Source organism: Pseudomonas glycinis (assembly GCF_054871425.1).
This window is the reverse complement of sequence record NZ_JBTYHF010000015.1, coordinates 1-57,671: the sequence shown is the minus strand read 5'-3', so window position 1 is coordinate 57,671 and position 57,671 is coordinate 1. Positions and strand designations below refer to the sequence as shown.

Here is a 57,671-nt window from a genome sequence, read left to right as displayed (position 1 = left end):
TCGTTCTTGCGTCGTCGAACGTTCTGGCCGGCGGTTTCGCGCTCAATGAGCAAAGCGTCAGCGGCATGGGATCGGGTTTTGCCGGTCGCTCTTCCTCGGCGGAAGACGCCAGTACCGTTTTCGGCAACCCGGCGGGCATGGCGCGGCTCAAGCGCGAGCAGGCCAGCGTCGGGCAGGCGACGCTGTTTGCGAAGTCCGATATCAGCCAGACCCGCAGCACGTTCGGCGGTAAGGAAGACGGCGACATGGTGCCGACCACCACGGTACCGATGGGCTATTACGTCAAGCCGATCGACGAGCATTGGGCGTTCGGCGTCGGGTTCTACGTGCCGTTTGGCCTGATCACCGACTACGGCAGCGGTTTCGCCGGCCGCTATTACGCCAACAAAAGCGAAGTCACCACGCTGACGTTCCAGCCGACCATCAGCTATGCCTTCAACGACAAGGTGTCGATCGGCTTCGGCCCGACCATCAACCGCATCAGCGGCGAGCTGTCGGGGATGGTCGCCAATCCGCTGAGCCCCGGGCGCAACGACGGCAAAGTCAAAAGCACCGGCGACGACACCGCGCTGGGCTTTAACGCCGGTGTCATGGTCCAGGCCACCGAGCAGACCCGCCTGGGCCTGACCTATCACTCAAAAGTCAGTTACCACCTCGACGCGAAAAGCAAACTCAGCGATGGCATCTTCAACGTGCTTGGGGTCAGCGGTCGCAGCTATGACGCCTCGCTGGACGTCGACACCCCGGAGTCGGTGGACTTCTCGGTCACCCATCAACTGAACAACGACTGGACGCTGTATGCCGGCAGCACCTGGACGCGCTGGAGTCGCTTCAAAGAGCTGACCATCGAAAACAGTGGATTGCCGCCATTGCTCGCCGGCCAGTTGGGGACGATCAGCGAGGAGCAGAACTGGCACGACACCTGGGCTCACGCCATCGGCGCGGCGTACCGGTTGAACAACCAATGGGTGCTGCGTACCGGGTTCTCGGTTGATCAATCTCCGGCGAACAACAGCAATCGCGGACCGCGTATTCCCACAGGCGATCGCAAGGTGTTCAGCCTCGGCGCCGGTTGGACTCCAGCGGAGAATGTCACCATCGACGTCGCCTATTCGTATCTCTGGGAAGAGAGCGTCGAGATCAACGACACCTCGGCGGCCAAGGGTTCGTACAGCGCGAAATACAAGAACAGCGCCAGCGGGCTCGGTACTTCTGTCAGCTATCGGTTCTGATTCAGCGCTGAACATCGGGCCGGTGACTCCGTGACTGTTGACGATATTGGTCACAAGACTGAGAATATGATGATCATCCTATTTTGAGTGAAGGAATTCCATGCGCCGGCTCCGACCTTTCCCCCTCGCGGTATGTTTGTTGCCCTTGGCCCTGACGGCGTGCGGGGATTCCTCCAGCTCAAAAGATCCACGTACCTTGGCGCCGATTGTCAGATCGGCGGCGGTGCAACCGGCAGAAAATGGGTCTCGATCATTCACCGGCGTCGTCGCTGCGCGCACCCAGGGCGATCTGGGCTTTCGCGTTTCGGGCAAGGTGCTCGAGCGTCTGGTTGATACCGGTCAGACGGTCAAGCGCGGCCAGCCACTGATGCGCCTCGACCCGATCGACCTCGGCCTGCAGGCGCGAGCCCAGCAAGAAGCGGTGAGCGCCGCTCGCGCCCGAGCCATACAGACTGCCGGTGATGAAGCGCGCAATCGCAAACTCGTCGCCGCCGGCGCTATTTCGGCATCGGCCTACGATCAGTTCAAAGCCGCCGCTGACACCGCCAGGGCGCAACTCAATGCCGCTGTGGCGCAAGCGGACGTAGCGCGCAACGCCTCGGGTTACGCGGTTTTGCTGGCGGACGCTGATGGCGTGGTGGTGGAAACCCTCGCCGAACCCGGGCAAGTCGTCAGCCCGGGACAACCGGTGGTGCGGCTGGCGCGGGCCGGTCAGCGGGAGGCCATCGTCCATCTGCCCGAGACCTTGCGCCCCGCGCCGGGCTCAACCGCTCAGGCAAAACTGTATGGCGATACGTCGGCTGCCGTCAGCGCAAAACTGCGTCTGCTTTCCGATTCGGCCGACAGCACAACTCGTACTTTCGAGGCGCGCTATGTGCTCGAAGGCAGTTTGGCCAATGCGCCAATCGGCTCGACGGTCACCGTCGAAATTGCCCAGGGTTCTCCGCCAGATCAGGCGCTGAAGGTGCCCGCCGCCGCGATCTACGACCCGGGCAAAGGCCCCGGCGTGTGGGTCATCGCCGGCACACCGGCGACAGTGAGCTGGCGGCCGGTCGAGGTGCTGGGCTTGAGCGATGACTCGGCCCGTGTCGCTGGCCAGCTCAACGTCGGTGAACCGATTGTCGCGCTGGGCGCGCATCTGCTGCGCGATGGCGAAGAAGTGCGCTTGCTTGCCCGCGACGATGGCCAGATTGCCGGGAGTCGTCCATGAGCGAGGGCCGGTTCAACCTTTCTGCTATCGCCGTGCGCCAACGTGCGATCACGGTGTTTCTGATTTTTCTGATCGCCGTGGCCGGCGTCCTGTCGTTCTTCAAATTGGGCCGGGCGGAAGATCCGCCGTTCACGGTCAAGCAGCTGACCGTCATCACCGCGTGGCCGGGAGCGACCGCGCAAGAGATGCAGGATCAGGTCGCCGAACCCCTCGAAAAACGCTTGCAGGAACTGAAGTGGTACGACCGCTCGGAAACCTACACGCGTCCGGGACTGGCATTCACCATGGTTTCGTTGCTCGACAGCACACCGCCATCGCAGGTGCAGGAAGAGTTTTATCAGGCACGGAAAAAGCTCGACGACGAAGCAATCAAGCTGCCGGCGGGTGTCGTCGGGCCGATGGTCAACGACGAGTTCTCCGACGTGACCTTCGCGCTGTTCGCCTTGAAAGCCAAGGGCGAGCCGCAGCGCTTGCTGGTGCGCGACGCGGAGACGTTGCGCCAGCGCCTGTTGCACGTGCCGGGGGTGAAAAAGGTCAACATCATCGGCGAGCAGGCCGAGCGGATATTCGTTTCGTTTTCCCATGATCGGCTGGCGACGCTGGGCTTGTCGCCGCAGGACATCTTCGCCGCGCTGAACAATCAAAACGTGCTGACCCCCGCCGGATCGGTCGAAACTAAAGGGCCAGAGGTGTTTTTGCGCGTCGATGGCGCGTTCGATACGTTGCAGAAAATCCGTGACACGCCTGTTGTCGCTCAGGGCCGAACACTCAAGCTGTCTGACGTGGCCACGGTCGAGCGCGGCTACGAAGACCCGGCAACCTTCCTGGTGCGCAACAACGGCGAAGAAGCGTTATTGCTCGGCGTGATCATGCGCGAGGGCTGGAACGGTCTCGATCTGGGCAAGGCGCTGGATGCCGAGACAGTCAGGATCAACGGGGAAATGCCGTTGGGCATGACGCTGTCGAAAGTCACCGATCAGGCGGTGAATATCGACTCGGCGGTCGGCGAGTTCATGGTCAAGTTCTTTGTCGCGCTGCTGGTGGTCATGCTCGTGTGCTTTCTCAGCATGGGCTGGCGCGTCGGCGTGGTCGTCGCAGCGGCGGTGCCGTTGACCCTGGCGATCGTGTTTGTGGTGATGGCGGCGACCGGCAAGAACTTTGACCGGATCACCCTCGGCTCGCTGATTCTGGCGCTCGGGCTGCTGGTCGATGACGCGATCATCGCCATTGAAATGATGGTGGTGAAGATGGAGGAGGGCTACGACCGCATCAAGGCCTCCGCTTATGCCTGGAGTCACACGGCAGCGCCAATGCTGGCCGGTACGCTGGTGACGGCGATTGGCTTTCTGCCCAACGGATTCGCGCAATCAACGGCGGGCGAATACACCAGCAACATGTTCTGGATTGTCGGCATCGCGCTCATTGCGTCGTGGGTCGTCGCCGTGGCTTTCACGCCGTACCTGGGCGTGAAGCTGTTGCCGGACATCAAGAAAGTCGAAGGCGGGCACGCGGCAATCTACGACACGCCGCGCTATAACCGTTTCCGGCGCGTTCTGGCGTGGGTGATCACGCGCAAATGGCTGGTGGCCGGTACGGTGGTCGCGCTGTTTGCCGTTGCGATTCCGGGCATGGGGCTGGTGAAGAAGCAGTTCTTTCCGACCTCTGACCGCCCCGAAGTGATGATTGAAGTGCAGATGCCCTACGGCACGTCCATCGAGCAGACCAGCGCTGCGGCGGCCAAAGTCGAAGCCTGGCTGCACAAGCAGGAAGAGGCCAAAATCGTCACCGCCTATATCGGTCAGGGTGCACCACGGTTTTTCCTGGCAATGGCGCCGGAATTGCCGGACCCATCGTTCGCCAAAATCGTCGTGCTGACCGACAACCAGGACGCTCGCGAAACCCTCAAGTTGCGTTTGCGCGAAGCGGTCGCCGAAGGGCTTGCTCCAGAGGCGCGGGTTCGGGCGACGCAGATCGTATTCGGCCCGTATTCGCCATTTCCGGTGGCCTACCGGGTGATGGGGCCTGATCCGGCGAAATTGCGCGACATCGCCGAGCAGGTCAGGGCAGTGATGCAGGACAGCCCGATGATGAGAACCGTCAACACTGACTGGGGGCCGCTGACGCCGACCTTGCATTTCAACCTGGATCAGGACCGCTTGCAGGCGGTGGGGCTAACGTCCAGCGCAGTCGCCCAGCAGTTGCAGTTTCTGCTCAGCGGGGTGCCGATCACGGCGGTGCGCGAGGACATCCGTTCCGTGCAGGTCGTTGGCCGTGCGGCGGGCAATATCCGCCTGGACCCGGCACAGATCGAAGGCTTCACCCTGGTCGGTGCGGCGGGGCAGCGCATCCCGCTGTCGCAGATCGGCCAGGTCGAAGTGCGCATGGAAGACCCGATCCTGCGCCGCCGCGATCGCACGCCGACCATCACCGTCCGTGGCGACATCGCCGAAGGTTTACAGCCACCGGACGTTTCCGGCGCAATCATCCAGCAGTTGCAGCCGATCATCGAAAACCTGCCTTCCGGCTACCGGATTGAACAGGCGGGCGCCATTGAAGAATCCGGCAAGGCCGGCAAAGCGATTCTGCCGTTGCTGCCGATCATGATCGCCATGACGCTGCTGATCATCATCGTCCAGGTACGCTCGATCTCAGCGATGATCATGGTATTCCTCACCTCGCCGTTAGGCTTGATCGGTGTGGTGCCGACGCTGCTGATCTTCAACCAGCCATTCGGCATCAATGCGCTGGTCGGGCTGATTGCGCTGTCCGGGATTCTAATGCGCAACACGCTGATTCTGATCGGGCAGATCCATCACAACGAGCAGGAAGGGCTGGCGCCGTTCCATGCCGTGGTTGAAGCGACAGTGCAACGGGCGCGGCCAGTGTTGTTGACCGCGCTGGCGGCGATTCTCGCGTTCATTCCGCTGACCCACTCGGTGTTCTGGGGCACGCTCGCGTACACGCTGATCGGCGGCACGTTTGTTGGCACCATCATCACGCTGGTGTTTCTGCCGGCGATGTATGCGATCTGGTTCAGGATTCGGCCTGAGCGCTGACATCGAGCACGATTTTTCCCCGGGTGTGTCCGGCCCAGCTTTGTTTAACCGCGTCGACAACTCCTGTCAGCGGTACCACTTGAGCCTCAAGGCTGAGCTTGCCGGATGTGAACAGCGCGGCAATCTCGGCCAATTGGCTGCCATCGGAGCGGGTGGCGAAATTTTTGCCACTCACACCGTGCTCGCTTGCCTTCTGTGCAGAGGGTGCGCTTACGGGGGAAACCAGAACGCCCCCGCGCTTGATCACACTCCATGAGCGGTTCTGAGTTTCGCCGCCGACCAGATCAATGACCGCATCGAGGTCAGCAACGCTGTCTTCGAATTTAGCCGTGGTGTAGTCAATCACCTCATCGGCGCCAAGTGAACGCAGATAGTCGTGGTTCTTCGCAGAGCTGGTCGCGATCACATATGCACCGGCAAGGCGGGCGAGCTGGATTGCGAAGCTGCCCACGCCACCTGAGCCGCCGTGAATGAGGACTTTTTGACCTGCCTGAATCCCGGCGTGTTCATGCAAGGCTTGCCAAGCAGTCAGCGCTGCCGCCGGCACGCCGCCGGCTTCTTGCAACGATAGTGTTGTCGGCGTGTGGGCCAGACGATCTGGCGTTGAGAGGGCCTGGGTCGCATATCCGCCGGTAATCCCGATAAACCCGAACACCTTGTCGCCAACGACAAAGTCTCTGACATCCCTGCCCACCGCGGCGACTGTGCCTGAGACTTCCACGCCAGGCGTGTAGGGCAGTGGCAGAGGAATGAATTGCTGCATGGCACCGGAGAGGATTTTCCAATCGATTGGATTGATCCCACTACCGGCAACATTGATTAACACCTGATCGTCATTGGGTTTCAGATCCGCAAGTTCTTTGAGCTCCAGCGCTTCTGCCTGGCCGTACTGCGCGACTTGGATCGCTTTCATGATTCTCTCCGTTGTGATGGTCAAGGCTCGTCGGAAGAAATGGACGCGCCGGCGATTCGATTAGTGGCGACGTGCGTCGAGGCTGAAACGCCCTGCGCCGAAAGAAACGATCTGCAAGAGCCCACCGGCCATGGCGATATTCTTGAAGAAGTGAATGAACTGATTCTGGTCCGCCAGGGCGTTATGGAAAATCAGTGCGGTCAGTACGCTGAAAATCGCCAACAGCGCTGCGGTGGTACGTGTGCGATAACCGGCGATCAACGCTACGCCGCCGAGAACCTCGACAGCAATCGCCACGCCCAACGCCAGTGCGGGAAAAGGCAACCCGACAGAGCCGAAAGCCAATCATCATGGCCGGTGCCGCGATTTTCGACAGGCCCGAAAGAATGAAGATCGCGCTCAGAAGAATCCGCCCGATCAAGGAAACGCTGCTGTTGAGGTTGGAAGACGTTGAGGCAGTGACGCTGGAAATTGTGGCTGCGTGGGACATGACGTGGATTCCGCTGATTTCAGCGCCTCACCATGAAGCGCCGTTGTGGAGCAGATGATGTCACCGCGCGGCTTTGCGCAATAGCCGACAAGTTTCGATGATCAGGTTCGAAAAAATAGAAATGCAGCAGAAATCGAAGTGGACCTTCCACTGTGGTCAGCGACGTGTGTTGGTGAGCAGGATCAGGCAAATGTCGCGGACTAATCGGATAACAGCGGCGGGGCGGATTCGGTACGTTGGTCTCGAACGCGGTTCAGCCGAATCCTGAACCGCCGCTATCAAGAGGAGTACTGCAATGAACGAGACTAAGGTTTGGTTGGTTACAGGCTGTTCCACCGGGTTCGGTCGCCACATCGCCACGGCGCTGCTGAATGAGGGGGAGCGTGTGGTGGTCACGGCGCGCAACACACAGCAGATCGAGGATCTGGCCGCCCTCGGCGACGCTTTGATTCTGCCTCTGGACGTGACCGATCCGGCGCAGGCGATGCAGGTCGTACAGGCGGCCGAGCATCGCTTCGGGCGCGTGGACGTGCTGATCAATAACGCCGGCGTTGGCTATTTCTCATCGGTAGAAGACAGCGACGATGAAGCTGTTCGGGGGATGTTCGAGGTCAACTACTTCGGCACGGCCAATATGATTCGCGCGGTACTGCCAGGCATGCGCAAGCGGCGCACCGGCATGATCGTCAACCTCACATCGGTAGGCGGTCTGGTCGGGTTCGAAGCGGTCGGCCACTACTGCGCGACGAAGTTCGCCGTTGAGGGCCTGTCGGAAAGTCTGCGCGCCGAAGTTGCGCCACTGGGTATCGGCGTGATGACCGTTCAGCCCAGCGCCTTCAGAACCCAATGGGCGGGGTCTTCGGGCGCTGCGCAAACGGTGGCCGAGGATTATCAGGCAACCGCCGGCGCTGCGATGCGCGCGTACCAGCAATCTGTTGGCAATCAAGCTGGCGACCCAGACAGGGCGGCAGCGGCGATCTACGCCGCGGTTACCTGCGCAGCGCCGCCGGCGCGCCTGCTGTTGGGCAATGAAGCCTATGAGGCAGCGCAGGCGAAGCTTGCCGCCATGGGCCGCGAGTTCAGCGCATGGGAGTCTACCGCCCGTGGCGCGGACTTCCCGACGGCCTGACAGGCGAAGCCCGCACTGATGGCATGGACGCTACAGAATCAGGCAAACACCTGAGAGGAGTGAGTTAACGGGGACGACGCGGTGCGGGAAAAACTGGGCGAGTGAGTTGACTCGCCCAATTTTGAACGGCATTTACCGAGGAGTATTTGTATGAATTCGTCGTCCCCGTCCCGACCTTTCATGTGGCTTTGCGCATTCGCAGCGGGGTCCATGATCGCTAATCTCTATTATCTGCAGCCGATCCTGTCGTTGGTAACGGGGACATTTGATATTCCGCTCGCCACGTCCGGCCTGCTGGTGAGTTGCGCTCAACTTGGCTACACGCTGGGCATTGTGCTGGTCGTCCCGCTCGGTGACGTCCTCGAAAGAAGAGCGCTTCTGAGCCGGATGTTTACCATCAACGCACTAGCGCTGTTTGTGGCTGCGGCCAGCCCGAATTTCTTGTTGTTCTGCGCCGCAGTGTTGATCAGTGGAGTCACGGCATCCGCTGCCATGTTGATTGTGCCGTACGTAGCGTCCATCGCAGCTGAGCATCGGCGCGGTCAAGTGATCGGCGTGGTGATGACCGGGGCCTTGCTCGCGATACCGCTGTCGTGGCTGGTCTCCGGCGGTATCGGCAACGCGGCAGGGTGGCGCTTGGTGTACGCCAGCGCCGGGTGCGCGGCGCTGATCCTGCTCATGCTGCTCAGAATCACCTTGCCAACCGAGCCCGAGCGCCGAGGCCAGCCCGTGCGTTATGAGCAGTTGATGCGCTCGTTGTGGCAACTCATCCTCGAGTATCCAGCGCTTGCTCGCCGGGCGCTTTACGGTGCGCTGGGAATGGCCAGCTTCAGCATGTTGTGGACTGGATTACCAATACTGTTGTCGCAACCGCCGTTCGATTTTTCGACTTCGAGCATCGGACTGATCGGGCTCACGGGAGTGACTGGCGCGTTGATTCCCGGTGTGGTTGGCCGGCTCTGTGATCATGGCTACCGGCACGCGCTGGCATTCGGGTTGGCCTCGTTGATGATACTGGCCTGGGCAGTGCTGAGCTTTGCGGCGACAGGGCTCTGGATAATTATCGCTGCCGCAATGGCCTTGAACGTTGGCGTAATGGGCTTGCAGATCACCCATCAATCGGTCATCTACAAACTGGCCCCCGCAGCCAATTCACGGATTACCGCGGTGTTTATCAGTATCAACTTTGTTGGCGGCGCTATTGGCTCCGCAGTTGCAAGTTTCGGTATTCGGTATGTCGGCTGGGAAGGGCTGTGCCTACTGGGCGCTGCTTTGCCCGCGGCTCTTGTGCTGGCCTATGCATTGAAGGAACGGCCCTTTGCCCGCGTTGCGGTTCAATGAACATGCAAATGGGCGGCGAGGAAATCCATCAGGGCTCTTACGCGTGCGGGCAGATGTCCGCCTTGGCCGACGTAAATCGCATGAATCTCCGTGACGCTTGCAGGCACGAATGGTTGCAGGACGCAAACCAACCTTCCGGCAGCCAGGTCATCTGCAACCTGGCAGAACCCCAGCTTGGCTAGCCCTGCGCCCAGCACCGTCAACTCACGCAAGGCGTCGCCATCGCTGACGCGCAGATTGCCTTTTACCGGGTACATACGTTGCTCGCCGCTCTCGTCGAGCAAGGCCCACTCCATGGCGGGAGGCGAAAAGGTGAAACCCAGACAGTTGTGATCGGCAAGGTCTTGAGGCACCAGCGGAGTGCCCTTGGCCGCCAGGTAGTCAGGAGATCCTACGATCAGCCCTCTGGATTGCCCGAGTCGTTTCGCCACAAGGTTGGAGTTCTTGAGCGCTCCGGTGCGTATGGCGATATCCGCACGTGCTTCGATGAGATCGACCACCTCATCGGTGAGGAAAAGTTCGACGCTGACCCCAGGATGTTGATTCATGAACAAGTTGATGATGGGAAGAAAAAGCTGGCGGCCGATACCCACATTACAGCTGATTCTGACCACGCCCTGCGGTGCAGAACTGGCAGATGCTTCGCGTTCCGCTTCGTCAAGATCGGCCAGTATGGCAACGCTGCGTTCGTAAAAAGCCATTCCTTCTGGCGTCAGCAGTTGCTTGCGCGTGGACCTGTTCAGCAAACGTGCGCCAAGACGGCTTTCCAGGCGCGTCATGAGCTTGCTCACGGCAGAGGGGGTTATCGCGCAAGCTCTTGCGGCCGCTGAATAACCTCCGCGTTCCACCACTTTAACGAACACGCTCATCTCGGCGAAGCAATTGATATCCAGTCGTCGCATGTGAACTCACGTCATAAATCGTGTGCCTGGGCACGGGCTGTTTATCTACCATTTCGCGCGCCTAATATTTTGCCAACGCGATATGGAACGGTTGCCGACTTTGCAAGCAAAGAAGTGGCCACTTCCAACCATCGCGCTCTTGCTGTCACGTTGTTTTCTCTAACCGTAGAACATTGCCATGTTGATAGCTGCTCGGAGGCTGAAATGACTCACACACTGCAATTAGTACTGATCCATAACAGCAACCAGTCCAACGGCGTAGACACGGCGTTGGTGCAATGGATTACCGCCGTGGTGCAAGACCGCAGCGAATTTGCGTTGAGCGTGGTAGAGCCGTTTGACCTGAGATTTATAGACGATTTTTCGGAACAACCCGGTCGTCGAGTGTGCTTGAGAGCGCTAGCGGCAGCAGATGCCTATATCGTCTTGGTGCCCGCACGTCACCTTGGTTACCAGCATGGATTGAAAGTCTTGATGGCGCGCTGGCCTGAACACCTCCAGGGACGACCTTGTTCATTTGTTGGTTATGGCACCACGACCGGCGGGGAGGATGAGGTCGACGAGCTTGGATGCGAGTTGTTGAAGCTGCAGGCCATGCCTGTTGGTGGTTATGTGAAGTTCGCTGAGATTGCCGAGCGTCTCGAACAAGGCTTCGGACTGGAGCACTTTGCGCAAGCACGGGTTTCGATGGCGCAGTTGTTGATCCAGCTGGCCTGGTGGGCACGGGCACTGAAAGATGCGCGGGCCTTCTCTCCTTTGCAGAAGTTCGCGTAGTCCTTCGCTTAGCCGTTTCTGCGAGCGCCTGGAGCATTGGGCAAAACCTGCGCAGGAATTGCATACCGGCACCGCGCCGCGACTTTTTACTCTTGCTTCAAGTCCTGCTGAACGGCAGGAAACTCTGATCTGAAAACAGGAGTTCTAAAATGTCCGATGTCGAAATTCGCGTAACCCCTGATGCGCAAGAAAACGCCACGGCAAATCCAGCCGGCGATCAGGTCAAGTACGTTGGCATGTGGGTGACAGCCGACGGTCATATTCGCCATGAGTTGCTGCCAGGAGGGCGATATGACGAGGCTCGCGGTCGGCAAAAAAGCGCTTATCAAGGGCGCTACTGGCTGGAAGGCGACCACATCGAGTATGTGGACGATACTGGCTTTACCGCAGACGGAGAGTTTCGAGATGACGTGCTGTACCACGCGGGCATGGTGTTATATCCCGAGCGCTGACGCATAAGCCGGAATGAACATTCCGGCTTTTTTATTGGTGTCGTATTACAGATTCTGTGGGCGGAATTGATCGCGCAAATCCAGGGTTTCGCCCGCCACCATAAATCTCCCCTGCCCGCGGTAATGCAGGGTTTTGGGGTTTTTCACCGACGTAGCCACATGCGCCTTGACCACTTCCCACACGAACAGACCGTACTCGCCGATAAGATTCGAGTCGAACAGCTTGCACTCGAAATTGGCGTAGCACTCTTTGATCAACGGGGCCTTTACCCGTTCTGCGGGGGCGGCTGTGAGGTCAAATTGGGCAAACTTGTCGATGGCGCCACCGCTGCTGTTGCCGACGGCAACAACCTGGTCCACCAATTCGACGGTGGGCACGTTGATGACGCACTGCTGGCTGTTGTGGATCAGCTCGTAGCTGTGGTTTGCACTCCAGATGTAGCAGCCAAACAGGGCGGGGGAGAACTGCATCATCATGTGCCAACCCATGGTCATTATGTTGGTTTCACCTTGCCAGGCGGAGGTCACCAGGACGATGGGGCCGGTTTCCAGATGCTGGCGAACCTCGCTCAAAGGGAAGTCGGATTTTCGAAATGCGGTCATGGCGCCTCCGGGGATCAAAAGAGGATAAACAGTTGTTGTCAGTCGCTTTCGACAATTCAACTTTCCTGCTTTTTGACATGCACCTCTCCGGCAGCCTTGCTCAGGCTGTCGGATTTTTGCTCTTTTTCCTGGATTGATTACGTCGGCAAAAGCTGTTCGCCGAACCGCTTGATCAGCCATTGCCCAGCCGGACCGGGCGGCGAGTCGGTTCGATAAATCGCATCGAAGGCGTAGGTGCCGCCTTTACAGTCGGGCATATCCAGTTCGACCAGGCGTCCTTCGTCCAGGTCAGACTGAACCATGGGCACCGGCATATTCCCCCATCCGATGCCCTCTTTGAGAAGCATGTGTTTGGCGCCCAGATCCGCCAGTCGCCAAGTGCGAGTGCTCACAACGGCAAAGTCCTTGTCACCCGTAAGCGTTGAACGATCCGATAGCACCAATTGAACAAACTCTCTGGCAGCGCCAGGGGATTTGGAACACTCGGTTGCAAGCGGGTGTGCAGGCGCGGCGACCGGTATCAATTGAACACTGCCCACGCCGATGCGCTCGATGCCGTCCAGGCCAATGTCCAGCGGACCGCTGATGCCGACTCCAGCTTTCTTCTCCATCACCAGTTGGGTCACTGCCCCCAAGGCTTCCATGTGCAAGTGCAGAGTGACTGTGGGAAATTCTTCCCTGAAGGTCCTCAACGCATCGACTACTCGCTCGGCAGGGAGCATTACATCGAGCGCGAGGTGAACTTCTGCTTCAAGCCCATGCAGCAAACCGGAGACTTTTGCGCGCAGCCCATTTACGCCGTTGGTAATAGTGCGTGCTTCAGCCAGGACGGTTCGACCTGCCTCCGTCAGTTGCGGTTTGCGCGTGGTTTTGCGGTCAAACAGTGAAACCCCGAGCTGCATCTCCAGATTGGAAATGGAGTAACTCACCACCGATGTCGCGCGATGCAGTTTTCTGGCCGCAGCGGCAAAACTGCCCACTTCTACAACCGTCAGAAATACTTTCAGTTGATCAAGCGTTGGTGTTCCTGGATCGGAGATCATTTCTACTGTCTCGAACGTTTGGGGAGTACTTGTCCTGATTTTGCAGACAGCAGCATATACGCAAGATTGAGCACTTGATCGGCTCTAACAATCAATTGACCGGTTTGTTTCTTCGGCAAGCCATTCGCTGCGCGTGATCTCCCACACCTCCACAGGCATCGGCCCCGCCACAAACTGGCCGTCCCGTGTTTCAACCATCCGCATGCCTTCATCTTCGGAAATCTTGCGCGAGGCGTGGTTGGCGGCGGCCTTGGGCACCTGCATCAATGGGCGCATCAAGGTGTCGAACCAGAAGGCATTGATCACCTTGCAGGCCTCGCGCATGTAGCCGTTGCCCTGAAACTGAGGGGCGAGCCAGAAGCCTCGATGGTTACCCGGTTGATCAAACAGGCTGATACTGCCGATGCAGCTCTCGGGCTGAACGCGGGTGCGGATCATCCAGTGCCATTCCTTTGCGGCAGCCATCGCGGGCAGCGCGACATCGCGGACGTAAACAAGCGCGCCGTCGTCCGGATACGGCCACGGAACGCGGCTGTCGAGATAGCGCACGACCTCCCATTGCGGAAACAATTGTTGCACCGCCGCTGCATCACTCAGTTGCAGCGGGGTGAGGATCAGGCGGTGGGTGTAAAGCGTGGGGATGCGATCCATGGCAATCAATCCTTGCGAGCAGTGGCGGGCAGGACCGGTACTCTCTCAAACGAGCAGTTCAAGTGTCGAGCGACCTGTGCGCGGTCTCACTCAAGTAGTTCGATCAACTCCCCACCGTCCTCTCTCAACCGCTGCAAAAACACCTGCGCCTCCAGCAACTGATAGGGAAAATACAGACCCGGCTTCACGGATGGCTGCCCATCCAGCCCAACCAGTCGCTCCAGCAGCATGGCCACACTGAGCCCGGTCAACGCTGCTGCGCCTGATTGGTGAACCACGGCGTGGCGTGTACGCAATGGCTGGCCATCGTGATCCGTGCCTTCAAGTTCAATGAGTATTTCCGTCGACATCGGCAGACCCTGACGCCGGGTCGAGCTGATGCCGCTGGCGAGGTTGAACTCGACGTTCGGGGCGTCGGTGGCGGCGGCCAGGCCGGTGACGTCGATGGAGGAAAAACCGGCGCCCTGCATGATTGTGCCGTCGACGGCGCGGAAGCTGACCTTGGCGCCGTCGCCTTCGCGCCAGATGAATTTGCCGTCGCGGCGGGTCAGCGCGGCGGGCAGCATTTTGTTCAGGTGTTCGAAATCGACGGCGACGGTCGGGCCGCCGCCGTCCTGTTCGTCGACCAGTGCATGAATGCGGATGTCATCTACGCGGGCGAACGCCTTGGTGAGGTGCAGCGTTGCCACGGTCGTGGCACCGACCATCCATTCATAGCCGAGGACAATGGGCGACGCGTCGGGCGAGTGGATGAAACTGGCGATCTGCGGGGCGATTTCGAACACGCCGGAAGAGATGCTCAGGTGCGGCACCTTGCGCTTTTGCGCAAAGCGTAGCCCGGCGAGGGCATGGTCCATGTAGAACAAGGCGATGGCGCTGACCGGGCGATCACCCAGCCCCAGATCATCTGCGCGAGCATCGATGACCACACCCTGGGCATTGCCGATTTGCTCGGCGGTTTGCTGAGCCTTGGCGAGGTCGCGTCCGCCGATCAGCAAGGGGACGTCGGGATGCGCTGCGCGCAATGCGCGAGCCGTCTGGTGGCCGATGGCGCCGGAGCCGCCCATGAACAGAATGGGATGAAGTGGCATGAATCCTCCTCATTTTTCCTGGATTGAAACGTGCTTGGGCTACACACCCTAGCACGCACTTTCCAGTTCGCCGGTGCGCTTGGCCTGCGCACCGACGAACGACCACTTGAGGAATCAGCCCAGATGATGCCGCTGTGCAAGGCGATAGACATCGGTGTCGAGGCCTTCGAAACGGGCCTTCAACTGCAACGCCAGATACAGCGAATAGTGCCGTGACTGATGCAGGTTGCCGCCGTGGAACCAGAGGTTCTGCTGCTGGGTCGGCTTCCACATGTTGCGCAGTTCACCTTCATACGGGCCGGGGTCGTTGGTGGTGCCGGAACCCAGGCCCCAGCAGCGCCCGACCTTGTCGGCGACTTGCTGAGAAATCAGCTTCGCGGCCCAGCCGTTCATCGAGCCATAACCCGTCGCATAAACGATGAGATCGGCCGGCAAGCGGCTGCCATCGGTGAGCACCACCGCATCCGCTTCGATGCGTTCGACACCGAGGCCCGGCGCGCTCTTGAGCTTGATCGTGCCGTTGGCGATCAGTTCCGAGGCGCCGACGTCGATGTAGTAACCCGAGCCACGGCGTACGTATTTCATGAACAAACCCGATTCGTCATCGCCGAAATCGAGCATGAAACCCGCCCGGTTCAGGCGTTCATAGAAGTCCTTGTCGCGCTCCTTGATCGCGTCGAAGATCGGCCGATGAAACTGTGGCATGACCTTGTACGGAATCGAGGCGAACAGCAGGTCGGCCTTGTCCGTGGTCAGCCCCGACTCGAGCGCCTCTTCGGAATAAAGCCCGCCGAAAACCAGTTCCATCAGGCTGTCTGAACGCACGATGTGCGTGCTCGAACGTTGCACCATGGTCACCTCGGCGCCGTTTTCCACCAGATCGGCGCAGATGTCGTGGGCTGAATTGTTCGCGCCGATGACCACTGCGCGCTTGCCTTTCCACGCATCGCCGCCGGGGTGACGGCTGGAGTGATGTTGCTGGCCCTGAAAGTTTTCGGCGCCTGGATACACCGGCACATTCGGTACGCCAGACATGCCGGTGGCGAGGATCAGTTGCGTCGGTTGCAGGGTGACGGGCTCGCCGTTGCGCAGGACCTCCACGGTCCAGCGGCCAGTCTCTTCGTCAAACGTAGCGCCGAGGCATTCAGTGCGCGGCCAGTAGTTGAGTTCCATGACCTTGGTGTACATCTCCAGCCAGTCGCCGATCTGGTCTTTTGGGGTGAACACCGGCCAGTGGTCGGGGAAGGGCAGGTAGGGCATGTGGTCGTACCAGACCGGGTCGTGCAGGCACAGTGACTTGTAGCGGCCGCGCCATTGATCGCCGGGGCGTTCGGCTTTGTCGATGATCAGCGTCGGTACGCCCATGCGTTTGAGCCTTGCGCCGAGGCCGAGCCCGCCCTGACCGCCGCCGACGATCAGGCAGTACGGTTGCGTGGTAATGCCCAGCGCCGCTTCTTCATCGCGGCGGCGCTCCAGCCAGTTGCGCTTGTCAGCGTGGGCATGGCCGTGGCTCGCGCCCATCGGCCGGCGGCGGCCGCTGGGTTCTTCGAAACCCTTGAGCTCGCGCATGGTGGTCAACAAAGTCCAGCACAGACCGTCCTTCAGGCGCACGTAGCCTTTGCCACGTGCGGTGTCGGTTTCCAGGCTCATCCAGCCTTCAAGCACGCCATCGGTGAGCGTGGCTTCACCTTCGAGTTGCCAGCGTTCGGGCCGGGTCTGCTCAAGGCGTGTTTCGAGCATGTCGCGAATCGCCGGTTTGCCTTCCAGGGTGACGAGGTTCCAGCTGAACAGCAGCAAGTCACGCCAGTGGCATTCTTCGGCAAACAACTCCAGCGTGCCGTCCACATCTCGTTGCGCCAGACGTTCGCCGAGGCGTTCGACCCAGGCCGCAAGTTGCGCTGTTGGCGATTGCAAAGGGGTTTCAATAGCGATGTTCATGGGGCCACTCCCGATCTTGTTGTTTTGGTAAGCCATGGCATCAGAGCAAGGCTTGGGCCATCTCATTGAAAGGCGCGGGCCAGAGCGTTTGATGCAAAGGCCGACAAGGCTTGGCGCAGGCGAAATGTCACAAATTCGAGAATCGCGGATGACACTGTGTCACTCGGCGCGAAATTCCCCCGCAACGAGCTTTTCATCTAAGCTGCGGACACACCCGTGTCTTCACCGAAGCGGAGAACAACAACAATGAAACCGGCCTCGATCAACGCCCACGCGCGCCAGGTACTGCAAGCCGTGCAGGGCTCTGTTGCCAGCCACAGCGCGGCGGCAGACCTGGCGATCACCCGTTCGTGGCGGCGCTGCCTGGATCAATACCAGCTCGATCCGGCCAGCCGCCGCGCGCCGGATGTGCTTGAACAGGCACGTTTGCGCGAACACCGTGCGCCGTTGGAACACATCATCTCCGTTGCGCATTGGCAGATGAACAGCCTGCATCGGCAACTGGGACGTGACGGCCATGTCGTGCTGCTCACCGATGCGCGCGGCGTGGCGATCGACAGCGTGTTCAACGAAGCCGAACGCGGCGAGTTCCAGCGCTCCGGGCTGTGGCTCGGCTCGGTCTGGAGCGAGGAGCATGAGGGGACCAACGGTGTCGGCACCTGCCTGGTCGAGCGCCAGCACGTGACCATTCGCCGCGACGAGCATTTCCGTGGCCAGCACGTCGGCCTGACCTGTTCGGCCAGCCCGATATTCGACGCCAGCGGTGGGTTGCTCGCGGTGCTCAACCTTTCCTCCGTGCGCGAGGAAAGCAGCCTTGAGCAACGCTTCAAGGCCATGGCCCTGACCAATCTGTCGGCCAGGTTGATCGAGAGCTGTTTTTTCCTTGGCCACGATCCGCAGCGCTATTTGCTGCGGTTTCATCCCGACGCCGGGTTTGTCGGGCTGCTGGGTGAAGGCCTGCTCAGCTTCGACGAGAGTGCGCGGATCTGTTCGGTGAATGCGGCGGCGCTGGATCTGTTGGGCCTGAGCCGCGAGCAAATGGTCGGGCAGTCGTTGACCATGTTGCTGGAAACGCCGATGGAGCAGTTGCTCGATCAGGCCAGTGCTCAGGCGCACGTCTGCTGGCCGATGCGCTTGGCCGACGGGCGCTTGTTCTACGGCCAGTTGCGCGAACCGATCCGCTCCGCGCCGTTGACCCTTGCGCCTGTCCCGCCAATCAAGGATGAGCGCGTGTGCCTGGAAGACCCGCGCCTGCAACGCGGATTCGCTCGCGCGTTGCGTGTACTGGAGCGTGACGTGCCGGTGTTTCTGCAAGGTGAAACCGGCACCGGCAAGGAGGCCTTTGCGGCAGCGCTGCATCGCGCCAGTTCCCGCGCCGGCCAGCCGTTTGTCGCGATCAACTGCGCGGCGATCCCCGAGACGCTGATTGAAAGCGAGCTGTTCGGCTATCGCGGCGGCAGCTTCACCGGCGCGCGCAAGGACGGCATGGTCGGCAAGCTTGAGCAGGCCCATGGCGGCATTCTGTTTCTCGACGAAATCGGCGACATGCCCCTCGCGCTACAGACCCGTCTGCTGCGCGTACTCGAAGAGCGCCAGGTCGTGCCGCTGGGCAGCGCAACGCCGCGACCGCTTGATGTACGCCTGATCAGCGCCAGTCACCAGAATCTGCCAGCCTGCGTGGCCGACGGACGCCTGCGCGAGGACCTGTTCTATCGCATTGGCGGTTTCGCCGTGGAACTGCCGCCGCTGCGCGAGCGTTCCGACAAGGGCCGTCTGCTCGACCTGCTGCTGCGCGAAGAAGCGGCGGGCGCCACTGTGCGGCTGCAAGCGGGAGTTCGAGAGCGCTTGCTGGCGCAGCCCTGGCCGGGCAATGTCCGGCAACTGCGCACCTGTTTGCGGACGTTGGTGGCGTTGGCAGTGGAAGGCCGGGTCACGCTGGAGGACGTGCACGAGTTACTGCCCGCAAGTGACGACCAACCTGTTGACGATCCATTGGGCGTATCCGAACGGCAAACTCTGCTCAGCATGATCGAAGCTGAACACTGGCATGTCGCGCGAGTTGCCCGTCGTCTGGGGATTAGCCGCAATACCCTGTACCGCAAGCTTCGTCAGCATGGGATCACTCGACCTGGTTGAAGACAATCGCGATCATTTGCGTTCATTCGCTGTTGATTGCGCGTATTGCCGGGAAATTGCTTGGATCCAATCATTAACTCACTATATCGCATGCCGACAAGCGGTAGGCTCACGCTATTGTTAGAAGTGATGGCGCAATGACATATTGCAGCCACCTTTCCTCACTTCAAGATGTACCGAAAATGCGCCCCCTCAAGTCACTTGTTGCAGCGTCGTTGCTGCTCAGCGGGTGCAATGGAATGCCAGTCGCTTTTGTTCAGGATCCTGTTTTAGACCAAGCCTTTGTCGTCCACTCCGGCGCGCCTTTGCCTTACGTGCTGATGGGTTCGGCTGTGCAATGGAATGAAGACTTCGCCGTGACGGTGAAGCACATTCCTTACTTGTCGGGCACGGTTTTCCAGGGGCAGGCAGACGTGCAGTTCTTCCGCCACAAGGCCAATAGCGTGCCGGCGTGGCGCGGCTACAAGCCGGGCGAGGAGCTGACTTCGGTGGGGTTCAATTCGCTGTACATGTCGGTCAAGGGCACCGGCCAGGCGTTGCCGGCCATGGTTCGCCTCGACGTCAAAGAGGGCAATGTGCTTTACGGCACCCATAATGGCGCGCTGGCCAAAGGCATGTCCGGAGGGCCGGTGTTTTCCGCCGATGGCAAAGTGGTTGGCATCAACGTGGCGTTCCTCACCCGTGACGACGTCAGCCGCCTCAAGCGCAAGGACCTGCTCGATCAACCGCGCGTGAGCATTTTCCTGCCGTACGCGGAGATCAATCGCGAGTGGTCGCGCTATCAGGCCAGCATCACTCCAACGACGCCACCAGCGACCAAACTGGCCAGCCGCTGATCAGCGTTCGCGCAACGCTTCGCGGGCGCGGTTGAGTGGTTTGATGAGGTAGTCGAGCACGGTTTTTTCGCCGGTACGGATGTCCACCGTGGCGATCATCCCGGGCACGATGGCGAAGCGTTTGCCGGCCTTGTTGCGCAGTTCATCCGAAGCGGTACGGATGAACACGCGGTAGTAGAAGATTTCCGGCTTGGCTTCGTCCTGGATGGTGTCCGGCGAGATCGTCACCACCTCGCCGTCGAGGCTGCCGTAGATCGAATAGTCATAGGCGGTAATTTTCACTTTCGCCGCCTGGCCCGGGTGAATGAAGGCGATGTCGCGCGGCGAGATGCGCGTCTCGATCAGCAGTTGTTCATCGAGCGGCACGATCTGCATGACCTGGCCGTTGGGCGCAATGACGCCGCCAATCGTGCTGACCTCGATGTCCTTGACGATGCCGCGCACCGGCGAGCGCAGGGTCAGGCGCGACAGTGAATCGGTGCGCCCACGGATCACCGCTTCGAGCATCTGCGCTTCAGCGTTGGCCTTGGCCAGGTCTTCGCGGGCGCGGACCATGTAATCGGAGCGGGCTTCGGTGGCCTTCAATTCCAGCTCCGAGCGTTGACGGGTCAGTCGCAGCACTTCAACCCGACTCGAGGCGCCGATCTTCGCCAGGTTTTCAGTGATCGCCAGTTCGCTGCGCACCAGTTTCAGCGAGCTCTGAATACCGTCGAGGGTTTCCGCCAGACCTTTGCGCCGGGTCTGATAGAGCTCGGTTTCGGCGCGGATCAGATCGGGAAATTCCTGCAGCGATGCATCGAAGGTCAGCGGCTTTTCGCTGACTTCGGCCTGCAAGCGGTTGACGCTGGCCAGCGCCGCGCGGTACTTGGCCGCGCTTTCGCCGACGTTGGACTGGTTCTTCACCGGGTCCAGTTGCGCGAGGATCTGGCCGCGCTCGACCAAAGCACCTTCGCTGACATTGAGCTGCTCAAGAATGCCGCCCTCCATCGACTGAATCACCTGCTCGCGCGAGCTCGGCACCACTTTGCCGGTGCCGGTCGAGACCTCGACGATCTCGAACCACGCGGCCCAGGCAATGAAGCAGGCGAGCATCAGCGCGCAACCCCAGATCACCTTTGCGCCACCGGCAAGTGCGCGCTCATCACGGCCGTCGAGGTAGGACATCGGGTCAGGCACATCGGTCATCATCGGCTTCATACCGCCACTCCTTTGCCCGGTGCGCGCAGCCGCGCCAATGCCGCGTCGCGGTGGTCGTCAATGACGATACGCCCGTTGTCGAGGACGATGATCCGCTCGACCAGTTGCAACACGCTGACCCGATGCGTGGCGACCACCAGCGTTCGGCCCTGGGTCCAGGTCGCGAGTTTTTCCAGCAGCAGACGCTCGGTGACGTCATCGAGCGCGGCCGTCGGTTCGTCGAGCAACAGCACTTGTGGCTGACGGATCAACAAGCGTGAAAGCAACAGGCTTTGACGCTGACCTCCGGACAAACCCAGGCCGCCCTCAAGCACCAGGTGATCCATGCCTTTGGGCAGCTGCCGAACAAAGTCCAGCGCACCGGTAACGGTCAGCGCGGCGATGATTTCCTGATCGCTGGCCTGACCGGCGCCGAGGGTGATGTTGTCGCGCAAGGTGCCATGAAACAGTCGCGCCTGTTGCGACAGCAGGCCGACGTCGCGGCGCAGGTCGGCCGGATCCAGATGTGCCAGGGCGATGCCGTCCAGGGTGGTTTCACCGCTGCTCAGATCCATCGCGCCGCCCAGCGCTTGCAACAACGTCGACTTGCCGGCGCCGTTGCGGCCGAGCAGGGCGATGCGCTCGCCGGGGCGAATGCTCAGGTCGATGTTGTTGAGCGCCGGGGTCGATTCCTCGCTGTAGCGAAAACTGGCCTGACGCAGGCGGTAGTCGCCGCGAATCGCCGGCAGGTGCACGCGCTGACTGCCTTCGGGATGATCCACCGGCATCTGCATGATCCGGTTCAAGCCTTCGAGCGCGACCTTGGCCTGCTGCCATCGCGTTAATACGTGAGTCAGTTGCGCCATCGGCCCCATCATCCGCGACGACAGAATCGACGCCGCGACCAGACTGCCGGTGGTCAGGTCGCCGGCAATCACCATTGGCGCGCCGAACACAATGACCACCGCGAACACTCCGCCTTGCACATTCTGCGTCCACGCCACCAGGCTGTTGGTCAAGGTGCGCAGGCGCAGGCTGCTGTCCGCCGAGGCGGCGTTGTACTGATTCCACTGTTGCTGGAAACGCTGCTCGGCCTGCAATGCCTTGATGTCGTCGAGGCCCTGAATACTTTCCACCAGCATGGCGTTGCGCAGCGCCGCTTCACGCATCGAGGCATTGGCCAGTCGCGCCAGACGCGGTTGCGCGATGATCCCGGGCAGCAACATGAACACCAGCGCTACTAACGGGATCAGCACCAGTGGCCCGCCGATCAAATAGAACACCAGCAGAAACAGCAGAAAAAACGGCATGTCCGCCAGTGCCGTGGCGGTGCTGGAGGTGATCAGGTCGCGGATCTGCTCCAGCTCGCGCAACTGCGAAATGAACGAACCGGTGGATTTCGGCCGTGCGGAATTGCGCAGACGCAAGGCGTGGCCAAAGACCAGATCGGAGACGCGCAAGTCGGCGCGTTTGCCCAGCACATCGGTGATGCGCAGACGCAGAATGCGCATGACGAAATCGAACAGCAGCGCCAGCATCACCCCGCCGAACAACACGTACAGGGTCGGCAGCGACTCGGCCGGAATCACCCGGTCGTACACCTGCATGGAAAACAGTACCCCGGCCATGCCCAGCAGGTTGGCCACCAGCGAGGCGATCATCACTTGGCTGTAAGGCCGCAGATCGGTGAGGACGATGCGGCGGAACCAGTGCTCGTCGTAGGGCTTGATGTAATCGTTGGTGCGCACGTCGGCCACCGGTTGCGTCGGACGCAGAATCACCGTGCGCAATGCCTGCTCGGCGAGCGCGCCAGCCTCCATGCGACTCTGCAAACCTTGATCGCCACTGAAGCAGATGCCCAGCTCGCCGGTTTCGCCGATGCTTTCGAGCACGCCGACCTGACCGTCGCGCAGTTGCACCACCAGCGGCGTGCGCCAGCGGCTCAGGCTCTTGTTGTCGAATACCGCGAATTTCACGCTCAAACCGGCCTGACGCGCCATGTGCCGAACCACTTCTTCGACGCGGCCTTCGCGGTGCACGGAGGCCAGGCGCACGCTTTCCGGCGAGACGTCGAGTCGGTAGTGGCGGGCGACCTTCAACACCGCTTCCAGCCATGGCGAATAATCTTCGCGAGTTTCGGCAGCAGCGGGTTCGGGAACAGTGATGCTGGCATCGGTCATGGCAGGATCTCGACATTCTGGATGGCGCTGTGGTCGATGCCGAAGACCCGGCGAATCGCACCGCTGTTGTAGAAGCAGTCGATCTGCAGGCGTTGCAGATCAGCCTGGGTGTTGACCAGATCGAAGCGCGACTGATGGATTTCCTGCTCGGCGTTAAGCAGGTCGAGCAGCGGTCGCGTGCCCAGTTCCAGGTACTGGCGGCCATACAACATGCGCGCCTCGGTGATGCTGGTCTGGCGAAATTCCAGCGAGCGCAGCCGCCGGTTCAGACCCGAGGTTTGCGCCTGGGCTTCGGCCAGACCCTGGCGCGCTTGCAGACGGGCGAAGTCTTCGGCCGAATCCGCTGCGGTCAGCGCATGCCCGGCGGCGCGGCTGCGCGCACTGATCGCGCCGCCCTGATAGATCGGCACTTCGAGGTTGAGAAAGATCCCCGCCTGGGTGCGATCAGCGCGCGAGTTCTGATCGTCGTAGTGGTCGTCCAGGTATTGGTTGACCGACGGTTGCAGCGACAGGGTCGGGTAGGCCTCGGCTTTGGCCTGGGCCAGCTCGGCCTGGGCCTGGGTGCGTTGCGCGGCGGCTTGGAGAACGGCGGGCAGGGTGTCGGAAATCTTCGACGCGTCACAGGCCTGAGTCAGTGTCGGCGCGGCGGCGGCGCTGACCGCCGGCGGCGTGCGCCGTCCGAGCAGACTGGTCAGGGTCGCTTGCCAGCGTGCGTATTGCGCCTTGAATTCCTGCAACGTCGCCGTCGCGCCTTCGGCCCGGGACTGCGCCTGAACCATATCGGAGCGGGTGCTGGCGCCCATGTCGCTGCGTTGCTTGGCCAGGTCGACGATGCCACCGATGCCCTGAATCTGCTCGCGGGCAACCTCGAGCAGACGCTGATAACGCTGCACCTCGATGTAGGCCCTGGCGGTGTCGCGGGCGATGTCGTCAATCGCCAGCAGAATCCCCGCCTGACTGCGCGCCACCCGGGCGCGGGCGGCGTCGACCGAGCTGGAAACCTTGCCGAAGTCATACAGCATCTGCTTGAGGGAAATGTTCACCGATTGGCTGCCGGCATCGCTGCCGTAACCGCTGGTGTAGCCACCCTTGATGCCGCCGGTGACCTGCGGGTAATAGCCGGATTCGGCGACGTTGACCCCTTCGCCTTGCTGGAACAGGGTGCCGATGGCTTCGCCGATGCGTGGGTGCCAGTCCACGGCCAGCCTGACCGCTTGTTCTAGCCCCAACGCGTCCGCATCGGCGGACGCTTTCAGAGCAGGGGCAGGGCGCTGACGGCTTTCATTGCCTGCCGGTTGTTGCAGTTGCGACGGGCTGATGCTGCGCAAGCTGCTGTCAAGGTTGTCGTCGGCGCGAATGCCGACGGTGAAAGCGGGGTAGAGGCCGATGGTCAACAGGACCACCGGCCATTTCTGGCGAAAAACTGACTCCACAGACTTCCCTTACTGTTGAGAGACCAACGTTCGATGTCTTGTTTCAAACCACTTGAATGCCGTTCTGTACCCACAAGTGGTGGCTCGGATCCTCCTGTGCCGTGTATTGAACATAGTCGATGCCGTCGGCCTGTTGCGTGCCATCGGCGACCCAGCCATCGGTCATGTGCACGCTGTCCCTGTCGTCACCCTTGATCAGCAGGGTGTTGTTGTCCGAAGAGGTAATCGCCAGCAGATCGCTGAGATTCAGTGTCAGCGCAACCGCACTCGAGTGATTGAGGTCAAGGATTTCGACGTTGTGGATCTTGCTCTGCAGATCGCCGAGGTTGATCGACACATCACCACCGGCCCAGAGCAGGGTGTCGGTGCCGCTGCCGCCGTCCACCGAGGTGAATTGCTGATCGGCGATGATCAGCGTGTCGTCGCCACCGCCACCTTGCAGGGTCACGGCGCCACCGTGCGAGCCGTCGAGGGTGTCGTTGCCCTCGGTGCCCTGGATCAGGTCACTGCCAGTGGCATGGGCGAGACCGAGGTCATCGCTGGCCAGTGCCGAGAACGCGGTGCTGGCGAATGCGCCGGCATTGTTCAGGTCGATGGTCAGCGTCGCAGTATCCACGGTGCCGTTGGGGTGGGTGAGTTGGTAAGTGAAGGTGTCTTCCTGGCCGATCACCGCATCGGTCAGGCCGGCCTTGAGCGTGTAGGTGTAGTTGCCGTTGGCCTGGACCACCAGGGTGCCGTAGTTACCGACCAGCGAGACGCCGTTGTAACCCGGCGCAACGTAACTGCCGGCGACCAGCACGCTGAGCAAGGTGTAGACCGAGCCCAACACATCGGCGCCGCCGCCAGCGGTGTCGGTGAGCAGATTGCCCGATACCGGCGTGTAGCTGCCGACCACGAACTGATTGTTGTAGGTCGCGACGTTGATCAGGCTGGTGTTGACGCTGGTCAGCAGTCCGAGGCCGCCCACTGCCACCCGCACCTGATAACTGCCGGCGGTCTGGTCGTCGAACTTGATCCCGTAGTTGCCGCCGCCGAGATTGACCAAGACGTTGCCGCCGTAACTCTTGACCAGCACGTACTGGTTGGTCGCCGTGTTGAGCTTGTACAGGCCCACCGTCATCGAACCGAGCAGCGCCAACAGGTTGCTCGAATTGACCACCACGGTCAGGTCACTGACGGTATCGGCCGCGACCACCGTGTTGTAGTTACCGCTGCCGCCGCCCAGCAGCACATTGAACGTGCCGAGGGCTGAGTTGGTGGTGACTTCGCGGTTGATCAAGGTGACGTCAGTCGAGGCGATGTCCGCTGTGGCATCAACCACCAGTGCCGGGCTGCCGAGGTTGGCGTCATTCCACACTTCGCTGGCTTGCGGGCTGTCGATGCGCACGTACAGATTGGCGGTGTCACTCAAGCCGTTCGGGTGCACCAGTTGGTAGTTGAACACGTCGACTTTGCCGACGCTGCCGACACTGCCGTTCGGTTTGTAGCTGTAGTTGCCGTTGGCGTCGATGGTCAGCGTGCCGTACAACCCTTGCACCGTGGTGCCGGCACCGGCGCTGACCCAGGCGCCATTCTTGAATATCTGCAACTGCGCGCCGTTGTCCGGGCCGGTCTGATCGGCCGTGCCATCGACGCCGACGTTGGTGATGACGTTGCCAGTCACCGCTGGCCCGGCAATGCCGTTGAACTGGGTCAGGCTGCTGACATCCAGTTGCAGCTGGGTATTGACCGTGGTCAGCACGCCTATACCGGTGCTCGAAACCGTCAGTCGATAATCGCCCGACAGCAGGTTACCGATGTCGACCCGCACGCCTTGGCCGGCGAGCGCGATCAGGTCGAGCAGGCCGCCGCTGCCGTTGACATCCAGAGTGACCCAGTTGCCGCTGGCATCCTTCACTTGCAGGGTGTAGACCACGCCATCGATCAGCGAAATCAGGCTGCTGGTGGTCAGCGTCAGGGTCGGATCAAGACGCGTGCCGCCAGCGACGGTGAAAGTGAAGGTTTTCGAGAATCCGGCCAGCAGCGTGGTGAACGAGTCGTTGAAGGTCTGCGAGGCGGTGACCGGGGCCAGCGTGACGGTGCCGACGGCGAGGTTATCGCTGGCGATCACTGGCGCGTTGACGTCGACGTCCGGCGCAATGACGTTGGCGGCCACCGAAACGTTGCCGCGTGCGTCGCTGAGGTTGACGGTGAGGTTTTCACCGTTGATCTGCGCACTGCTCAGGGTGACGGTAAACACGCCGAGGTTGTTAACCGTAGCGGTGCCCAGAACGCTGCCGCTGGCCGACTTGATGGTCACGGTTGCGCCGGCTTCACCGGTACCGGTGACAGTGAGGCCATCGGCACCGACCAGCAGCGCGGTGGCCGCCGCTGGAGGCGTCAGGTCTGGCGCCGTCGCGGTCGCCGCAGCCGATACGTTGCCACTCGGATCGGCCTGGGTGACGCTGAGTGCCTGGCTGTTGATCTGCGCCGAGGCCAGTGCCACGGAGAAACTGCCGTTAGCGGCGACGGTGGCGGTGCCGAGCACCACGCCGCCGACGCCTCGCACGCTGATGGTCGAACCGGGCACGCCGACGCCAGTGAGCACGGTGCCGCTGCCATTGACGCTGACGCCGGTCGGCGCGCCGGGCGCGGTAATGTCCGGCGCTGTCAGGCTGGCGTTGGGCGACAGATTGCCGGCCGGGTCGACCAGACGCACGGTCAACAGCTGCCCGTCGAGTTGCGCGGTGTTCAGGTTGAAGCTGAACGTGCCGCCACTGCCTACGGTGGCGGTGCCAATCAGCGCGCCGCCCGGGCCGTAGACGTTGACCGTCGCACCGGCTTCGCCCGTACCGCTCAAAGTCAGACCGTTGGCAGCGAGCGTCAGACCGCTGGCTGCAATCGGCGCCTGCACGTCAGGGGCCGTCAGATTGAAGACCTGCGACAGATTGCCCGTCGGGTCGGCCTGTTGGACGTTGAGCTGTTGGCCGTTCAGTTGCGCGCTGGACAGTTGCACGGTGAAGGTGCCCCCAGCATTGACCACGGCGGTGCCGAGGACGGTACCGGCTGCGTTGGTCACGCTGACGGTCGCGCCGGCTTCACCCGTGCCGCTGACGGCTAGGCCGGTGCCGTTCAGGCTGACATTGCTCAGCGGCGCCGGCGCGGTGGTATCGCCGACGCTGAGATTGGTAACCGGCGAAACGTTGCCCGCCGCATCGCTCTGCGTGACGCTCAGTTGCTGGCCGTTGAGTTGCGCCGATGACAAGGTCACCGAGAACGAGCCATTGCCCGCCACCGTCGCCGTGCCCAGCACCGCGCCACCGACACCGCGAACGGTAACGGTGGCGCCGGCTTCACCGAGCCCGCCGAGGACCAGACCGGCGCCGCTGAGTACGAGAGCCGTCGGAGCCGCCGGAGGGGTGATGTCGGGCGCAGTTACGTTAAGCCCGGATGAGGTGTTATTGGACGCATCGGTCTGTGTCGCATTAAGCACCTGACCGTTGACCTGCGGCGTATTGAGCTGCGCGCTGAAGGTGCCATTGGCGCCGACCGTCGCATTGCCCAACACCACGCCGCCCGCGCCGGTGATGGTCACCGACGCGCCGACTTCGCCGCGACCGGTGACCAGTGTGCCGCTGGCATTGACCGCCAGATCGCTGAGTGGCGCCGGCGCCGAGGTGTCGCCTGCGGTGATTTCAGTCGGCAGCGAGGCGCCACCCAACGCAGTGTTGGCGGTGACTTCGAGGCTTTGGCCGTTGGTTTGCGCAGGCGTCAGCACCACGCTGAACGTGCCATCCGCGCCGGTGACGCCGGTGCCGATCAGGCTGTTGTCCGGCGCGTAGACATTGATGATGGTGCCGATCGCCGCCGTGCCGGTCAGCGTCACGCCGTCGGCTGTCAGCACAAGATTGTCCGGCGCAGCCGGCGCTGGCACTGCCGGAACAGTCAGGTCGGCGTCTGCGGACACATTAGTCGCGACGTCTGTTTGATTCACTGTCAGCACCTGGCCGGTGGTGATGCCCGGGGCCAGATCGATCAGGAATGTACCGTTGGCCGCGACCGTGCCGCTGCCGACAACATTGCCCAGCGCATCGGTCACTTCGACACTCGCGCCGGCTTCGCCACGACCGGCGAGTTGGCTCAGATCGCCGCTGATGGTCAGACCGGTGACGGCATCCGGAGCCGTGGTATCTGCCGCCGGGTAGAGCAGCACTGGCGATGCGTTTTGCGCCTCGTCCGTCGCGATCACCGACAACAACTGACCATTGGCCTGAGCCGGATTCAGCGTGACTGTGTAGGTGCCGTCGCTCAATGCCACCGCTGTGCCGAGCACGGTGCCGGTGGCGGACAGCACAGTCACGGTGCTGCCGGCTTCGGCGGTCCCGGCGAGCAAGGTGCCGGCGCCGGTCAGCGATGTCACCGTTGGTGCGATCGGTGCAGTGCTGTCCGGCGCGTCGACCAGAACGGGCTCGGACTGGTTGGTTTGTGCGTCGGCCTGCACGACCGACAGTGCGCGGCCATCGAGTTGCGCAGCCGACAACGTGACGCTGAAGCTGCCATCTGCCGCCACCGTCGCTGTGCCGAGCACCACCGCGCCGTCGAGCACGGTGACGGTTGCGCCGGGCTCGCCGGTACCGGTGACGGTCAAGCCGTCCTGGCTGACGTTGAGGTCGGCCACCTCCAGTGGATCGGTGATATCGCCCGCTTGCACGGGCGCTGTCGGCGATGTGTTGGATGCCAGATCGGTCTGATTGACGCTCAACAACTCACCGTTCACTTGCGGCGGGTTGAGGGTCACGCTGAACGAGCCATTGCCGGTCACGGTTGCCGAGCCCAGTACCGTGCCAGTCGCACTGAGCACGCGCACCGTGGCGCCGGCTTCACCGGTACCGGTCAATGTCACGCCGTCGGGCGCGAGCACGAGGCCGGTGGGCGCAGCGGGCAGGGTGATGTCCGGCGCAGTGACGGGCACGATCGGCGAAGGGTTGCCCGCCGCATCGCGCTGGATCACCGACAAGGCTTCACCGTTGAGCAGAGGCTGATCGAGGATGACGCTGAAACTGCCATCGGCCGCGACGGTGCCGGTGCCGACGATGGTGCCCACCGCGTTGGTGACGACCACTTGCGAGCCAGCCGCACCGGAGCCAGTGATGAGGCTGCCGCTGGCGTTGATCTCGACATCGGTCAGTGCTGCAGGAGGCGTGCTGTCCGGTGCGCTCAGCGTGCCGGCAGGCGAGGCATTGCCGGCTGCATCCGCCAACACCACGAACAGCGCTTGGCCATTGGTTTGCACCGGAGTCACGGTGATCTGGAAACGGCCATCGCTGCCCACGGTGCCGGTGCCCAGCTCGGTACCGTCTGCGGATGTCACGCGGACAATGGCGCCGACTTCGCCGGTCCCGGTGAGGGTGTCGCCATCGGCATTCAGTTGCAGATCGGCCGGCGTCGCTGGCGGGGTCAGATCCGGTGCGGTGATCGACACCGGCGCGCTGACGTTGCCGGGTGGATCGGCCTGCTGCACGCTGAGGATCTGTTCGTTGATCTGCGGCGGATTGAGGGTGACGCTGAAGGTGCCGTCGCCGAGTACCACACTTGTGCCGAGCAAAGTGCCGTTGGCATCGCGCACGGTCACGGTCGCGCCGGGTTCGCCGGTACCGATGACCAGCGCGCCGGACGAGTTGATATCGACGTTGTCCAGTGGATCAGGCGGGGTGAAGTCCGGCGTGGTCAGGTTCACTGCCGGCGAGTCGTTGCCCGCTGCGTCGGCCTGGACCACGGTGATCACTTCGGCGTTGGTCAACGCAGGGTTCAGTGGCAGGGTGAAGGTACCGGTCGCGCTGACCACGGCGGTGCCAAGCACGTTGCCGTCGCTGTCGATGACGCGCACCTGCGCGCCCGGTTCGCCGCGCCCGGTCAGGCTTGCGCCGTCGCCGCCGATGCTCAGTTGCGAAACGGCCGCTGGCGGTGTGCTGTCGACCGAAGTGAACGGCGTGGCTGCCGAGGTATTGCCCGCCGCATCCGTCAGCGACACGGTCAGCGCCTGGCCATTGGCTTGCGGCGTGGTCAGGGTGATCGCAAACGTGCCGTCGATGCTCACGGTGCCTGTCCCGACCAGCGCTCCGGCGGCGTTGTACACGTTGACCGTGGTGCCGGCCTCACCGGTACCCGACAGCAACGTGCCGTCAGCGCTTGCCACCAGCGCCGCCGGCGCATTGGGCGCGATCAGATCCGGGGCGATCAGGTTGACGCTGTTTGATTCGTTGCCGGCGGCGTCGGCCTGGCTCAGGCTCAAAGTCTGGCCAGAGGTTTGTGCCGGGCTGAGGGTGACGCTGAATGTGCCGTTGGCCGCCACCACCGCGCTGCCGAGAACCGTTCCGCCGGTGCCGAGCACGGTCACGGTGGCGCCGGCTTCACCGCGCCCGGTCAGGGCCGTGCCATTCGGTGCCAGGCTTAGTTCACTCAGCGGTGTTGGCGCGGCGATATCGGCAGCGGTGTAGTCGGTCGGCGACGAATTAATGCCGGTGCTCGAGGTTGCCACGGCAGACAGCTGTTCGCCGTTGAGTTGCGCGGCGTTGAGGGTGACGCTGAAAGTGCCATTGGCCGCCACCAGCGCGCTGCCGAGCAACAGGCCCGAGGCATTGCGAATGCTCACAGTGCTGCCGGCGGTGGCCGAGCCGGTCAGGGTCAGGCCGTCGGCGCTGAGGGCCAGATTGGTCGGTGCGCTTTCCGCCAGATTGCCCGGCGCGGTGACCGGACTTGCCGGCCCGGTATTGCCGGCAGCGTCAATCTGCACCACGGAAAGATTCGATCCAGCCACCGCCGCCGGGGACAACGTGACGCTGAAATTGCCATTGCTGGCAACGGTCGCAGTACCCAGCAAAACACCGCCGGCATCGCGAACTTCCACGCTGGCGCCGACCTCGCCGATGCCGGTCAGGGTGGCACCATTGGCGCTCACCGCCAGATCGCTCGCCACCAACGGCGCCGTGCTATCGACCGCATTGACGATTGCCGGGGCTGACGGATTGCCTGCCGCATCGGTGGCCGTCACGTTCAGCGACTGGCCATTGGTTTGCGGACTGTTGAGGGTAATCTGGAAAGTGCCGTTTGCGGCCGCCGTGGTGGTGCCGAGAAGATTGCCCTGGCTGTCGCGTACGGTCACCGTACTGCCGGCCTCGGCGTTACCGGCCAGTTGCACGCCTGCTGCATTCAAGGTCAAGCCGCTCGGGATCGCCGGCGCAGTCAGATCCACCGCAACCACTTCAACCGCCGTCGAGACATTGCCCGGCGGATCTTCCTGAGTGACGGTCAGCACTTCGGCATTCAGTTGTGCTGCGTTGAGGGTGACCGTGAACGCGCCGCCACTGCCGACCTGCGCGGTGCCAAGCAAGGTGCCGTCGGCGCTGCGCACGGAAACGGTGGCGCCCGGTTCGCCATGACCAGTGACGGTGACGCCGTCAGCATTCACCGCGACTTGGTTCAGCGCCGCCGGCGGGCTGATATCGGGTGCGTTGACACTGGTCGACGGCGAGACATTGCCGGCAGGGTCGGTCTGGCTGATCGCCAATGCCTCGCCATTGCTCGGTGCTGGCGCCAGGGTCACGCTGAACGAGCCGTCCGCGCCAACCACGGCACTGCCGAGCAAGGTGCCGTTGGCGGTAGTGACATTGACCGTCGCGCCAGCTTCACCCGTGCCGCTGAGGGTGCTGCCATCGGCGCTGATCAGTGGGTTTTGCACAGCGGCGGGCGGGGTGCCGTCGACGGTGATCACACCAGTGGACGTCGAAGTGTTGCCGTTGGCGTCGGTCAGAGTGACCTGCAGGGTTTCGCCGGTGTTCTGGGCATTGGGCAAGGTGACCTGGAAATTGCCGCTCTGATCGACCACGCCGGTGGCCAGAACATTGCCGGCGGCATCGCGTACGGTCACGGTGCTGCCGGCTTCGCCTTGGCCTTTGACCACGGTGCCGACGTCATTGATGCTGACGCCAGTCGCGGCTGCTGGAGGTTGCAGATCGGTAGCGATGATGCCGGCGGGTTGCGACAGGTTGCCGGCGGCGTCGCTCTGGATCGCAGTAAGCGCCTGACCATTAAGTTGTGCCGGCGTCAGCGTCAGGCTGAACGTGCCGTTGCTGGCGACCAGTGCAGTACCGAGCACGGTACCTGTGGCGTCGGTGACAGTGACCGTCGCCCCGGCCTCTCCGCGTCCAGTGAGTGTTGTGCCGTTGGTATTCAGCGCCAGATTGGTCACAGCATCCGGCGCCGTGCCATCGACCGCCGTCACCGTGCCCGGAATCGACACGTCACCGTCGGGACTGGTGGCCGTCACCTGGAGAACTTGCGCATTGATCTGTTTGCTACTGAGCAACAGGGTGAAGCGGCCGAAGCTGTTGATCAGCCCGGAGCCGAGCACAGCGCCGCTGCTGCTGGTCACCGTCACGGTGCAACCGGGCGTACCGGCGCCAGTCAGGGTGAAACCATCGGCACTCAAGGCCAGATCGGTCGGGGTCGCGACCTGGCTACCGTCCAGTCCTGCCAGCGGCACGACGGGCGAATCATTGCCGCCGCCATCCGTGCTGATGACTTCCAGATTGCCGCCAGGCTCGGCCGGTGGGCTGAGGGTCACGACAAAGCGGCCATCCGCATCGGCCGTCGCGGTGCCCAGCACAGCGCCACCGCCGGCAATGCTGACGGTGACCGTCGTGCCCGGTTCGGCAAGTCCCGACACTTGCGTGCCGGCGGGGTTGAGCGCGAGATCGCTGACCGCTGCCGGCGGGGTGCTGTCCGGCGCGGTGACGCTGCCGGGAAGCGAACTGTTGGCGCCGTCCGACACCACGACTTGCAAGGCTTCGCCATTGGTCTGAGCCGTGTCGAGGTTGACCGTGAAGGCGCCCGTGCCGTCAGCGGTCGCGGTGCCGATGACGTTGCCGTCGGCATCCAGCACCTGCACCGTGTTATTGGGTTGCGTGGTACCGGTGACGGTGGCACCCGCCGGATCGATGAGCAGACCGCTCGGTGCAGGTGGGGCGGTGATGTCCGGTGCGGTGACCGGCGTGGCCGGCGAGGGCAGGGCGCTCGCATCGGTCTGGATCACACTCAACACCTGACCGTCGAGCTGAGCCGGGCTCAGGTTGACGCTGAAACTGCCGTCGCTGGCGACCACCGTAGTGCCAAGCACCGTGCCGTCGGGCGCGCTGACGGTTACGGTGCTGCCCGCTTGCCCGGTGCCGGTCAAGGTCACGCCGTTACTGGCGAGCACGACATTGTCCGGCGCCAGCGGCGCGGTGGTGTCCGTCGCCGTCAATGGTGTGCTGGGGGAAACGTTCACGCCATCCGATTGGCTGACTTGCAGTTGCTGGCCTTCGATCTGCGGGCTGTTCAGTGGCACTGTAAAGGCGCCGCTGCCGTCGACGATCGCGGTGCCCAACACATTGCCGGCCGAATCCTTGACCGACACGGTGGCACCGGGTTCGCCGGTGCCGCTCAGTTCAGTGCCACCTGCATTCAGCGTCAGATCCGAAGGAGCCGTTGGGGCCTGGATATCCGGCGCTTCAACTGGAACTGCCGGCGAGCCCGACGGCGAGCCATCGGTCTGCACGACGCTGAGGTTCTGGCCATTGGTTTGTGGCGAGGACAAGGTGACTTCGAACCGGCCGTTGCTGCCGATCAAAGCTGTTCCCAGCACGGTCCCGTTGGTGTCAGTGACAGTAACGGTGGCGCCGATCTGACCCGCGCCGGAGACCACGGCGCCATTGGCGGAAATGCTTACATCGGTCACGGCTACCGGTGTGGTCAGATCGGGTGCTATCACGTTGACCGGCGCCGAAGGATTGCCGTCCGCGTCGGTCTGGATCACTTGCAGCTGTTGCGCATCGGTCTGTGGTGTGGAAAGTGGAACGGTAAAATTGCCATCGGCACCCACCGTGCCGGTGCCGATGATGTTGCCGGCCGGATCGCGCACAGTGACTGACGCACCCAACTCACCCTTACCGGTGAGCGTCTGCCCCTGAGCGTCGAGTGCGAGATCGGAGACGGCCGTCGGCCCTTGGGTGTCAGGCGTCACGTAGTTCAGTGGTGCGGAAGTATTGCCAGCGGCGTCGCTGGCACTGATCTGAAGCGTTTCGCCGTTGTTCTGTGGACTGCTCAGTTGCAGGCTGAACGTGCCGTCCGCCGCGACAACGGCCGTGCCGAGCAGATTGCCGTTGGCGTCACGCACCGTCACGGTCGAACCGGGCTGGCCGCGTCCACTCAATTGCGTGCCATCGACGCTCACTGCGATGTCACTTGGTTGGGTCAGTCCGTCGAGGTCAACCGCGATGATCGTCACTGCTGGCGAAGGGTTGCCGGCGGCGTCGGTGACCAGCACGCTTAGCGCCTCACCATCGATTTGCGCGGCGTTGAGTTGCACGGTGAACGAGCCATCGGCTGCGACTAAAGCCGTGCCGAGCAGTGTGCCTTGGGCATTGGTGACGCTGACTGTGCTGCCGGGTTCGCCACGGCCGGTGACCGAGAGGCCGTCGCTGCTCACCGCCAGATCCGTTGCAGCGGCGGGGCCGGTGATGTCCGGCGCATTGAAGGTGATGGCCGGCGATTGCGCACCGGCGCTGTTGACTGCCACGACACTGAAGGTTTCACCGTTGGCCTGCGCACGAACCAGCGTCAGCAGGAAAGTACCGTCAGCGGCCACCGCCGCGCGCCCGAGCAATTCGCCGTTGGCGGCACGGACTTCGATCGTGGTGCCAGCCCGGGCGGTGCCGGTCAGTTGGCTGCCGTCGCTGCTCAAACCAAGATTGCCCGGCGTCGTCGGTTCGACGATCTCCGGCGCGCTGATCGTTGCGCCGGTCGAGGTGTTGCCTGCGGCATCGGTGGCATTCACTGTCAGCGGCTGACCGCCGGTTTGCGCGGGGCTGAGGACGACGCTGAAGGTGCCATCGGCCGCAACCACGGCGCTGCCGAGCAGGCTGCCATCGGCGGCGCGCACCTGGATGGTCGAGCCGACTTCACCGGTGCCGCCGAGTTGCGTGCCGTCGGCGCTCACAGCGAGGTTGCCAGGCGCAGTGGGCGCGGTGGTATCCGGCGCAGTGACCGTACCCGGCGTCGAAACGTTGCCCGCAGGGTCGGTGAGCGTGACGTCGAGCGGCTGACCATTGTTCTGCGGCGTCCCCAGGTCGACCTGGAAACTGCCATCGGCGCCAACGGTTCCGGAACCCAAAAGGTTGCCGGCTGCATCGCGTATCTGAACGACACTGCCAGCTTCGCCAAAACCACTCAGCACCCGGCCATCGGCCGACAAGGTTAATCCGGTAGCGGGCGCAGGAGGCGTCGCGTCTCCACCGCCACCGCCACCACCACCGCCGCCGCCCCCACTTCCGCCGGCAGCGGCTGCCGCACCACCCGCGCCCAACAGGCCAAGCCCGGCAATCGCCCAGGCCGGCGTCGCGCCATCCACCACACCGACGCCAGCGATCAGCTCGTCCAGCGAATTGATTTCGTCAAAGGTAAAGCCATTGAACGGCTCGGCGCTGTAGCGCGCCTGCCACAGCGTCGCGTCGTCACCCTGAAAGACAATGTCATTGGGCACGCCGTCAGGGCTGGTGACAAAGAAATTGGAGATTTTGATTTGCTCGCCAGACTTCAGATTGACGATCAAATCCTGACCGCTGCGACTGGTCGACGCCAATTGATCGGGCCGAACCGGCATTTGTACAACTGAAGGCTGACTGAGCTGAACATTGCCCCAGTTCTGGGCAGTGAGCTGAGAATTGGCTTTGTCGGCAATGACGATGTTGTCCATTACTACTCCCTGTAAATGGGTGGGGCGGACGTCCACGGGTGGTTTTAAAACCATAGATAGGGAGTGTCAGATGGGGCTGCCTGATTTTTGACGAGCGTCTGGATGGGCCATTTGCCCACGTTTATCTACTTGAAAATCTGTTCTATTCAGGTCGTTACCGTTTGTCGGGACGTTGGATCCAAGCGCTTTTTGGGTGCAACAAAATGTGTCGTTTTCGACATTATCCAAAGGGACGCTGGAAAAGGTCCGGGCGGAGTCGACGAGGGTGATGGCTAAGCGATATTGAATTTTTCAAAGCGCAGGCCATCCTCCGCAGTTGCCTGTCTGCGAAGGTGTTAATCAAAAAGCGTAGAAGGGGAGGAAGGCTTTGTATAAGAAATTCTGTTGTACCGTTTCAGCGGTTCTTTCTACCCCTCAGCAGTTAATGCGCTAGCTATCGATCGCCGAAGTGATCGGACGATATCCAGCGCAGACTGAGCGCTAACGCTACCGGGGCACTGATCAAACATATGTGGCGCCCCAGGGTAGACATGCAGTTCGACGGCAACCCCGGCGCGGGACAGGCGCAGGGCAAATGCAACGTCCTCTTCCAGAAACAGATCCAGCGCGCCAACGGCCAGAAACGTCGGTGGCAAGTCACGCAGATCGTCTTGCAGGGCCGGCGAAAACCAGCCGATTGGCAGATCATCCAGCGCTTGGTCAGCGCGCAGGCAATCCCAGCAGAACTGGTTGGCTTGCGCCGGCCAGCCAATCACTCCGGTCGTGCTGTTCTGGTGAGGCGAGGCTGCGCTGCCCGAACGGTGATCGAGCATCGGATAAACCAGCACCTGACTTGCGATGGAATACTCGCCGCGATCCCGCGCCACAATGGCCAGCGCTGCTGCCAGCCCGGCGCCGGCACTGTGGCCCATGACGACCACGTTGTCGGCGTCGATGTTGAGCGTTTGCCGGTGGGCGAAAACCCAGCCGAGGGCGGTGTAGCAATCCTCCAGAGGAATAGGGAAGGGGTATTCAGGCGCGAGACGGTAATCGACAGCAACGATGATCGCCTGAAGTTCTTCGGTGAGGTTAGCCAGATAGTCATCGGCCATTTCGGGGCAACCGAGGACGAAACCTCCACCGTGGATGTACAGGATCACCGCAAAATTACCGTCCGGTGCTGCGGCGGCGGGCCGGTAAAGACACAGGCGCAAATCCTCACCGTCGTGGGCCTTGGTCCATAGGCTTTCTCCGAGCGCTTGTTCTCGGGATTTGAATGTCGCGTGAACACGCTCCCTGATCGCGGGCAGCGTTTCCAACGTCCAGGCTTCTGCGCCGGGGGTTAAAAAGCTTTTGAAGTCGGGATCCAGCAGTTCATGTGCTTTCACGTTCTGCCTCCTGTTTTCGAATGAACGAGCGCCTCGGATGGAGGCGCCGCTCACGTTGGAGTTACAGCCAGGCTTTGATCTGCGCGCACACAGCCGGCGTCGAAATGCCGTAGCGATCATGCAGCGTCGGCAGGGCGCCGGCGTCAAGGAACGCGTCGGGCAACGCGATCTGTCTGAAGGTGGGCGTCACGCCATTGCGCAACAACAACCCGGCAACCGCCTCACCCAAACCGCCGATGATCGAGCTGTTCTCGGCTGTGACCACCAGACGCCCGGATTTGCGCGCTTCGGCGAGAATGGTTTGTTCATCCAGCGGCTTGATGGTCGGCACGTGCAGCACGGCCACATCAATGCCGTCGGCCTGCAATTGCTTGGCCGCTTCCAGTGAGCGCATGGTCATCAGCCCGGTGGAGATGATCAGTACGTCGTTGCCCGTGCGCAGGGTCTTGGCCTTGCCGATCTCGAATTTATAACCGTACTCGTCCAGCACCAACGGCACATTGCCGCGCAGCAAACGCATATAGACCGGGCCTTGGTGAGCGGCGATGGCCGGCACGGCCTGTTCGATTTCCAGCGCATCGCACGGGTCGACAATCATCAGATTGGGCATGGCGCGGAAAATAGCCAGATCATCGGTGGCCTGGTGGCTCGGCCCGTAACCCGTGGTGAGGCCGGGCAGCCCGCAGACGATTTTGACGTTGAGGTTTTCCTCGGCGATGGCCATGCAGATGAAGTCGTAAGCACGGCGCGAGGCGAACACCGCGTAGGTAGTGGCAAACGGCACGAAACCCTCACGCGCCATGCCCGCCGCAGCGCTCATCAGCAACTGTTCGGCCATGCCCATCTGATAGAAACGCTCCGGGTGCGCCTTGGCAAAAATGTGCAGGTCGGTGTACTTGGACAGGTCAGCCGAGAGACCGACGATGTCCGCGCGCTGGTCTGCCAGCGCTGCGAGCGCATGGCCGAACGGTGCCGAGCGGGTCGCCTGGCCCTCGGAGGCAATCGAGGCAATCATCGCGGAGGTGGTCAGGCGCTTTTTCACCGGCGTGCCAGTAGCAGTCGAAGGCGCAGTGTTGGCGGCGTTGCTCATTGGTCTTTTCCTTCTTCAAGGTTGCTCAGTGCCAGGTCCCATTCGTGCTCTTCGACGCGAATGAAGTGGGTCTTTTCCCGGTTCTCCAGAAACGGCACGCCTTTGCCCATTTTCGTGTCGCAGATGATCACGCGCGGTTGCCCGCCGGGGTGATTGCGGGCGGCATCGAATGCAGCGACCAGGGCGTCGAGGTCATTGCCGTCGACGCGCTGGGTAAACCAGCCGAAGGCTTGCCAGCGATCGACAATGGGTTCGAACGAAAGAATCTCGCTGGAGTAACCGTCGGCCTGCTGGTTGTTGACGTCGACGATGGCGATCAGGTTGTCGAGCTGCCAGTGCGAAGCCGACATCACCGCTTCCCAGGTCGAGCCTTCATTGAGTTCGCCATCGGACAGCAGGTTGTAGACGAACGAGGCCGAGCCTTTGCGCTTGAGGCCCAGGCAGGCACCGACCGCGATACCCAGGCCCTGACCCAGCGAGCCGCCGGTGATCTCCATCCCCGGGGTGTAGGCGGCCATGCCCGACATCGGCAGGCGGCTGTCATCCGAACCGTAGGTTTCCAGCTCGTCGAGGGGAATGATCTCGGCTTCGATCAGCGCTGCGTACAGCGCGATGGCGTAGTGGCCGATGGAGAGATAGAAGCGATCGCGCTGCTCCCATTCGGGATCTGCGGGGCGATGATTCATCGCATGAAAGTAAGACACCGCCAGCAGGTCAGCCGCGCCGAGGGCTTGGCCCACATAGCCCTGGCCCTGAACCTGGCCCATGCGCAGTGCATGGCGGCGAATGTTGTGCGCGCGCTGGGTCAGGCTCAGCGATGCAGCGTGTGCAAGATTAGTCGTCATGATGAAACTCCGTTGACTCAACGATTGACCAAAGCGGCGGGAATACGCAGGACCAGGCTGGCGCCGAGGAACAGCACGCCGGTGATGAGGTACATGCCGATGGCACTGGAACCGGTCAGGGTGGTGATCCAGCCGATCAGATAAGGCGAGCAGAACCCGGCGAGGTTGGCGAAGCTGTTGACCGCGGCGATGCCGGCCGCCGCAGACACCCCGCCAAGCAGCGTGGTGGGCAGCATCCAGAACAACGAGGTGGCGGACAGAATGCCGGAGGCGGCCAGGCACAGACTGAGGATCGACAAGGTCGGATTGCCGCCCATCAGCGCTGCCAGACTCAAGCCGATCGCACCGGCAATCATCGGTACGATCAGGTGCCAGCGGCGCTCGCGATGTTTGTCGCCACTGCGGCCGACCAGGAGCATGGCGGCGATGGCGCACAGATAGGGCAGGCTGGTCAGGAAACCGATGTGCAGCGGGTCGGAAACGCCTGCGTTACGCACCAGTGTCGGCAGCCAGAAGGTGATCGCGTATTGGCCCATGACCACACAGAAGTAGATCGCCGCCAGCAGCCACAAGCGCCGGTCGCGAATGAACTCGCCGACCGAGGCGTGGGTGACCTTTTGCTGGTCGTCTTCGGCCAGCTCGCGAGTGATCAGCGCTTTTTCTTCGTCATTGAGCCAGGTGGCCTGATGCACGCCGTCCTTCAGATAACTCAGCACCAACAGGCCGACGACCACGGTGGGCACCGCCTCGAGAACGAACATCCACTGCCAGCCGGCCCAGCCGTGCACACCGGCAAAGTGGTTCATGATCCAGCCCGAAAGCGGGCCACCGACCATGCCTGACAACGGAATGGCGATAAACCACAACACGGTCATGCGCGCCCGCCGATAGGACGGAAACCAGTAGGTGAGGTAGAGCAGCAGGCCCGGCGCCAGACCGGCTTCGGCAATCCCCAGCAGAAAGCGCAGCGCGTAGAACTGCCAAGCGGTTTCGACGAAGGCGAACAGGGCCGAAACGATGCCCCAAGTGATCATGATCCGCGCAATCCACACTCGCGCGCCGACCTTGTGCAGGATGATGTTGCTGGGCACTTCGCAAAGGAAATAGCCGATGAAAAACACCCCGGCGCCCAGTCCGTAGACCGTTTCGCTGAGGGCCAGATCGTTCATCATTTGCAGCTTGGCGAAACCGACGTTGACCCGGTCCAGATAGGCGCACAGGTAGCACAGCATCAGGAACGGCATCAGCCGCCAGGCCGTTTTGCGGTAGGCAGAAGAACGCACGGTCGAAACCGCTTCGAGCGACAGGGTAGTCATGATGGTCTGATCTCTTGTTTTTATTGACCGCCAGGCCATCAGGCCCGGCTGCGTCATCGATCCAGAACCGCACGGGCCACGCAGGCCCGCCCAGAGTTACTCAGTGAATCAGCATGCCGCCGTTCACATCGAGGGTGATGCCGGTCAGATAAGCGGACAGGTCGCTGGCCAGAAACAGCGCGGCGTTGGCGACGTCCTGCGCTTGACCCAGGCGCCCCAGCGGAATGCCATCGATGATGGCGTGGCGGCGGTCATCCTGCATCAGGCCGCCGGTGATGTCGGTGTGAATAAGGCCGGGAGCGATGGAGTTGACGCGGATATTGTCCGGCCCCAATTCCCGCGCCATGGCCTTGCCCAACCCCAGCACACCGGCCTTGGCCGCGCTGTAATGCGGGCCACCGAAGATGCCGCCGCCGCGCTGGGCCGACACCGACGACATGCAGACGATGCTGCCGGAAGACTGTTGGCGCATCAGCGGAATCACCGCCTGGGACATGAGCAAAGTGCCGCGCAGGCTGACGTCCAGCACCTTGTCGTAGTCCGAAGGGCGAATATCCAGAGTCTTCAGTGGCTGGGTGATGCCGGCGTTGTTGACGAGAATATCGATGCGCCCGAAGTGCTCGATGATGGCGGCGACGGCTTGCTGAACCTGCGCTTCGTCGGCCACGTTGGCCGCCAGGCCCAGATGACCTTCGCCCAGTGCTGCGGCAGCGTCACGTGCTGCGGAGGCATCCAGATCGAGGATGACCACGCGAGCGCCGTGTTGCGCAAATGTGCTGGCGGTAGCGCGGCCAATGCCACGGGCAGATGCGGCACCGGTAATGATTGCGACTTTGCCTTGAAGAAGCATGGAGGATTCCCTCGAATTGTTTTTATTGGGTCGGTGTGTAAGTAACCGATGACTCAGCTTGTCCTCCGGGGCGAGCGTGAGCAATAACGCGGAAGTCACTCAATGCTGAAAAAAATTCAGCACTCGTCAGGCCGTTTCGCAAATGCTTGAATGAAACCTGCCGGTACATCACAAGAAATCACCACGGAGTCCCCATGCGCTCTGACACTGAGGCATCGATCATCCTGCCACCGCTGAAAGCAATTCAGGCCTTCGAACAAACCGCGCGCTTCGGCAACGTCGCCAGGGCAGCAGAAGTGCTGGACCTGACCCCCTCGGCAGTCAGCCATCAACTGGCGAAACTCGAAGGGATGATCGGCCGGCAATTATTCGTTCGCGCTGCTCGGGGCGTCTCGCTGACGCCGGTCGGCGAGCAGTACCTCAAGGAAGTCTCCGGGATTCTGCACAGCCTCGCCGTTGCCACCGAGCGTGCGGCCAGCGATGTCAGCCTCGATTGCCTGCGCTTGCACTCATCGCCAAGCTTCGGCCTGCTCTGGCTGATGCCGCGCCTGGAAGCGTTTCGCGCCAGTCACCCGGACATTCAGATCAACCTGTCGTGCTCCTATGAATCGCTGCACTTCAGTCGCGACAAGATCGACGTCGATATCCGTCACGGCCTGCCGAACTGGCCCAGTTATGAGGTGCGCACGGTCAGGAACGAGACGTTCGCGGTGCTGACCTCACCGAAACTGCTCGCGCAACGCCCGGTACGCGGCGCGTCGGATCTGCTGGAGTGCGATCTGATTCTGTCGGAAGCCACCCTGCTCAAATGGCCGCAGTGGTTTGCCCAACATGGCTTGGCGCGTCCGGAACGGCCTTATGCATTGAGCTTCGATCGTTCCTACATGTCGCTGGAAGCGGCGAGTCATGGCTTGGGTTTCGCTCTGGAAAGCACATTGTTGGCGCAGAAGTATCTGGCGGCAGGCACGCTGGTTGAAGTAGCGCCTGAATCACTGAGTGCTGCGGTGGCTGCGCACCATCTCGTATTCCCCAAAGCGCATTCCAGCTTCCCACGGGTCAGGCGTTTTCTGGCGTGGATGGAGAGCGAATTGGGGCACGAGTTCGCGTATTGAGTCGGGCTCAATTCTTTCAAACTCTCTGAACCGGCCAAGGTCAATCCATTACCGGTCACATATTCACGTCAGAGGTGAAGGAATGGATAACTACCACATCAACAAAAACCAGCAGCGCTGGGAACTGGTCAAAGAGGGCGCGCAGCGTGCGTCGAAAACGGCTGCGACCAAAGCCGAGATCACCCAGATCGCCAGCGACTACCTCCAAGACAAAACCGCCTCGCTGAAAATCCATAAAGAAGACGGGACGATTCAGGAAGAACGCACCTTTCCGCGCGCAGCCGACCCGCGAAAAACCAAAGGCTGAGCAGGCTGTTCTTTTCTATGTTCATCGTTTCTTCAGAAGGGTCTGATTTATGGTCATTGCATGTCTGGGATGGGGCTCACTGATCTGGAAACCGGACGGCTTGCCGCTGGCCAGCGAGTGGTTTGCCGACGGGCCGCAGGTACCGATCGACTTCGTTCGCGTCAGTGACACTGGCGAGTTGACTACAGCCATAAGCGCGAACGCGCCGCCGTGCAAAGTGCTGTGGTCGGTCCTGGACGTGACCGATCTCGATCAGGCCCGTGAACTCCTGCGTATTCGAGAAGGCGTGCCGGAGGGCAGGGAGGATGGCATCGGCAGTTTCACCGTCGGTACCTCGGCGATGGGCATGCTCGCTGAGTGGGCAATTCCTCGGCAACTCGATGCGGTGATCTGGACGGCGCTGCCCGGCAGATTCAAGAACATTGAAGGCCTGGTACCGAATGTCGACGACGCAGTTTCTTATCTGGCCGGGTTGAGCGGCGCGGCGCACGAACAAGCGCGCGACTATATCGAACAGGTGCCGGCGCAGATCGACACGCCGTATCGCCGTGAAGTCATTGCCAGGCTCGGGTGGAAATAATGAGCACCCGCAGTCAGGCGCAGATTGCCGCGATCTTCGATCAGCTGTTGGCACTGCGAGAAAGTGTCGACATTCTCCAGCACGTGGAGAGCGCCAGCGTCGAGTCGCTGCGTGGCCATCAGACCGTGGACGCCCCCGAGTCGTTGGATCTGGTGTTTCAAAAGCTGCAAGAAGACATCGCCAGCATGGAGGAAACCTTGGCGACGATTGCCGAGGCGACCGGGGACGTGTCGAAGTTGTGAGGCGCGCGCGGGGTGGCATGCAGAGATGATGTGGCTGGTCTGGCGCCTTCGCGAGCAGGCTCGCTCCCACAATGGATTTGTGAATCGATGATTTCCGGGAGCTGACGCAAAAACCTGTGGGAGCGAGCCTGCTCGCGAAAGCGCTGGGTCAGGCACTTACTCTATTGGATGTGCCGACGCTATCGCGAACTGGCCCGCTCCTACAACGGGGCTGGATCCACGCGCAACGCATCCACCACCAGTGAAAACGCCGGCGATGGTTGGCGGCGGCTGGGGTAGTAGAGGTGGAAGCCACCAAACGGTTCGCACCAGTCTTCCAGCACTCTGACCAAACGTCCTTCGGCCAGATGCGCACCGAACTCGTCTTCAGGCAGGTAGGCAATCCCTAACCCGTTCACAGCGGCGTCGGCGATGTGCACGGTGGAGTTGAACACCAGTTGGCCGTCGACCCGCACTTTCAGCTTTTTGCCCTGCCGCTCGAATTCCCAGGCATCGACACCGTCGTAGGTCGGAAAACGGATGTCGATGCAACGGTGTGCCGCCAGATCGCGCGGATGTTGCGGGGCGGGATGCCGGGCAAAGTAGCCGGGCGAAGCGACCACGGCCATGCGCAGCGGCGGGCCGATCGGTACGGCGATCATGTCCTGGGCGACGGTATCGCTGAAACGCACGCCGGCATCGAAGCGGTCGGCAACGATGTCACGGAAACCGTAGTTGATATCGAACTCGAGCTTGATGTCCGGGTATTGCAGCAATAGTGGCGTCAGCTTGGGCAGCAGAGTGGTCTTGATGATGTTGTCGCCGCAGGTGATGCGCACCGTACCGGCAGGCTTGTCGCGCAACTCGGTCAGCGCGTCCAGCTCGGCTTCGATTTCATCGAAACGATGACCCACGGTGTGCAGCAAACGTTCGCCGGCCGCCGTCAGTGACACGCTGCGTGTGGTGCGGGTCAGCAGGCGAATTTTCAGACGCGCTTCCAGCGCCGAGACTACCTGGCTCACCGCCGATTGCGTCACTCCCAGTTGCACCGCCGCGCGGGTGAAGCTGCCGCTGCGGGCAACCGTGACGAAGGCAAGCAGGTCGTTGAAATTGGGTTTGGCCATGGCGCAATGCTCAGGTTTATTGATTAGCAGTGTTTATAACCGCATTAAGCACTCATTAGCTAATCAAAGCCTAAAGCCTGCGCAACAATACCTCCATCCCGGCCTCGCCTGGTTTCTCGATCAAGGACGCCCCCCATGAAACGACTGTTCATACTGCTCGGGTTTCTCCTGAGTTCATTTACTGCATTCGGAGCTGACATGTCCCACGGTGCCGACAATTTCTTCAAGAGCGACAAGGTGACCGTGCAGAAGGTCAGCTTCAAAAACCAATATCAACTCACCGTGGTCGGCAACCTGTTTGTGCCCAAAGGACTCGACCCGGCAGCGCGCAGCGCGGCGATTATCGTTGGCCATCCGATGGGCGCGGTAAAGGAGCAGAGCGCCAATCTGTATGCGCAGAAACTGGCGGAGCAGGGCTTTGTCACCCTGTCGCTGGATCTGTCGTTCTGGGGCGAAAGCGAGGGCGCGCCGCGCAACGCGGTGTTGCCGGACATGTATGCCGAAGACTTCAGCGCGGCTGTCGATTACCTCGGCACACGGCCATTCATCGACCGCGAGCGCATCGGCGTGTTGGGCATCTGCGGTAGCGGCAGCTTCGTCATCAGCGCGGCGAAAATCGACCCACGCATGAAAGCCATCGCCACCGTCAGCATGTACGACATGGGCGCGGCCAACCGTGATGGCCTCAAGCACTCGCAAAGCCTTGCGCAGCGCAAGCAGATCATTGCGCAAGCGGCCGAGCAGCGTTACGCCGAGTTCACTGGCGGCAAGGTCGCATACACCGGCGGCACGGTGCTGGAACTGAAAGCCGACACCCATCCGATCCAGCGTGAATTCTTCGATTTCTACCGCACCCCGCGCGGCGAATTCACCCCGGCCAACTCGACGCCGCAACAGACCACGCGTCCGACGCTGAGCAGCAACACCAAGTTCATGAACTTCTATCCGTTCGTCGATATCGAGAGCATCTCGCCGCGCCCGATGTTGTTTATTGCCGGTGCCGACGCGCACTCCCGTGAGTTCAGCGAAGAGGCGTTCCGGTTGGCGGGGCAGCCGAAAGAACTGGTGATCGTGCCGAATGCCGGCCATGTCGATCTGTACGACCGGGTCGAGCTGATTCCTTTTGCCAAGCTGACGCAGTTCTTCAAGAGCAACCTGAAGTAACTTTCAACGCGACGGAGCAAAGCGATGCGGACTTTTGCCAACGGCTGGAAGGGATTCGTACTGATGGCATGGCTGCCCGTTGCTCTGTCTGCACCGACCGCTTTGGAGGCCAGCACGATGTGGATGACAGTCGGAGAACAGCGTTTTGCCATTGCTCTGGAGGACAACCCGAGTACGCGGCAATTGCTCACGCGATTGCCGCTGAGCCTGGAAATGACCGACCTGCACGGCAATGAAAAATACGCCACCGTGCAGCCGCCATTGCCCACCCAGCCCTACCGGCCGGGCACGATCCACAGCGGCGATTTCCTTTTGTATGGCGACGATACGTTGGTGGTCTTCTATAAAACCTTCGATTCGTCCTACCGCTATTCGCGTCTTGGTCGCATCGACCGCCCGCAGGACTTGGCCGAAGTCTTGGGGCGCGGCGATGTGCGGGTGACGTTCACTCTGCATGAGTGAGGAGAGTCATTGATGAACCAGAAATCGTTAAATCAAGGGCGTCTCCTGCGCATCGTCGCCCTCGGCTGCGCGGTCCTTGCCAGTGCAGCCTGCGTGAATCCCCTCTGCGCCAATCCTTCCCGATCACCGGAGAAACCGATCATGAAAGAACAGCCTCTGACGCCTGAACAACTGGCGATCGCCCCGATTGCCGCCAACGCTGCAATAGGCGACATGCCGCGTTTGCACGACGCACTCAATCGTGGTCTCGATGCCGGGCTGAGCATCAGCGAGACCAAGGAAATTCTGGTGCAGCTGTACGCCTACGCCGGCTTCCCGCGCAGCCTCAACGCCTTGTCATTGCTGATGAAGGTTTTGCAGGAACGCGCCGCGCGGGGCATCGAAGACGTGCCGGGACGCGAGCCGGGTCCGGTTCCGTCGGGATATGCGCTCACCGAACTCGGCACCGACAATCAGACTCGTCTGGTCGGTGCGCCAGTGTCCGGCCCCCTTTTCGAATTCGCCCCGGCGATCGATCAGTTTCTGAAAGTGCACTTGTTCGGCGACATCTTCGCCCGCGACAACCTGACATGGACGGATCGGGAACTGGCAACTGTTGGTGCGCTGGCAGCGATGGCTGGGGTGGAATCACAGCTGGAGTCGCATTTGAAGATCAGTCTGAATGTGGGATTGACGGTTGAGCAGTTGCGGCAAGCGGCGCAGGAGTTGGAGGCGCGTGGGGATTTGCAGGCTGCTGAGCGGGTGGGCGCGGGGCTGGACAAAATCCAGCGGTGAGGGCGGCTCGGATTCATTGCCGCTCTGTTAATGCAATTCTTATAGTGCGCGCTGGCGCCGACTCGCTCCCGGTGAGCTTCCTGTTATCCGCTTGAACGCACGACTGAACGCCGCTTGGGAGGTGTAGCCCAAGCGCTGCGCCACTTCTTCGATCGGCAGTCTTTCCAGGGTCAGCCACTGACTGGCCAGGCGCATGCGCAGTTCGGTGGCGTAGCGCAGCGGCGGGGTGCCGAGGGTGGTCTGGAAACGTTCGGCGAAGACCGAGCGTGAGGTGTTGCACAGCGTTGCGAGTTCGGCGACGCTCCAGTCGCGCCCCGGTTGTTGGTGCAGGGCCAGCAAGGCCTGCGCCAGGCGAGGATCACGCAGGGCGGCGACGAGACCGGAGGCATTGCCGCAAGCGCATTCGACCCAGCCACGAACAATCATTGCCGCCACTACGTCCGCAAGGCGCGCGAGAATGCCGGCGAAGCCAATGCGCGCTGCGCTGACTTCGCGTTCCATGGTCGCAAGGATTGGCATAAGTCCCGGATAACGCTGGCCGCCAGTGTCGATCAGCATAAGACCCGGCATCAGCCGACCGAGGCCTTGCAGGCTGCCGAGTTCGAACTCCATACAGCCACTAAAAAGCAGGGCGCTGTCGGGCGAATCGGCGCTGTGTCCGACCTGCACCGCGCAGACCGTGTCGCCGAGCGGTGCGGCGACGGCGCTGTCAATGTCCTGCACTTCAGCTCCGGCGTGTGACAGCAACTGGTGCGGTGCACCATGGGCAATGAATACCGCATTGCCTGCTGACAACTCGTACAGGCTGCCGTCCTCCAGTCGCAATACCGTCGATCCAGCGGCGACGAAGTGGAAATACGCATGGCCGGGCTTGTCGCTGAAACCCAGACCATACGGCGGACCAGCGTGGATCCGACGATATTGCACGCCACGCAAACGCATGCTGCGCAGCAATTCAGTGATCAGGTCTGATGACAGTGAAAAGGGATCGGTGCTGCTCATGTTCGGGGTTTCGATCAAAAGTTCAAGACTGCGCATCATAGATCATCCGGGTTGTCGCCAATAGACTGCCCTCTCGAAATGTCCGAGGGAGTCTTGAAATGAATGAACGTGTAGGTGATGGGCGAACTGACGGGGAGCCGCTGGTGCCTGCGTGGATGGCGGTGTTTTCACTGGCGATGGGCGTGTTTGGTCTGCTCACGGCGGAATATCTGCCGGCCAGCCTGCTGACGCCGATGGCGCTCGATCTCGGCGTCAGCGAAGCGCTGGCCGGGCAAGCGGTGACGGTGACCGCAGTGGTGGCGCTCTTTGCCGGATTGCTCGTACCTGGATTGACGCGCAGTCTTGATCGGCGCCTGGTCTTGCTCGGTTTCTCGGCACTGATGATCGCCTCGAATCTGCTGGTGGCGTTGTCGTCCAGCCTCGCAGTGTTGCTGATCATGCGCATCCTTTTGGGCATAGCTCTGGGCGGATTCTGGAGCATGGCGGCGGCCGTGGCGATGCGCCTGGTGCCGGCGGCGCTGCTGCCCCGCGCGTTGTCGATCATCTTCAGCGGGATCGCCGTAGGTACCGTGGTGGCGGTGCCGTTGGGCAGCTATCTCGGCGGCCAGTTTGGTTGGCGCAGTGCGTTTTTCGCAGCAGCAGCGGTGGGCGTGGTGACGCTGGTCTTTCAGATGTTCACGCTACCCAGTCTGGCGCCGCATCGTCCGTCACGCCTGCGTACGGTGCTTGAGGTGTTGCTGCGACCGGGCATTGCCGTCGGCATGTTCGGCTGTGTATTGGTGCATACCGGCCATTTCGCGTTGTTCACCTATATCAGGCCATTTCTGGAAAGCACCACCGGCGTCGGCCCGCAGATGCTGGCACTGATGCTCCTTGGTTTCGGCGTGGCGAACTTTGCCGGCACGCTGTTCGCCGGCTGGCTGTTGCAGCGCAATCCAAGGGCAACGTTGGTGCTGATGCCAGTGTTGGTGGGCGTTGTTGCTCTGGCGTTGGTCGGGTTACCGGCCTCGGTCAACGGGCAGGCGTTGCTCTTGGCGCTGTGGGGGATGGCCTTTGGTGGCGTGCCGGTCGCATGGTCGAACTGGGTGGCGCGCTCGATACCCGATCAGGCCGAAAGCGCAGGCGGCATGGTGGTCGCATCGGTGCAGTCGGCGATTGCCGCAGGCGCCGCCGCCGGCGGTTCGGTGTTCAGTTTCAGCGGTATCAATGGCGTGTTTGTAGCGGCTGGAATTCTGATGTTGCTGGCCGCGCTGCTGATTGCACTGAAGGTCAATGTCGATGTGCCGGAGCCGGGTTCGGCGCCGGTGGCACCGGTGCATTTGTGATTTGATCAATCCGCCTTACGCGTGACGGCAATGTCCCAGGTTTGCATGACCTGAGTGATAGCAGCATCAATGTTATCCAGCGCGGTGTTGTCTCTGGCGAGGATGGATATGCCCTGCAGGAAACTGTCGAATACCGTCGCCATCGCCGCCGCACTTGTGCCGCTGGCCAGCTCGTCGGCATTCACAGCGCGTTCGACGCAGGCTTGAATGCCGGCACGGGTGCGCTGCCTTGAGTGGGTCAGGGCTTGCGCCACGTGGGCGGTTTCCGGGCTCGGTGCGCTCATGACGCCGAGGGTAACCATGCAGCCCTTGGGGTGTGTGTCGTCGCACTGCATGCGTGCCGACTGGCGCAAAGCGGTCTCGATCGCCTGGCGTGGTGGCAGGCTGTCGTCCCACAGGCACTCGGTGACTTGCGCATAGGTGGTTAAATAACGCTGCACGCATTCATCGAACAACGCTTCCTTGGAACCGAACGCGGCGTAGAAGCTAGGTGCAGAGATACCGCCACCCAGGCCTGCCTTCAATTGGGCCAGCGATGTCGCGTCGTAGCCGTGTTGCCAGAACAGTTGCAAAGCCTGATCGACGGCGTCGTCGCGATCAAACTGACGGGGGCGACCGGTTCTCGCCATGACCTGACTCCTCATTGATTTAATATAAAGACTAGTCGATACAGAAATTATTGACAACGCTGCGCATGCACCCTCAGGATCTAGATCGATCGGTATTTAAATCTGAGTCGGTTTTTCGAGGAGCTTCCAGTGACACCTTCAATCACGTTAACGGCTACGCCAAAAGGTCTGCCCATCGGCGCTTTGCTGGCGCTGGCCATGACTGGCTTCATCTGCATCGTCACCGAAACCCTGCCGGCGGGCCTGTTGCCGTTGATCAGTGAAGGCCTGGCGATTTCGCCGTCCATGGCCGGGCAAATGGTTACCGCGTACGCATTGGGTTCCGTACTGGCGGTGATCCCGATGACCATCGCCACCCGGGGCTGGCGGCGCCGCAACGTGCTGCTGCTGACGATTGTCGGTTTCCTGCTGTTCAATTCGATTACCGCGCTGTCGTCGCACTACGGCGTTACGCTGGTCGCGCGGTTCTTCGCCGGGGTTGCAGCGGGTTTGGCATGGAGTCTGTTGGCCGGCTATGCGCGACGCATGGTTGAGCCCGAACAGCAGGGCAAGGCGTTGGCACTGGCGATGGTCGGCACACCGATTGCGCTGTCGCTGGGCGTGCCTCTGGGTACGTGGCTCGGTGGGCTGGTCGGTTGGCGCACTACATTCGGCCTGATGTCGGCGCTGACCTTGGTACTGATCGTCTGGGTGCTGGTGAAAGTGCCCGACTACCCGCCGCAGCCGGCCCATCAACGCCTATCGCTGAGCAAAGTCTTGACTACCCCGGGCGTGCGTCCTGTGCTTGCAGTGGTGATCAGCTGGATGCTGGCGCACAACATTCTCTACACCTATATCGCTCCGTTCGTGGCGCCGGCGGGCATGGCCGAGCGGGTGGATGTGGTGTTGTTGATCTTCGGCATCGCCGCGCTGGTCGGGATATGGCTGACGGCGAAGCTGGTCGAGCCGCTGCTGCGCTCGACTGTTCTGCTGAGTTTGGCGACCTTTGCCGCGGTCTGCGTGGCGCTGGGTTTTGGCGGACGCAACCCAGAGGTGATTTATCTCGGCGTGGCGGTATGGGGTTTGACGTTCGGCGGCGCGGCGACGCTGTTGCAAACGGCGCTGGCTGACGCGGCGGGCAACGGAGCGGATGTCGCCTTGTCGTTGAATGTAGTGGCGTGGAACAGCGCGATCGCTGGCAGCGGTGTCGTCGGCGGCGTGCTGCTCGATCAGTGGGGCGTTGCCTCATTTCCGTGGGCCATGCTGGCACTGGTCGCTATCGCCTTCGCCATTGCCTGGGGTGCCCGGGCCCACGGTTTCAAGTCGGGCCCGCGCTCTGTAGAAGCTTCGGTGGTGGCGGGGCATTGAACCCCGCCAGCAGTTTCTTCAACCGCGCTTCGGCAGTTTCCAGTTAGGCCGGATGAAATGGCAAGTGTAGCCATTCGGAATCCGCTCCAGGTAATCCTGATGCTCGGGTTCCGCTTCCCAGAACGGCCCGGCCGGTTCGATTTCGGTTACCACACGGCCCGGCCACAGCTTCGAGGCGTCGACATCGGCAGCGGTGTCTTCGGCGACGGCACGCTGCTCGTCGTTGAGGTAGTAGATCGCCGACCGGTAGCTCGGGCCAAGATCGTTGCCTTGACGGTTGGGCGTGCTCGGGTCGTGGATCTGGAAGAAGAACTCGAGGATCTGCCGGTAGCTGATTACCGCCGGATCGAATTCAATCTCGATGGCTTCGGCGTGGTTGCCGTGGTTGCGATAGGTCGCATTCGGGACATCGCCGCCGGTATAGCCGACGCGGGTTTTCAGCACACCCGGATAGCGGCGCAACAGATCCTGCATGCCCCAGAAGCAGCCGCCGGCGAGAATGGCAGTTTCGGTTTGAGTGGTCATGGTGTGTGCTTCCTCTCGAGACGATGTGGGGATACCCACTGTTATGAGGGCGGGTTGAGAGAATCCAAGGTTACGCTCATCAGAATCGACCACTGGCCTGCTGATCAAGCGGCATGCAGGCGTGTCAACCAAAGCCAAATAACGAACGCAGCCTGCTCGGTGACTTGCGTTCGTAGAACGGTTTGGTCTCCCTGAGGAAGTAATCACTCAGCCCGGCTTGTCCCGTCAGCACGCGGCAAAAATCAACTGGTCCGCCATCGGGGGCTGTGTCCGCAGCGACATTGCCGGCTTCGCGCATGACCTGTTCGATATCGCCATCCGCTTCGATGCCGACGATCAAGTGCGGTTTTTCATCAATCGAGGGGTCGTGCATCAGCGCCAGGAATGCGCGTTTCACATTGGCGTGTTTGGCCAGCAATTGCGAGAGCGAATGGACCATCGTCGATGGGTAGTCCGAAGGCTGTCCAAGCAAGACGTTGGTTTCTTTTTCCACGGTACGCTGCGTGGCGGGCCGGCCGATTTCGCCTGAGAGCAGGCGTTGCACTTCCGCCGGAAGAAATTCCTTGCCGTACGGCGACTTCGGATTCAGAAAAAGCAGCGCGCCCAGCGTGATTTCGAACAATGATCGGGCGGGTATCTCCACATAGCTCTGCTCGCTGTCGATGGATTGTTGCAGCGTTGGCAGCGAGGAGAAGAACGGAATGACCGGCGTGCCATCGGGCTTCTGCCAATGAGCGATGCTGATGTTGCTGCCGGCTTCGAGATTGACATGGCCTTGCGCCGCACCGGCGGTGCCGAGGATGTAGACGGTCGAGTCCAGGAGGGTTCGATAGAACTCAGGGCGATGCGCGGGTTCGTCGGCGAGTCGGAGCGATGTTTCCAATGGGTTTTCTTGGGAAGTATCCATGAGGTCAGTCCGTTATTTTCAGTGGAGAGCGATGATTACCTGACCGACTCGAAGATGCCTGCATTCACCAGCATTTCATCCAGCCTCTCGGGCCATATCTGATCGTCGGTGCCTCGTAGCGATTCAGCGGACCACCAACGATGATCGGCCATGACCTCGGTTTCTTCCTGAGTCCAGCCAGCTCTGGATAGCCGCTCGCTTGGCGTATGCGCGACGAAATATTGTTCGACCGCGAGTACAGTTTCGCCGCTGGGTAATAGCATGGAAAAATCACGGTGCGCTACAGGTCCGTCAACCGTGAGGACCTCAATACCGGTTTCCTCACGCAACTCACGTATTGCAGCGTCATGGAATGTCTCACCGGCCTCAAGGCCGCCGCCTGGGGTTGCCCAGTAATTTCTGCCGGCCAAGGCGCCGTTTTCATGGATGAATCTGAAAAGCAGAACTTCTTGCGAGGGACTTATGACCAATAATCGTGCTGCTTTGCGTTCGCGCATCTACATCTTCCTTGAAGGGCTTGCTACCGCTTGTTGCGTTTCGGATTCGTACTGCAAGAGGACGTCGAGCTGGCAAGAGCTCCTTATTGCACAGCCGTTAAAGACCACCCAACCCGCTAAACCACGGAAAAAAAACTCCAACTTCGTGGCCTTTATACGCTGACCTCGCCCGTAATCGTCTGCGACAACGAAGGCAGCTGATTATCGCCGGTATCGCCAATAGCGTCAGAAACCACTGGAAAGCATTGCTGGACTGAAGCGCGAGGGCCAGAAGCACATTGATCAGCAATCCCCCAAGAATCGCGACGTTGTACTTGATGTGCCGACGTTTGATCGCAACAAATTCTTCCCAGTCGTAAATCAACCAATCGTGGGAAAACTCTCCGCACTCAGGGCATTTATGCGTGGGCGGAAGGTTATCGGTGGTGAACCCACAATCAGGGCAGCAGACTGTCATTGAGCGAACCTTCCGCAAGCTGTCTCATATCGCTAGCCAGCGTAGTGCAGATTGGCTGGAGTTGTCCGTCTACAGCCAACAGGCCTCACAACAAACTCCACGAAACCCCAACATAAACCCCCATCCCTTCACCCGGAGTCGACCGCGCAGCATCCAGACCTTTGTCGTCATACCCCGGCGTGACCGTTGCCGCATAACGCTTGCCGGTCAGGTTGCGCATGTCGACCCAGCCTTGCCAGTCGCCCTTCGGCGCGTTGTAGCCCAGGGTGGCGCCGAACAGGGCGTAAGGGTCGGCGTAGTAGCTGTTGGCGTAGTCCACGGCAACTTTGGACACCAATTGTGTGTTCACGGCGGCGAAGAAACCCTGCGGCCAGTCGTAACGCAGTTCGCCCTGGTAATAATGCATCGGCAGGCCCGGCAGGCGGTTGTCGCCGAAGCGTTCGTCGTCGCGGTAGTGGAAGTCGCTGAAGGTGTAGGCCTGGCGCAAGCTCAGCTGGCGGCCGTCGGCGGCGGTCCAGAGTTTGCTGTTGAGGCTGGCCTCGATGCCTTGGTGCACGGTCGGGCTGGCGTTGAGTTCGTAGGGCGTGACGGCGTTGGCGTCCGGCAGTACCGAGAGCAGTTCGTGACGAACTTGCGCGTAGTACCAGGCCAGGCTCCATTCGCCCAAATGGCTGTCGCCACGGCCACCGATTTCCAGAGTGGTTGCAGTCTGGTTTTGCAGTTCGACCGGGTCGCGCTGGGTGCCGGTGGCGGCGCCGTTGCCGGCAGGGAAGCGCACGTTGGAGCTGTAGATCAGCGACCACGGGTGCGGTGCTTCGACGGAGCGGCTGAGGTTGCCGAACACTTGCACGTCCGGGGTGATCTGATAGCGCAGGCCGATGCGCGGTGCATAGTCCCAGTCGCTGAGACTGGTTTTGCCGCCGCCCTGCGGATAGGTCACGGCGCTTTCGCGGCGGGTGTAGATCGCGGCGAGGCCGGTGGTCAGCCAGAGGTCGTCGGCAATTTCCAGGTCGTTACCGAAATGCAGCACGGTATCCGAACCCTGATAGGTGAAATTACGCATCCGCGTGCCCGGGGCGTAGCTGGCGGTGTTGCCACTCGGGATGCGCACGAACTCGCTGGCGCCGTCGTTGGGCAGGTGCTTGGTCACGCGCAGGCCGACATTGCTGCGGCTTTCCATGCCGAACAGGGTGTCGCGGCGTTTGTAGTCGAAGGTGCCGCTGACGTCGGTATATGCCACCTTCAGCCTGTTGGGGCCTTCGCGCAGATCCATCGGGTAGTCGTGGTAGGCGAGGCCGGTCTGGATGCTCGAATCGTCATCGAGGTAGAACGTGGTCTTGTTGCCGATGAACGTGCTGCCGGGCTGCTTGCGGCTGTCATCGCGGGCCACATACGCCGGGTTGGCTGCCCGTGGGCTGTGTTCGATGGAATGCTTGGTCACGCGACCGGCGAGGTCGTTGTCAGTCTCGCGATAGCGGAAATAGAAGCGGGTTTCCAGATTTGGGTTGAAGCGGTAGCCGAAGTTGGCGATCAGGCCTTTGCTCTCGCTGGCGGTGTGGTCCTGATAGCCGTCGGCATTGGCATCGGTCAGCGACACGTAGTAATCGAAATCGCCCAGCACTTGCCCGGAGCTGACCTGGCGCTGCTGATAGCCATGGCTGCCGGTGGCGTAACGCACTTGCAGTTTCGGCGCGGTGTAACCGGTGTGGCTGACGTAATCGATAGCGCCGCCCAGCGCCAGCGCGCCGCGATCGAAACCGTTGGCGCCGCGCAGCACTTCGACATGATCGACCCACAACGGCTCGAGCAATTCATACGGCGTGCCGCCGGGGCCGGTGAGGGGCAAGCCATCCAGCATCGTGTACAGCCCCGAGGCGTGGGCACCGGGTGCGCGGTTGATGCCTGAACCACGGATGGAAATCTTTACGCCTTCGTTGCCCGCCGACTGCGCATACACCCCCGGCTGATAGGCGAGCACATCCTGATTGCTGGCAACGCGGCCCTGCAACGGCTGGCGCATGTCGACCACGTCGGCGCCGCCGGGAACCTGCTCAAGGCGTTGCCGCGCTTCTTCGACCGCTGCATCGTTGCCACTGCGCTCATCTGCCGAAATCAGCACTTGCCCCAGCTCCAGACCTTGGGTCTCGGCCATCACCGGGCAGGCCAGGGCCAGACCGAGCAGGGCAGTGGGCAATGATTTGGACGACGGCATCGAAAAAACTCCAGCAAACAGGGGATCGGGCAATGAACAGTGCGACGTCGGAACAAACCCAGGAAACACATGGCGACAGGGCTTTTTTGCCCGACGATGGCAAACAATCGGGCGTGAACTAACCTCACGGATCAGGGCCATCGGGTCAATAAACAAATTCAGCGGGCTGTTGAAGCGCGAGGACAGGTTCATGGCGAAAGACAAGAAGAAACCTGCAAAGGCAATCGAACGTCCACGCTTGAAAAACAAGGACTATCTGCAACAGCTGCGCAAGCTCCACGTTGAACTGGTCAAGCTGCAGGAGTGGGTCATCGCCAAAGGTGTCAAGGTGTGTATTGTTTTCGAAGGCCGCGACGGTGCAGGCAAGGGCGGGGTGATCAAGGCGATCACGGAACGCGTCAGCCCACGGGTTTTCCGGGTAATGGCACTGCCGGCGCCAACCGATCGCGAAAAGAGCCAGATGCATGTGCAGCGCTACCTGCCGCATCTGCCGGCGGGCGGTGAGGTGGTGATTTTCGACCGCAGTTGGTACAACCGCGCCGGCGTCGAACGGGTCATGGGCTTTTGCACGGAAGAACAGGCTGACAAGTTTCTCAAGTCGATCCCTTGGGTGGAGAACGCCATCGTCGATTCGGGGGTGATCCTGCTCAAGTACTGGCTTGAGGTCAGTCCGGAGGAACAGACCCGCCGGCTCGAAGCGCGAATCAATGACGGGCGCAAGACCTGGAAACTGACACCCATGGATCTGAAATCCTACAGTCGCTGGTATGACTACTCACGGGCGCGGGACGAGATGTTCAAGCATACCGACACCGATTGGGCGCCGTGGAGGGTTGCCGACTCCAATGACAAACGTCGTGCACGGCTGAACATCATCACTGATCTGCTCAGTCGCATCCCCTATGAGGAGGTTGAGCGCGACAAGGTCGAGTTGCCGAAACGGCAGAAGCCGGGCAAGTATCGGGAGCCGGATTATGCGTACAAGCGGGTGGCGGATCGTTTTTGACAGTTGTGGGGGTTTTCAAGGCTTGGCGGCCTTTAGGCCGACCAAGCTTTGGTTGGTTTGGGTGAATATCCGTTTTTTGCGGTGTCGCGGCTGGCGGTTTCGCCCTTACGGCGAGTCACCTTTTTCAGACGCCAAAAAGGTAACCCAAAAGGCTTGCTCCTACGTTCGGCCCTCGCAGGCTCGGGTTCCTTCGCTA

Annotated in this window: 43 protein-coding genes and 1 pseudogene (1 of these 44 running past the window's edge); 20 read left to right on the top strand and 24 right to left on the bottom strand. The window is 61.6% G+C overall.

All coding sequences use genetic code 11. The features are described 5' to 3' along the window. The 3 genes from ACYSTU_RS26295 to ACYSTU_RS26285 all read left to right on the top strand — a co-directional run. Positions 1-1,232, top strand: partial view of an OmpP1/FadL family transporter gene (locus ACYSTU_RS26295; protein ID WP_499002581.1) — the 3' portion only. The gene continues 40 nt to the left of window position 1, outside the view; only the last 1,232 of its 1,272 coding nucleotides appear in the window; its start codon lies off the left edge, out of view; the stop codon is at positions 1,230-1,232. Between the two features lie 100 nt (positions 1,233-1,332). After that, positions 1,333-2,442: an efflux RND transporter periplasmic adaptor subunit gene (locus ACYSTU_RS26290; RefSeq protein ID WP_499002578.1), complete on the top strand. Its 1,110-nt coding sequence runs from the start codon at positions 1,333-1,335 to the stop codon at positions 2,440-2,442. Next, positions 2,439-5,498, top strand: coding sequence for an efflux RND transporter permease subunit (locus ACYSTU_RS26285; protein WP_499002575.1), 3,060 nt, complete (start codon positions 2,439-2,441; stop codon positions 5,496-5,498). The genes ACYSTU_RS26290 and ACYSTU_RS26285 overlap by 4 nt, the downstream gene beginning before the upstream one ends. On the opposite strand, the gene ACYSTU_RS26280 is transcribed toward ACYSTU_RS26285, so the two are convergent. Next, positions 5,476-6,411 (bottom strand): NADP-dependent oxidoreductase, encoded by a 936-nt coding sequence (locus ACYSTU_RS26280; protein WP_499002572.1) that lies wholly within the window; start codon positions 6,409-6,411, stop codon positions 5,476-5,478. The genes ACYSTU_RS26285 and ACYSTU_RS26280 overlap by 23 nt on opposite strands. 60 nt (positions 6,412-6,471) lie before the next feature. After that, positions 6,472-6,832: pseudogene (locus ACYSTU_RS26275) on the bottom strand (DoxX family protein). Here ACYSTU_RS26275 and ACYSTU_RS26270 point away from each other — a divergent pair. From ACYSTU_RS26270 to ACYSTU_RS26260, 3 genes are all read left to right on the top strand, one after another. Next, positions 6,762-6,959, top strand: coding sequence for a hypothetical protein (locus ACYSTU_RS26270; protein ID WP_499002600.1), 198 nt, complete (start codon positions 6,762-6,764; stop codon positions 6,957-6,959). The pseudogene ACYSTU_RS26275 and the gene ACYSTU_RS26270 overlap by 71 nt on opposite strands. Positions 6,960-7,196: 237 nt before the next feature. Then, a complete protein-coding gene (locus ACYSTU_RS26265) occupies positions 7,197-8,030 on the top strand; it encodes an oxidoreductase (protein ID WP_499002569.1) in 834 nt (277 codons plus the stop codon). Positions 8,031-8,180: 150 nt separating this feature from the next. Beyond that, the gene (locus tag ACYSTU_RS26260; protein ID WP_338139251.1) at positions 8,181-9,371 is read left to right on the top strand and encodes an MFS transporter; all 1,191 of its coding nucleotides are present in this window, start codon (positions 8,181-8,183) and stop codon (positions 9,369-9,371) included. Here ACYSTU_RS26260 and ACYSTU_RS26255 read toward each other — a convergent pair. After that, the gene (locus tag ACYSTU_RS26255) at positions 9,365-10,273 is read right to left on the bottom strand and encodes a LysR family transcriptional regulator (protein ID WP_207807220.1); all 909 of its coding nucleotides are present in this window, start codon (positions 10,271-10,273) and stop codon (positions 9,365-9,367) included. The genes ACYSTU_RS26260 and ACYSTU_RS26255 overlap by 7 nt on opposite strands. Positions 10,274-10,477: 204 nt before the next feature. On the opposite strand from ACYSTU_RS26255, the gene ACYSTU_RS26250 reads away from it, so the two are divergent. Both ACYSTU_RS26250 and ACYSTU_RS26245 read left to right on the top strand, forming a co-directional pair. Further along, positions 10,478-11,047 carry an NAD(P)H-dependent oxidoreductase gene (locus tag ACYSTU_RS26250; protein ID WP_122610071.1) on the top strand — a complete coding sequence of 190 codons (570 nt, stop codon included), beginning with the start codon at positions 10,478-10,480 and terminating at the stop codon, positions 11,045-11,047. Positions 11,048-11,196: 149 nt separating this feature from the next. Then, positions 11,197-11,499, top strand: a complete 303-nt coding sequence (locus tag ACYSTU_RS26245; protein ID WP_499002564.1) for an Atu4866 domain-containing protein — start codon at positions 11,197-11,199, stop codon at positions 11,497-11,499. A 45-nt stretch (positions 11,500-11,544) separates the two neighbouring features. Here ACYSTU_RS26245 and ACYSTU_RS26240 read toward each other — a convergent pair whose 3' ends face one another. From ACYSTU_RS26240 to ACYSTU_RS26220, 5 genes are all read right to left on the bottom strand, one after another. Then, entirely contained in the window at positions 11,545-12,102 is a 558-nt protein-coding gene (locus ACYSTU_RS26240; RefSeq protein ID WP_223631495.1) for a flavin reductase family protein, read from the bottom strand. A 137-nt stretch (positions 12,103-12,239) separates the two neighbouring features. Then, on the bottom strand, positions 12,240-13,145 hold the full coding sequence (locus ACYSTU_RS26235) for a LysR family transcriptional regulator (RefSeq protein ID WP_024012654.1): 906 nt from the start codon (positions 13,143-13,145) through the stop codon (positions 12,240-12,242). 84 nt (positions 13,146-13,229) lie between these two features. Continuing rightward, complete coding sequence (locus tag ACYSTU_RS26230) at positions 13,230-13,796, bottom strand: GNAT family N-acetyltransferase (RefSeq protein ID WP_499002560.1); 567 nt, start codon at positions 13,794-13,796, stop codon at positions 13,230-13,232. 86 nt (positions 13,797-13,882) lie between these two features. After that, complete coding sequence (locus tag ACYSTU_RS26225; protein WP_499002557.1) at positions 13,883-14,887, bottom strand: NAD(P)-dependent oxidoreductase; 1,005 nt, start codon at positions 14,885-14,887, stop codon at positions 13,883-13,885. Positions 14,888-15,001: 114 nt separating this feature from the next. Next, positions 15,002-16,825: an NAD(P)/FAD-dependent oxidoreductase gene (locus ACYSTU_RS26220; RefSeq protein ID WP_207807215.1), complete on the bottom strand. Its 1,824-nt coding sequence runs from the start codon at positions 16,823-16,825 to the stop codon at positions 15,002-15,004. Positions 16,826-17,071: 246 nt separating this feature from the next. On the opposite strand from ACYSTU_RS26220, the gene ACYSTU_RS26215 reads away from it, so the two are divergent. Both ACYSTU_RS26215 and ACYSTU_RS26210 read left to right on the top strand, forming a co-directional pair. Beyond that, the gene (locus ACYSTU_RS26215; protein WP_499002554.1) at positions 17,072-18,961 is read left to right on the top strand and encodes a sigma-54-dependent Fis family transcriptional regulator; all 1,890 of its coding nucleotides are present in this window, start codon (positions 17,072-17,074) and stop codon (positions 18,959-18,961) included. Between the two features lie 239 nt (positions 18,962-19,200). Next, positions 19,201-19,797 carry a trypsin-like peptidase domain-containing protein gene (locus tag ACYSTU_RS26210; protein ID WP_024012659.1) on the top strand — a complete coding sequence of 199 codons (597 nt, stop codon included), beginning with the start codon at positions 19,201-19,203 and terminating at the stop codon, positions 19,795-19,797. Here ACYSTU_RS26210 and ACYSTU_RS26205 read toward each other — a convergent pair whose 3' ends face one another. The 9 genes from ACYSTU_RS26205 to ACYSTU_RS26165 form a co-directional block, all read right to left on the bottom strand. Next, on the bottom strand, positions 19,798-20,985 hold the full coding sequence (locus tag ACYSTU_RS26205) for an HlyD family type I secretion periplasmic adaptor subunit (RefSeq protein ID WP_370593533.1): 1,188 nt from the start codon (positions 20,983-20,985) through the stop codon (positions 19,798-19,800). A 5-nt stretch (positions 20,986-20,990) separates the two neighbouring features. Beyond that, positions 20,991-23,153, bottom strand: a complete 2,163-nt coding sequence (locus ACYSTU_RS26200) for a type I secretion system permease/ATPase (RefSeq protein WP_499002551.1) — start codon at positions 23,151-23,153, stop codon at positions 20,991-20,993. Next, entirely contained in the window at positions 23,150-24,586 is a 1,437-nt protein-coding gene (locus tag ACYSTU_RS26195) for a TolC family outer membrane protein (protein WP_110599261.1), read from the bottom strand. The genes ACYSTU_RS26200 and ACYSTU_RS26195 overlap by 4 nt, the downstream gene beginning before the upstream one ends. Positions 24,587-24,629: 43 nt before the next feature. Next, positions 24,630-36,356 carry a BapA/Bap/LapF family large adhesin gene (locus ACYSTU_RS26190; protein WP_499002548.1) on the bottom strand — a complete coding sequence of 3,909 codons (11,727 nt, stop codon included), beginning with the start codon at positions 36,354-36,356 and terminating at the stop codon, positions 24,630-24,632. 407 nt (positions 36,357-36,763) lie between these two features. Beyond that, the gene (locus ACYSTU_RS26185; protein WP_499002546.1) at positions 36,764-37,723 is read right to left on the bottom strand and encodes an alpha/beta hydrolase; all 960 of its coding nucleotides are present in this window, start codon (positions 37,721-37,723) and stop codon (positions 36,764-36,766) included. A 61-nt stretch (positions 37,724-37,784) separates the two neighbouring features. Further along, a complete protein-coding gene (locus ACYSTU_RS26180) occupies positions 37,785-38,813 on the bottom strand; it encodes a transketolase family protein (protein WP_499002543.1) in 1,029 nt (342 codons plus the stop codon). Further along, positions 38,810-39,658: a transketolase gene (locus ACYSTU_RS26175; protein WP_122610064.1), complete on the bottom strand. Its 849-nt coding sequence runs from the start codon at positions 39,656-39,658 to the stop codon at positions 38,810-38,812. The genes ACYSTU_RS26180 and ACYSTU_RS26175 overlap by 4 nt, the downstream gene beginning before the upstream one ends. A 17-nt stretch (positions 39,659-39,675) precedes the next feature. Continuing rightward, positions 39,676-40,974 (bottom strand): MFS transporter, encoded by a 1,299-nt coding sequence (locus ACYSTU_RS26170; RefSeq protein ID WP_051600433.1) that lies wholly within the window; start codon positions 40,972-40,974, stop codon positions 39,676-39,678. A 100-nt stretch (positions 40,975-41,074) separates the two neighbouring features. Beyond that, positions 41,075-41,824, bottom strand: a complete 750-nt coding sequence (locus ACYSTU_RS26165; protein ID WP_499002540.1) for an SDR family NAD(P)-dependent oxidoreductase — start codon at positions 41,822-41,824, stop codon at positions 41,075-41,077. Between the two features lie 194 nt (positions 41,825-42,018). Between ACYSTU_RS26165 and ACYSTU_RS26160 the strand changes: the two genes are divergently transcribed. The 4 genes from ACYSTU_RS26160 (at position 42,019) to ACYSTU_RS26145 (ending at position 44,065) form a co-directional block, all read left to right on the top strand. Next, positions 42,019-42,936, top strand: a complete 918-nt coding sequence (locus ACYSTU_RS26160) for a LysR substrate-binding domain-containing protein (RefSeq protein WP_122610061.1) — start codon at positions 42,019-42,021, stop codon at positions 42,934-42,936. 82 nt (positions 42,937-43,018) lie between these two features. Beyond that, the gene (locus tag ACYSTU_RS26155) at positions 43,019-43,243 is read left to right on the top strand and encodes a DUF2188 domain-containing protein (protein ID WP_016774410.1); all 225 of its coding nucleotides are present in this window, start codon (positions 43,019-43,021) and stop codon (positions 43,241-43,243) included. A 49-nt stretch (positions 43,244-43,292) separates the two neighbouring features. Then, positions 43,293-43,823: a hypothetical protein gene (locus ACYSTU_RS26150; protein ID WP_499002536.1), complete on the top strand. Its 531-nt coding sequence runs from the start codon at positions 43,293-43,295 to the stop codon at positions 43,821-43,823. Beyond that, positions 43,823-44,065 carry a hypothetical protein gene (locus tag ACYSTU_RS26145; protein ID WP_016774412.1) on the top strand — a complete coding sequence of 81 codons (243 nt, stop codon included), beginning with the start codon at positions 43,823-43,825 and terminating at the stop codon, positions 44,063-44,065. The genes ACYSTU_RS26150 and ACYSTU_RS26145 overlap by 1 nt, the downstream gene beginning before the upstream one ends. A gap of 200 nt (positions 44,066-44,265) precedes the next feature. Here ACYSTU_RS26145 and ACYSTU_RS26140 read toward each other — a convergent pair whose 3' ends face one another. Next, the gene (locus ACYSTU_RS26140; protein ID WP_324175413.1) at positions 44,266-45,168 is read right to left on the bottom strand and encodes a LysR family transcriptional regulator; all 903 of its coding nucleotides are present in this window, start codon (positions 45,166-45,168) and stop codon (positions 44,266-44,268) included. 135 nt (positions 45,169-45,303) lie between these two features. Here ACYSTU_RS26140 and ACYSTU_RS26135 point away from each other — a divergent pair, with 135 nt between their 5' ends. From ACYSTU_RS26135 to ACYSTU_RS26125, 3 genes are all read left to right on the top strand, one after another. Next, positions 45,304-46,332, top strand: a complete 1,029-nt coding sequence (locus tag ACYSTU_RS26135) for an alpha/beta hydrolase (protein WP_499002534.1) — start codon at positions 45,304-45,306, stop codon at positions 46,330-46,332. Positions 46,333-46,356: 24 nt separating this feature from the next. Beyond that, on the top strand, positions 46,357-46,794 hold the full coding sequence (locus tag ACYSTU_RS26130) for a cyclophilin-like fold protein (RefSeq protein ID WP_499002531.1): 438 nt from the start codon (positions 46,357-46,359) through the stop codon (positions 46,792-46,794). Positions 46,795-46,935: 141 nt separating this feature from the next. Further along, entirely contained in the window at positions 46,936-47,568 is a 633-nt protein-coding gene (locus tag ACYSTU_RS26125; RefSeq protein WP_499002529.1) for a carboxymuconolactone decarboxylase family protein, read from the top strand. A 39-nt stretch (positions 47,569-47,607) separates the two neighbouring features. On the opposite strand, the gene ACYSTU_RS26120 is transcribed toward ACYSTU_RS26125, so the two are convergent. Then, positions 47,608-48,606 carry a cupin domain-containing protein gene (locus tag ACYSTU_RS26120; RefSeq protein WP_499002597.1) on the bottom strand — a complete coding sequence of 333 codons (999 nt, stop codon included), beginning with the start codon at positions 48,604-48,606 and terminating at the stop codon, positions 47,608-47,610. 62 nt (positions 48,607-48,668) lie between these two features. Here ACYSTU_RS26120 and ACYSTU_RS26115 point away from each other — a divergent pair, with 62 nt between their 5' ends. Further along, positions 48,669-49,895 (top strand): MFS transporter, encoded by a 1,227-nt coding sequence (locus tag ACYSTU_RS26115; protein ID WP_125916063.1) that lies wholly within the window; start codon positions 48,669-48,671, stop codon positions 49,893-49,895. 5 nt (positions 49,896-49,900) lie between these two features. On the opposite strand, the gene ACYSTU_RS26110 is transcribed toward ACYSTU_RS26115, so the two are convergent. After that, a complete protein-coding gene (locus tag ACYSTU_RS26110; protein WP_016774418.1) occupies positions 49,901-50,524 on the bottom strand; it encodes a TetR/AcrR family transcriptional regulator in 624 nt (207 codons plus the stop codon). A 129-nt stretch (positions 50,525-50,653) separates the two neighbouring features. Between ACYSTU_RS26110 and ACYSTU_RS26105 the strand changes: the two genes are divergently transcribed. Continuing rightward, positions 50,654-51,871, top strand: a complete 1,218-nt coding sequence (locus ACYSTU_RS26105) for an MFS transporter (RefSeq protein ID WP_016774419.1) — start codon at positions 50,654-50,656, stop codon at positions 51,869-51,871. 18 nt (positions 51,872-51,889) lie between these two features. Here ACYSTU_RS26105 and msrA read toward each other — a convergent pair whose 3' ends face one another. The 4 genes from msrA to ACYSTU_RS26085 form a co-directional block, all read right to left on the bottom strand. After that, positions 51,890-52,396: a peptide-methionine (S)-S-oxide reductase MsrA gene (msrA, locus tag ACYSTU_RS26100; RefSeq protein WP_016774420.1), complete on the bottom strand. Its 507-nt coding sequence runs from the start codon at positions 52,394-52,396 to the stop codon at positions 51,890-51,892. A gap of 124 nt (positions 52,397-52,520) precedes the next feature. After that, positions 52,521-53,303, bottom strand: a complete 783-nt coding sequence (gene sseB / locus ACYSTU_RS26095; protein WP_499002524.1) for an enhanced serine sensitivity protein SseB — start codon at positions 53,301-53,303, stop codon at positions 52,521-52,523. Between the two features lie 35 nt (positions 53,304-53,338). Continuing rightward, positions 53,339-53,800, bottom strand: coding sequence for an NUDIX hydrolase (locus tag ACYSTU_RS26090; protein WP_122507041.1), 462 nt, complete (start codon positions 53,798-53,800; stop codon positions 53,339-53,341). A gap of 542 nt (positions 53,801-54,342) precedes the next feature. After that, positions 54,343-56,469 (bottom strand): TonB-dependent receptor family protein, encoded by a 2,127-nt coding sequence (locus ACYSTU_RS26085; protein WP_499002520.1) that lies wholly within the window; start codon positions 56,467-56,469, stop codon positions 54,343-54,345. Positions 56,470-56,659: 190 nt separating this feature from the next. Between ACYSTU_RS26085 and ppk2 the strand changes: the two genes are divergently transcribed. Beyond that, a complete protein-coding gene (ppk2, locus tag ACYSTU_RS26080) occupies positions 56,660-57,475 on the top strand; it encodes a polyphosphate kinase 2 (protein ID WP_499002518.1) in 816 nt (271 codons plus the stop codon). The last annotated feature ends 196 nt before the right edge of the window (positions 57,476-57,671 follow it).

Excerpts from the sequence above, each read along its gene's own strand:
- ACYSTU_RS26290 (WP_499002578.1), top strand. The coding sequence starts at position 1,333 with ATGCGCCGGCTCCGACCTTTCCCCCTCGCGGTATGTTTGTTGCCCTTG.
- ACYSTU_RS26285 (WP_499002575.1), top strand. The coding sequence starts at position 2,439 with ATGAGCGAGGGCCGGTTCAACCTTTCTGCTATCGCCGTGCGCCAACGT.
- ACYSTU_RS26280 (WP_499002572.1), bottom strand. The coding sequence starts at position 6,411 with ATGAAAGCGATCCAAGTCGCGCAGTACGGCCAGGCAGAAGCGCTGGAG.
- ACYSTU_RS26270 (WP_499002600.1), top strand. The coding sequence starts at position 6,762 with ATGGCCGGTGCCGCGATTTTCGACAGGCCCGAAAGAATGAAGATCGCG.
- ACYSTU_RS26265 (WP_499002569.1), top strand. The coding sequence starts at position 7,197 with ATGAACGAGACTAAGGTTTGGTTGGTTACAGGCTGTTCCACCGGGTTC.
- ACYSTU_RS26260 (WP_338139251.1), top strand. The coding sequence starts at position 8,181 with ATGAATTCGTCGTCCCCGTCCCGACCTTTCATGTGGCTTTGCGCATTC.
- ACYSTU_RS26255 (WP_207807220.1), bottom strand. The coding sequence starts at position 10,273 with ATGCGACGACTGGATATCAATTGCTTCGCCGAGATGAGCGTGTTCGTT.
- ACYSTU_RS26250 (WP_122610071.1), top strand. The coding sequence starts at position 10,478 with ATGACTCACACACTGCAATTAGTACTGATCCATAACAGCAACCAGTCC.
- ACYSTU_RS26245 (WP_499002564.1), top strand. The coding sequence starts at position 11,197 with ATGTCCGATGTCGAAATTCGCGTAACCCCTGATGCGCAAGAAAACGCC.
- ACYSTU_RS26240 (WP_223631495.1), bottom strand. The coding sequence starts at position 12,102 with ATGACCGCATTTCGAAAATCCGACTTCCCTTTGAGCGAGGTTCGCCAG.
- ACYSTU_RS26235 (WP_024012654.1), bottom strand. The coding sequence starts at position 13,145 with ATGATCTCCGATCCAGGAACACCAACGCTTGATCAACTGAAAGTATTT.
- ACYSTU_RS26230 (WP_499002560.1), bottom strand. The coding sequence starts at position 13,796 with ATGGATCGCATCCCCACGCTTTACACCCACCGCCTGATCCTCACCCCG.
- ACYSTU_RS26225 (WP_499002557.1), bottom strand. The coding sequence starts at position 14,887 with ATGCCACTTCATCCCATTCTGTTCATGGGCGGCTCCGGCGCCATCGGC.
- ACYSTU_RS26220 (WP_207807215.1), bottom strand. The coding sequence starts at position 16,825 with ATGAACATCGCTATTGAAACCCCTTTGCAATCGCCAACAGCGCAACTT.
- ACYSTU_RS26215 (WP_499002554.1), top strand. The coding sequence starts at position 17,072 with ATGAAACCGGCCTCGATCAACGCCCACGCGCGCCAGGTACTGCAAGCC.
- ACYSTU_RS26210 (WP_024012659.1), top strand. The coding sequence starts at position 19,201 with ATGCCAGTCGCTTTTGTTCAGGATCCTGTTTTAGACCAAGCCTTTGTC.
- ACYSTU_RS26205 (WP_370593533.1), bottom strand. The coding sequence starts at position 20,985 with ATGATGACCGATGTGCCTGACCCGATGTCCTACCTCGACGGCCGTGAT.
- ACYSTU_RS26200 (WP_499002551.1), bottom strand. The coding sequence starts at position 23,153 with ATGACCGATGCCAGCATCACTGTTCCCGAACCCGCTGCTGCCGAAACT.
- ACYSTU_RS26190 (WP_499002548.1), bottom strand. The coding sequence starts at position 36,356 with ATGGACAACATCGTCATTGCCGACAAAGCCAATTCTCAGCTCACTGCC.
- ACYSTU_RS26180 (WP_499002543.1), bottom strand. The coding sequence starts at position 38,813 with ATGAGCAACGCCGCCAACACTGCGCCTTCGACTGCTACTGGCACGCCG.
- ACYSTU_RS26175 (WP_122610064.1), bottom strand. The coding sequence starts at position 39,658 with ATGACGACTAATCTTGCACACGCTGCATCGCTGAGCCTGACCCAGCGC.
- ACYSTU_RS26170 (WP_051600433.1), bottom strand. The coding sequence starts at position 40,974 with ATGACTACCCTGTCGCTCGAAGCGGTTTCGACCGTGCGTTCTTCTGCC.
- ACYSTU_RS26165 (WP_499002540.1), bottom strand. The coding sequence starts at position 41,824 with ATGCTTCTTCAAGGCAAAGTCGCAATCATTACCGGTGCCGCATCTGCC.
- ACYSTU_RS26160 (WP_122610061.1), top strand. The coding sequence starts at position 42,019 with ATGCGCTCTGACACTGAGGCATCGATCATCCTGCCACCGCTGAAAGCA.
- ACYSTU_RS26155 (WP_016774410.1), top strand. The coding sequence starts at position 43,019 with ATGGATAACTACCACATCAACAAAAACCAGCAGCGCTGGGAACTGGTC.
- ACYSTU_RS26150 (WP_499002536.1), top strand. The coding sequence starts at position 43,293 with ATGGTCATTGCATGTCTGGGATGGGGCTCACTGATCTGGAAACCGGAC.
- ACYSTU_RS26145 (WP_016774412.1), top strand. The coding sequence starts at position 43,823 with ATGAGCACCCGCAGTCAGGCGCAGATTGCCGCGATCTTCGATCAGCTG.
- ACYSTU_RS26140 (WP_324175413.1), bottom strand. The coding sequence starts at position 45,168 with ATGGCCAAACCCAATTTCAACGACCTGCTTGCCTTCGTCACGGTTGCC.
- ACYSTU_RS26135 (WP_499002534.1), top strand. The coding sequence starts at position 45,304 with ATGAAACGACTGTTCATACTGCTCGGGTTTCTCCTGAGTTCATTTACT.
- ACYSTU_RS26130 (WP_499002531.1), top strand. The coding sequence starts at position 46,357 with ATGCGGACTTTTGCCAACGGCTGGAAGGGATTCGTACTGATGGCATGG.
- ACYSTU_RS26125 (WP_499002529.1), top strand. The coding sequence starts at position 46,936 with ATGAAAGAACAGCCTCTGACGCCTGAACAACTGGCGATCGCCCCGATT.
- ACYSTU_RS26120 (WP_499002597.1), bottom strand. The coding sequence starts at position 48,606 with ATGCGCAGTCTTGAACTTTTGATCGAAACCCCGAACATGAGCAGCACC.
- ACYSTU_RS26115 (WP_125916063.1), top strand. The coding sequence starts at position 48,669 with ATGAATGAACGTGTAGGTGATGGGCGAACTGACGGGGAGCCGCTGGTG.
- ACYSTU_RS26110 (WP_016774418.1), bottom strand. The coding sequence starts at position 50,524 with ATGGCGAGAACCGGTCGCCCCCGTCAGTTTGATCGCGACGACGCCGTC.
- msrA (WP_016774420.1), bottom strand. The coding sequence starts at position 52,396 with ATGACCACTCAAACCGAAACTGCCATTCTCGCCGGCGGCTGCTTCTGG.
- sseB (WP_499002524.1), bottom strand. The coding sequence starts at position 53,303 with ATGGATACTTCCCAAGAAAACCCATTGGAAACATCGCTCCGACTCGCC.
- ACYSTU_RS26090 (WP_122507041.1), bottom strand. The coding sequence starts at position 53,800 with ATGCGCGAACGCAAAGCAGCACGATTATTGGTCATAAGTCCCTCGCAA.
- ACYSTU_RS26085 (WP_499002520.1), bottom strand. The coding sequence starts at position 56,469 with ATGCCGTCGTCCAAATCATTGCCCACTGCCCTGCTCGGTCTGGCCCTG.
- ppk2 (WP_499002518.1), top strand. The coding sequence starts at position 56,660 with ATGGCGAAAGACAAGAAGAAACCTGCAAAGGCAATCGAACGTCCACGC.